A 55,110-nucleotide genomic window follows, 5' to 3' on the forward strand; every position below is an offset into this window, starting at 1 on the left:
AACGCTCGGCTGGAAAACTCCAGCCGAGCGCCTACGTGATTTACTACTAACCACCTAACCAACAGGTGTTGCAACGACCCCTAGAAACCGCCCACTCGGGTGCCCGTCCACCGATCCCCATATGAGGCATCAAGGAGCTCCGGGCAGTTCCGAGAGACGTAAAGCTGGTACTGACGCACACGGATGAAAAGCGATAGCCGCCAAGAACACATGTTCTTGGCGGCTATCGGAAGGGCCTCAGGGAGATCAATAACTACACGTTGAAGCGGAACTCCACTACGTCGCCGTCGGCCATGACGTATTCCTTGCCTTCAATACGGACCTTGCCGCGGGACTTGGCCTCGGCCATGGATCCGGCGTCGATCAGGTCATCGTAGGAGACAACTTCCGCCTTGATGAATCCGCGCTGGAAATCGGTGTGGATGACTCCTGCGGCCTGCGGCGCGGTATCGCCCTGGTGGATCGTCCAGGCGCGTGCTTCTTTCGGACCGGCCGTCAGGTAGGTCTGCAGTCCCAGTGTGTGGAACCCGACGCGCGCCAGTTGGTCAAGGCCGGATTCCTCCTGGCCGTTCATCTCGAGCATCTCGCGGGCTTCTTCTTCGTCGAGTTCGACGAGATCGGATTCCAACTTGGCGTCGAGGAAAATGCAGTCAGCCGGCGCCACCATGGCGCGGAGCTCCTCTTGCTTTTCCGGGCTGCCCAGGATTCCTTCGTCCGAGTTGAAGACGTAGATGAAGGGCTTGGCCGTGAGGAGGCTGAGTTCCTTGAGGTGCTCCATCTCGAGTTTGTCACTCTTCACGGAGGAGAAGATGGTGTCGCCACGCTCCAGAACGGCCTGGGCTGCCAGGATTGCCGCGAGTTCCGCGGCCTCCCGCTTCTTGATCTTGACTTCTTTTTCGATCCGGGGAATGGCCTTTTCGATCGTCTGGAGATCGGCCAGGATCAGTTCGGTGTTGATCGTCTCAATGTCGGAGCGCGGATCGACTTTGCCGTCGACGTGGACAACGTCGGGGTCATCGAAGACGCGGATGACTTGGGCGATGGCTTCTGCTTCGCGGATGTTCGCGAGGAACTTGTTGCCCAGGCCTTCACCTTCGGAGGCGCCCTTGACGATTCCTGCAATGTCAACGAAGGAGACGACGGCGGGCAGCAGCCGCTGCGATCCGAAGACCTCCGCCAACTTCTGCAGGCGCGGGTCCGGCAGGTTGACCACGCCGACGTTTGGCTCGATGGTGGCGAACGGGTAGTTCGCGGCCAGCACCTGGTTGCGGGTCAGTGCGTTGAAAAGAGTTGATTTGCCGACGTTGGGCAGTCCGACGATGCCAATAGTAAGAGCCACGAGCATTGATTCTACCCGTTGAGTGCCCTTGTCCGCTTTGCGGTGGGAACCCCGCACCCACGCCGGGGCGCTGCGACCCTGCTTCGCTATATTGTCGTGCCCCTGTGCCAAGGTTGGTGGCATGGATGGTTTCGCAGTAATTCTCGCTTTGTTCATGCTTCTTCTCGGAGCGGCCGCCGGTCTGGTGACCGGGTTCGTCCTGTTCCGGCGTCGCAATGCCGCGCTTGAAGAAGATTTCGACGGCGTCTCTGCGCGGCTTGCCTCGGTGAACGCCCAGTTTGCAGCGGCCGACGCCGAGCGGCGCCTTTTGCTGTCACAGAACCGTGAACTGAACGAGTCCAGGAACCAGGACGGCAACGTATTGCGTGCTCTCGCCCCCGTTGCCGAGAAGCTGACGGCCGTCCAGCAACAGGTCTCCCTTCTGGAGCGTGATCGGTTGGAGCAGTACGGCCACCTCGCCCAGCAGCTCCAGGAAGCCCGGCTGTCCGATGAGCAATTGCTGCGCTCTACGCATGCCTTGGCCTCCGCCCTCCGGTCCAACAGCGCCCGGGGCCAGTGGGGTGAAGTCCAGCTGCGCCGGGTAGTGGAAGCCGCTGGCATGCTGCGTCACGTCGATTTTCAGGAGCAGGTGCATTCCGCTTCCGCCGAAAGCACCATCCGGCCTGATCTTGTGGTCCAGTTACCGGGTGGGAAGCAGCTGGTGGTGGACGCAAAGGTTCCGCTGGCGTCCTACCTCGCCGCCCAGGAACAGGGCAACACCAGGCATCCGGCAGAGAGCGGCACCCAGCCGGTGGGCAATGGAACGGATGCTTTGCTGCTCGCGCATGCGAAGGCCCTCAAATCCCACGTGGATGCGCTGGGGTCCAAGAAGTACTGGGACATCCCGGGCAACTCCCCTGAGCTTGTGATCTGCTTCCTGCCGGCGGAATCCATCCTGGCCGCCGCACTCGAGGCGGACCCGGCGCTTTTGGATCACGCGTTGTCCCGGAACGTGGTGCTTGCGTCTCCCGGCACTTTGTTGGCAGTTCTTAAGTCGGTTGCCTTCACGTGGCGCCAGGACGTCCTGACGGACAACGCCCGGGAACTCTTCGAACTCGCCCGGCAGCTGTACGAACGCATGGGAACCCTCGGAGACAACGTAGGCAAACTGGGTTCGTCGTTGAAGACTTCGGTGGATCGCTACAACGCACTCGTCGGAACGCTCGAAGCGCGCGTCTTGCCGACAGCGCGGAAACTCAACTCCATGGACACGGACGGCCTGGTGTCACCGTCAGCTGTGGAAGCAGTGCCGCGGACCCTTGCCGCGCCCGAACTCATTGAAGGAGAATCCGCCGCCTAGGACCACAGAGACAGGTCCCGTAGTGGCTCGGGCCGGGACCGGACTACGAAGCGTACCGGGTCCGGACCGGACTACGAGCTGGGGCGGTTCCCACGTCCGCCCAGGGCGCGGGAGACGTCTCCGGCTTCTTTGAGGGTGGCGCGCAGTTCCTTCGGCAGGGAGAACAGCAGGTCTTCCTCCGCCGTCACCACCTCTTCAACCGCACCGTAGCCATAGTCCGCAAGCAAGCGCAGAACGTCCTGAACCAGGACCTCGGGGACGGAAGCGCCGGAGGTGACGCCCACTGTGGCAACGCCCTCGAACCAGCTCTCGTCGACCTCGTTCGCGAAATCGACACGGTAGGAGGCCTTGGCACCATACTCGAGCGCCACTTCGACGAGCCGCACGGAGTTGGATGAATTCGCCGATCCCACCACGATCACCAAGTCAGCCTGAGGGGCAATCTTCTTGATGGCCACTTGGCGGTTGGTGGTGGCATAGCAAATGTCGTCACTGGGCGGATCCTGAAGCGTAGGGAACCGCTCCTTGAGCATCCGTACGGTCTCCATGGTCTCGTCGACGCTGAGGGTGGTCTGCGAAAGCCAGATGGTCTTCTCCGGATTGCGCACGCTGACCTTGTCCACTTCGTGCGGGCCGTTGATGATCTGGATGTGCTCCGGCGCTTCTCCGGCCGTTCCTTCTACTTCCTCATGACCATCGTGGCCGATGAGGAGAATATCGTAGTCTTCCTTGGCGAAGCGAACGGCTTCGCGGTGCACCTTCGTGACGAGGGGGCAGGTGGCATCGATGGTGCGCAGGCCGCGGTCTTCGGCCGACTGCACCACAGCCGGGGACACGCCATGGGCGGAGAAGATCACCAAGGCGCCTTCGGGCACCTCGTCCGTCTCTTCGACGAAGATGGCACCCTGCTCCTCCAGCGAGGAGACTACGTGCACGTTATGCACGATCTGCTTACGCACGTATACGGGCGGCCCATAGTGTTCCAGTGCCTTCTCCACTGCGATGACTGCGCGGTCGACGCCTGCGCAATATCCGCGGGGCGCCGCCAGCAAGACCCGTTTGGAACCGGAGACCGGAGCGGCGGCCAGCACCTCTTCCGGCGTCCGACGCCTACGCGGGACAGAGGGCATCGGGATGGAAACTGCTGAGCTGGTCATCCCTCCATGCTACCGGCAGCATTCGCCCGTCCGCTCGGCCTGGTCCTGCGTGAGAAAATCACACCGAGCAGGCCCAGAACCGCAAGCACTCCTGCGGCAATCCAAGCGACGGTTATCCAGCCGTTGAAATTGTCGACTGACGCTGCCACCAACTCCCGTGCGAAAAGGCCGCCTGTGGCGGTTCCGCCCAGGCCAGCATCGCCAGCGCCCTTCAGCACCGTCGTGGCCGCTTGCCATACCGCGGCGACTGCGGCCAATCCCAGTCCAGTGAACAAGAGGAGCGGGCCTTTGCGCTTCGCGGCAAGCAACCCCAGGGCAAACAGCAACATGGCGCCGAGGGCGGGAATCCACCACATCGGCGCGTACGCGGAGATCGCGTCTACCTGCTGGCGTTGCGCGGGACCCCCGATGTTGATCAAGGTGGAATCCGGCGTCGGAATGGGAAGGCCGGTTGCCGTATGCAGCCGGTCCGCCGCGAGCTTGGCCAAGGGCCCGACGTCGAGCACCAATGACGTCCCGGAAGTCGAGTTCCCGGAGCCGGCGTCGCCTGCGAAATTCAGTTGGTGGCTCCGGCGTAGCGTTTCATTCCACGCTTGTGGGTATTCGGGCCAGGTGGACATTGCGGTGGCCGCGTCCTTGAGGAACGAAGCGCCAAGTTGTTCCACTGGCGCCGGAAGGTTGATTTTGGATTCAAGGCTAGCCACGGCGGTCGCCGCGAGGCGTGCCTGGAACGCTTGGTCCTTTCCGATCGACGAGGTGAGCGCTACAAACCCGTCTTCCCGGACGATATTGGCGTCCGTCCATGCCATCGGGACGGCGATTGCTGTGAGCAGAAGGGCAAAGATCACTGCGATTGCAGAGACGAACGTGCGCAATGGATTCCTCAAGTTCGGAGTGCAGCAGTTCCAGGCGGGGCTACGACGAGTAAATGTCAGTCATGCATGCTACAAGGTATGGATAGAGTTGGAAGCCTGCCGCCGGCTTTTCACCAGCAGTGCTACCGGCACCCCTTAGCAAAGTACCAGCGAGGACGGAACCATGCACCAGCCACCAACAGGAGGCTACACGCGTGTCCTATGATGCCGTGCCCGGCGGGACGCCGCGTGCGTTGCCGATTTCCGGATTCCCGAACCCGGGATCCTCGGAAGCAGAGTCCGCCGGGGTTGAATCCACAAAGACCGAGTCAACCCTGCCTGCGACAGCGTCGGAGACAAGTCCCGACAATCCCTGGCCGCTGCAGCTGCTCTCCCGCAAGCTGAAGACCCACATAGAACGTGCCCCGGCCGCGTGGATCGAAGGCCAGGTCATCGAACTCAATCGCCGGGGCGGCAGCGCTTTCGTGACGCTGCGGGACACCGACGCTGAAATCTCCTTGCCCGGGTCGCTGTGGTCCAACGTCATGGACCGCCAGAAGGTGCCGCTGGAGCGTGGCTCACGCGTAGTGGCTTTGGTGAAACCGGAATTCTGGCTCAAGACCGGTCGGCTTAATATGTCGATCAAGGACATCCGTCCGGTCGGCCTTGGCGATCTCCTCGCGAGGATCGAGCGCTTGCGCCAGGCCCTTGGCGCTGAAGGGTTGTTTTCCGAGGCGAGGAAGAAGCGCCTCCCCCTGCTACCCCACCGGATCGGACTCATCACCGGCCGCGATTCGGACGCAAAGAAAGACGTACTTCGCAATGCGGCACTTCGCTGGCCCGCCGTCGAATTCGCCGTCCGCGAGGTCGCGGTCCAGGGCGTCACCGCGGTCAGCCAGATCCTGGCTGCGCTCAAGGAACTCGACGCCGATCCGCGCGTTGATGTGATCGTGATCGCCCGTGGCGGCGGAGCCCTGGAAGATCTGCTTCCGTTCAGCAACGAAGAACTGGTCCGGGCGGTATCCAGTGCGACTACTCCGGTGGTCAGTGCGATTGGCCATGAGGCCGACCACCCCATCCTGGACGACGTGGCAGACCTTCGTGCATCTACTCCCACCGATGCCGCAAAAAGGATCGTTCCTGACGTCGCCGAGGAACTGGCGAGTGTGCGGCAGGCCCGCGAGCAGCTACGCCGCGGCGTGGGACGCCTGGTGGATCGCGAAACGGACCGGCTCCACGCGCTCAGGTCCCGCCCGGTGTTGGCCTCCCCCGAGAGAATGGTCACGGTACGGGAAGAGGACGTCGAACGGCTCCGGAAGCATGCCCACACGGCGGTAAGTTCCGCAGTGATCCGCGCACTTGACCAAGTGCACCACCTCCGCGCCCAAGTGAGGGCGTTGTCTCCCCAAAAGACGCTCGACCGCGGGTACGCCGTCGTCCAGCTTGCAGGCGCGGACGGCGCGGGCCACGGAGTCGTCCGGAGCCCGGACCAGGCCCCTGACGGCACTGGACTGACGCTCCGGTTGGCGGAAGGCCGCCTTGCTGCGGTATCGTCCGGACCCGCCGAATCGTCCGGAGCTGCCGTATCGTCCGGACCCGCCGAATCGTCCGGAGCTGCCGTATCGTCCGGAGCTGCCTATCGTCCGGAGCTGCAGGCACCCCAGCAAACACCAACAAGCATCCGCAAAACGAGGACTGAGAAATGACTACAGAACACACGCCCGCGGCGCAGGCTTCCGCCGAGAACCTGGACGCTCTCAACTATGAGGAAGCCCGCGAGCAGCTAATGGCCGTGGTTGGCCGCCTGGAAGCCGGCGGAGCAAGCCTTGAGGAATCACTCGCCCTCTGGGAACGCGGCGAGGCTTTGGCACAGCGCTGCGAAGAGTGGCTCGAGGGTGCCCGCAGAAGGCTGGCCGCGGCCCGGAACAACAGCGAGGACGTACCGCCGGCCCCTTAGGATTCGACGGCCAAGGCCCGTTCGGCCGCTACGTCAAACTCGGCTTTCGGCCATCTCAGGTCCAGCTTCCCGAGGGCTTCGAGCAGAAGCTCCTGGACAGCGATCCTCGCAAACCATTTCTTGTTCGCCGGAACCACATACCAGGGCGCCACATCGGTTGAAGTTTTCTCGAACACCAGCTGGTAGGCCTCCATGTAGGAATCCCAAAGGGCGCGTTCCTTCAGATCGCTCGTGTTGTACTTCCAGTGCTTGGACGGGTCATCCAATCGCGCCAGCAGGCGCGTTTTTTGTTCGTCACGGCTGATGTTGAGCATGACCTTGACGATCGTCGTGCCTTGTTCGGCAAGGCGCGCCTCGAACTCGTTGATGGCTGCATAGCGCCGTTCCAGTTCAGCTTCATTGGCCCAACCGTGCACGCGGTGTATCAGCACGTCCTCGTAGTGGGAGCGGTCAAAAACCCCGACGATCCCAGGGCCGGGCAGTGCCCTTTCGACGCGCCACAGGAAATCGTGCACCTTCTCCTCATCAGTCGGAGCCTTGAACGGAACAACCTTGACTCCCTGGGGGTCCATCGATCCCACGACGTGCTCAACGATCCCGCCTTTGCCTGCGGTGTCCATAGCCTGCAGGATCAACAGCACCCGTTTGGAGCTGCCGAATTTTCCCTCGGCGAAGAGCATCTCCTGCAGGACATCCAAACGGCCGTCCTGCGCTTCCAGCAAAGCGACGCCGTCAGGCTTCTTCCCCTTGTACCCGGGCGTCGATTCGGGGTCTACGGCCTCCAACGAGAAACCGGGACCGGCCTTCAAGATCGCGGATACCTGCCTAGTGAACTCCTTGATGCCGGCCATGTCGATGTCCCCTTTGGTCAGGCTGCATTCCTCGCGGCTTGCACAACAGGCTAGTTGCCTTGGTACCGCCCGAGGAAGTCCGCCATGCGGCCGATCGCTTCTTCAATATCCTTGACGTTCGGCAGCGTCACCATGCGGAAGTGGTCAGGACGAACCCAGTTGAACGCCCGGCCGTGCGAGACGAGGATCTTTTGTTCCCTGAGTAGGTCGAGGACGAACTTCTCATCGTCGCGGATGCTGTACACCTCGGGGTCGAGCTTCGGGAACAGGTAGAGGGCTCCCCTGGCCTGTTGTGTGCTCACGCCCGGGATGGCATTAAGCAGGTCGTAGGCCTTGTTCCGCTGTTCGAGGAGCCTGCCGCCGGGCAGGATGAGATCGTTGATGCTTTGGTGGCCGCCGAGGGCCGTCTGGATGGCATGCTGTGCCGGCACGTTGGCGCACAGGCGCATGTTGGCCAGCAGGTTGATGCCCTCGAGGTAGTCCGCGGCGTCTTTCTTGGGACCGGAGATTGCCATCCAACCGGCACGGTAGCCACACACCCGGTAGGCCTTGGACAATCCGCTGAACGTCAGGCAAAGGACGTCGTCGCCGGTGAGCCCGGCAAGATTCACGTGGACAGCGTCTTCGTAGAGGATCTTCTCGTAGATCTCATCGGCAAACACCACAAGGCCGTGCTTTTCAGCCAGGGCAACGATCTTCTTGAGGGTCTCCTCCGGGTACACGGCACCCGTAGGGTTGTTGGGGTTGATGACCACGATGCCCTTGGTTCGAGGCGTGATCTTGGATTCCATGTCCCCAAGGTCCGGCTGCCACCCCGATTCTTCGTCGCACAAATAGTGGACAGGACGCCCGCCGGCCAGTGCCACCGAGGCGGTCCAGAGCGGGTAATCGGGGGTAGGAACGAGAATCTCATCTCCCGCTTCCAGCAAAGCCATGAGCGACATGGTGATGAGTTCGCTCACCCCGTTGCCGAGGTAAATGTCGTCAACGTGGATGTTTTGGATGCCCCGGGTCTGGTAGTACTGGGAGACAGCGGTGCGGGCCGAGAAAATTCCCCGGGAATCGCTATACCCCTGGGCGTGGGGCAGGTGGCGGATCATGTCCACCAAAATCGCGTCCGGCGCTTCAAATCCGAACGGAGCCGGGTTTCCGATATTCAGTTTGAGGATGCGGTGACCCTCTGCCTCCATCTGCTGGGCGGCCTGAAGAATCGGTCCACGGATGTCGTAAAGGACATTATGAAGCTTGGTGGACTGCTTGAATTCTGCCATTCATCAAATATGCCATACAGGGGATGTACTTCAGTTGAGACATCACTCACACTCACTGCGGCGGCGGCGAAGCCCCAACGACGACGGCGGCAAGGCACCAAAGGTTCCTCGCCGCCGTCGTTCGTAACAGGGGACTTACTTCACAATCCCTTTGTCCTTGAGCCAGGCGGCTGCGGCGTCCTTGGGGTTCTGCTTCTGGTTGCCGCTGACCGAGCGGTTGAGGTTGATGAGGTCATCCGTGGTCAGGAGCTTGGATACATTGTTGAGGGCTGACTTCGCCTTGTCGGTCATCTTGGCCATGTTGTACAGCGGGAGGACCTGCTGGGCCTTGAAGTTGTTCTTGGGGTCATCCAAGACCACCAGGGCGTTGTCCTGGATGGACGGAGTCGTGGTGTAGATGTCGGCAACCTGGACGTCATTCGACAAGAGGGCCTGCAGCGTGAGGTTCCCGCCGCCGTCGCTGAACGGCTTCAGGCCCTTGAGCACGCAGTTGTAGTTGGCCTTGAGGCCCGGGAGCCCGTAGGCACGGGTCTCAAAGGTTGCCGGTGCTGCGATCGTGAAGTCGCCACAGACCTTGGCGAGGTCCACGATCGACTTGAGGTTGTACTTCTCCGCCGTGGCCTTCGTGACAACCATGGCGTCCTTGTCTTCAGCCTTTGCGGGATCGAGCACTCCCAGGCCCTGTGGAAGCTTCCCGGGCAATGCCTTGTAGACGTCGTCGGCCGAAACCTGCGGGGCGTTGGTGTCCAGGTAGGACAGCAGGTTGCCGGAATAGTCGGGGGCGAGATCGATTGAACCGTCCTGGACGGCCTTGAAGTAGATTTCGCGGGATCCGATATTGGGCTTGGTCGTGGCGGTGACGCCGGCGGCGTTCAATGCTCCGGCATAGATTTCGGCAATAACCTGGCTCTCGGGGAAATCTGCCGAGCCCACGGTGAGCGAGCCGCCGGCGCCCGAGGCGGCGTTGGTGGACGGGCTGGACAGCGGGCTGCCGCCACATGCGCTCAGGGCAAGCGCGACGCCGACCCCGGCCGCTAGGCCGCCGAGCCCGCGGCGGGTCAGGGTGACAGTTTGTTTCATGCGGTACCTCCTTGAACGGCAGCCCCCGCCGGTGCGGCGGCTGCGAGATCTCCGGCGGCCTTGTGGCCGCCGTGGGAATCGATGGAAAGTCCGGGCGGGAGGAGGACCCTCTGCACCATGGCCAGAATGAGGTCGACGACGATTGCCAGCGCCGCGATGAGCAGTGACCCGCCGAGCATGCGGGGGAAGTCCTGGAGGACCAATCCGTCAAAAAGATAACGTCCCAAACCTCCCAGCGGAAGGTATGCCACCACGGAGACCGTTGCGATGACCTGGAGGACCGCCGTGCGGATGCCGCCGAACATGACCTGAAGCCCGTTGGGCAGTTCCACGCGGAACAAGATCTGAAGTTCTGTCATGCCCATGGCCCGGGCTCCGTCCACCACCGTTGGCTCCACGCTGGAAATCCCGGCGTAGGTACCGGCCAGGAGGGGCGGCACCGTCAGGATGACCAGAGCCCAGACGGGAGGCATGAGTCCGCTTCCAGCCAACAGGGCAAAGAGGACAAGGAGGCCAAGCGTGGGGAGGGCCCGCAGCGCGCCGGCGAACGCGACAGCAACGACGCGCCCGTGTCCGGTGTGGCCGATGAAGAGCCCCAACGGCACGGCAATAGCCGCGGCAATCACCAGGACCAGCCCGGAATACTGCAGGTGTTCCAGGAGCCTCGTGGCGATTCCGTCGCTTCCGGACCAGTGCTCGGGATCCGTGAGCCACGCTAACGTGTCAACGAAAATGTTGCTCATCGGCCTGCCTCCGCATGGACCCTGGCATCGGCGATGAACTGCGCTGCCTTGGCATCTTGCTTGGCGTGGACCGCACCAGCGCGGGTCCAAGGTGTCAGCAGCTTCTCGAGCAGAACCAGGACTGTGTCCATAATGAGGGCCAGCAGAAGAATGGCGATGATGCCTACCACCACTTCGGTGACGAAGGCCCGCTGCAGACCGTCGGTGAACAAGATTCCCAGGTTTCCGACCCCCAAGAGCGCGGCGACGCTGACGAGGGAGATATTGCTGACGGACACCACACGCAGGCCCGCAAAAAGCACGGGCAAGGAAAGCGGAAGGTCGATCTGCAGGAAGCGTGCGGTCGGCTTGAATCCCATGGATACCGCTGCCATGCGGAGATCGTCGTCCACGGAATCGAAGGCGTCCATGGCTGCGCGCACCAGCAGGGCGACGGCATAGAGGGTGAGGGCAACCACCACATTGAGCGGATCCAGGATCCGGGTTCCAAGGATCGGCGGCAGAATGATGAAAAGAGCCAGGGAAGGAATGGTGTACAGCAGGGAACTCCCCGTGGTGACAACGGCCCTGAGGGTGCGGTTGCGCCGGGCAAGTTGCCCCAAAGGCACCGCAATGAGCAGGCCCAGCACCATCGGAATCAAAGCCAGGACCAGGTGCTCGCCTGCCCGTTCGAAGACCGTGCTGCTGTTCGCCAGGAACCATTCCATCAGGGGGCGTCCTCCCGGTTGTGCCGGGTCTCTTCTATGAGCGCCAGCACTTCATCGGCTTTGAGCACGCCGGCGAGCCTGCCATTGTCGTCCACGACCACGCCAAGGCCCGAAGGCGAGGACAAAGCAGCGTCCAGCGCCCGGCGGAGCGTATCCCCGCGCCGGAACAGGGAGCCTCCCGGAATCAGCCCGGCGCCGTCGCGCGGCGAGGCCCATCCCAGGGGCCGGGAGTCACCGTCGAGCACTACAGCCCATTCGCTGCTGCCCTCGGGAACTTGCGGGGCCTCCACCGTCTTGACCGAATGCACGGGAACACCATCCGCGCCGTTGAAGGCAAGGTGCCGGAATCCCCTGTCACGGCCCACGAACGAGGCTACAAAGTCATTGGCGGGCGCCCGGAGGATCTCTTCGGGTGCCGCGTATTGCGCGAGCTTGCCTCCGACGGCGAAGACAGCCACTTTGTCGCCGAGGACTGTGGCCTCATCGATATCGTGGGTGACGAAGACAATTGTCTTGGCCAGTTCGCGCTGGAGCCGGAGGAGTTCCTGCTGGAGTTCGTCGCGGACCACGGGGTCCACGGCGCTGAAGGGCTCATCCATGAGCAGTACGGGCGGGTCGGCCGCGAGGGCACGCGCAACACCGACGCGCTGCTGCTGGCCGCCGGACAGTTGGGAAGGGTACCGTTTGCCGAGCGCCGAAGCCAGCCCGACGACGTCGAGCAGCTCTTCCGCGCGTTTGCGGGCTGCCGCCCGGGAAACGCCGTTGAGCCGCGGCACAGTGGCAATGTTGTCCAGCACCGAACGGTGCGGCATGAGCCCCGAGGACTGCATGACGTAACCCATCGAGCGACGCAACTGGGCAGCCGGTTCGTGGGAAACATCCTTGCCGGCAACGGTGATGGTGCCCGAGGTCGGTTCCACCATCCGGTTGATCATCCGCAGGGAAGTGGTCTTTCCGCAGCCCGAGGGTCCGACGAATACGGTGATGGCGCCCTTGTCGATGGACATGCTCAATCCATCAACAGCGGGTTGTCCGCCCTGATACTGCTTGGTGACGCTCTGGAACTCAATCATGGCTTCAGCCATTCCGGGGCTTACCTAACTTTTGGGCCGCAAATATCAACGATGTAAGTCAAACAACAGCGAACTGATGTTCTACAGCCTAACCAGCACCACCGACGATGTCAGCGCAGGCGCGAAGACCGTAATGAATCGGCAATGCTCACGGCGTCCGCAATTTGCCGTTGAGGGGCCGCTCACTGTGCAGGCGGAGGCCGATGTCCACCAAGGACACCCGTTTCAGTCCGGGAACCTTGGCCAGCGGGACCCACGCGGCGTGGGTAGTGCTGCCATCTATCTCGTGGGTCAACTCGCCGCCGGTGATGCTTGCCTCGTATACCAACCGGATTGCCTGGAAATCGCGGTCGGACCCGTCCAGCCGCTCCTCGCCCGGCCAGTGACCGACGTCGATGCCCAGCATCGCTCCGATGTCGGCGTCGTACCCGGTTTCCTCCTGGATCTCGCGGCGGCAACCGTCGACGGGATGTTCCCCCAGGTCCAGGCCTCCCCCGGGAAGGGTCCAGCCTTCTCTGCCGTCTTGCTTCCAATAGGCCAGAAGGATTGCGCTGTCGCGGATGACCACTCCGTACGCGGCCGGTCGGGTGTCGAACTGGATGCTCATGGAGCCAGCCTAGGCCTAAGCTGGGAGGAACATTGTTCAGCACATGGAGTGTATTGTGACCAACTTGGAAACGGCCCCGGCGCAGGAAGTCTGCCCGGCCGGACATCCCGGGCAAGGACCATTTGTGCAGCTCTGGCCGGCCCGCGAGGTTCCCCTGGGCGGCGTGCGGGCCATGAACGTCTCCCGCACACTCCCCCAGCGCGGAATGCCCACGGTAGGAGCGTGGTGCTTCCTGGACAGCTTTGGCCCGGACCGCGTCGTGATGAGCGTCCTTCCGCACCCGCACATGGGCCTGCAGACGGTCACATGGCCTCTCCTGGGCGAGGTGCGGCACCGCGACAGCGTCGGCAGCGACGTGGTGGTCCGTCCCGGGCAGTTGAACATCATGACGGCCGGCCGCGGAATTTCGCATTCCGAGTTCGGCGTCCTGCCAGCAGGGCTTCGCGCGGACGCGCCGGACGACTCAGCACTCCTTCCGCCGTCCCGGGGCCTCCAGTTGTGGGTTGCTTTGCCCGACGCCGTAAGGCACCAGGCGCCGTCGTTCCAACAGGTCGTCGACCTGCCGGTTGTTGTCGGTCACGACTTCACGGCAACGGTGCTGGTGGGCGAGTTCGCCGGGCAACGCTCCCCTGCGGTCATGTACAGCCCGATCGTCGGCGTCGAGGTCTCAGCATCCGGTGCAGTCGACCTTCCGCTGGACCCGGCCTTTGAGCATGCGGTCCTCGTTCTCGACGGCTCGGTGGTGATCGACGGCCAGATCATCGAACCGGGACCGCTGGCATTCCTTGGCACGGGGCGTAAAACGCTGGAACTCGATGCTTCGCCTGGAACCCGCTTCATGCTTCTGGGGGGCGAACCCTTCGAAGAGGACATCCTGATGTGGTGGAACTTCGTCGGCCGGACGCACGAGGAAGTGGAGCAGGCCCGCGAGGATTGGGAAGCCCAGTCGCTCCTCAGCGACGAGGAGGCCCGCACCGCGCGATTCGGCTGGATCCACGGCCACGGGCCCGACGCCGGAGCTGAAGCCGGACGCATCCCTGCACCGCCGATGCCGGGGGTCCAGCTCAAGCCGAGGTCCCGGAACAGGGCTAGCGGCTAAGAACTAAGGATCCACGACACCCAAAAGGATCGGCGACACATAGAAGGTGGTGCGACACCAGTATCCGCGTGTCGCCGGTCTGTCTCTATGTCCGCCGTCCGTTTGCGCGTCGCCTATGAGCCAGTGATCGGCTACGGCAGCTCCGAGAGAATCCGCAGCACACCAAAGACCGGCTCCTGGTCCAGGACCCGCACATCGGTGATCCCGTGTGCGGCCAGTCCCGTCCGGAAAGCCGACTGCAAGGGCTCCACGTTCATCCCGAGCCCGCCCCCCAGGATTACCGGTCCGGGGAGGCCCAGTTGGCGAACGGCCTGTGCCGCCAGTTCCGCGAGGTCCCGTCCTGCTTGGTCCAGCAGTTGGCGGCTGATCTCGAGCCCTTCCCGCGCAGTCTCGATCACGGCGCTTGCGCGCTGGGCCCAGTACCGCCGGTCGGTGTCCTCCGAGTGGAACAGTGCGATGAGTTTGTTGGGGTCGTCCACCCCGCAGGATTCCAAGAGTGCCGCTGTGAGGCCATCGGGATCCAGCCCTTTGTTCATCCGGCGGAGGCTGTGACGCACTGCTTCGCGTCCCAGCCAGTAACCGCTGCCTTCATCGCCGAGGAGAAAGCCCCAGCCGCCGGCACGGGCTTCTTCGCCTTGGGCATTCTTTCCCCAGGCCGCGGATCCCGTCCCGGCGATGACAGCCACGCCCGTGCTGGCCCCGCCTGCCGCCAGCAGGAGCCGGGAATCGTGGACCACCGTGACCTGTGCGCCCGGAACATGGGGTTCGATCAGCTCGGCGAGGGCCCGGGCATCGGCGTCGGTGTCGATTCCACCGGCTCCGGCAAGCACGCGGTCCACGTCGCCGCCACCGATCATGGCGAAGAGCTCGGCGAGATTCCTGGCCGCAGTTTCCCGGCTCACGTTCTGGACATTGGAGCTGCCGGTGCTTTCGTCGCGGACCGGTTTGCCGTCCTCGAAGCGGACGCCGCGGGTCTTGCTGCCACCGATGTCGAGCCCGATGACCGTCACCGGGACGGCGCCGCGAGCGCGCAGTTGTTCCCGGGGAGCGGCCACGGCGCCGTCCGCGGCCGATCCGTCGTCGGGTCCGGGGTTCGTGTTCTCTGCAGTCTCCACGTCCAAAAGCCTAGCGCGGGGGTACCGGGTGCTTCTATTGGGTTCCGGATCGCGCTCTGACAAGGCCAGCGAGAAGTCCGGGCCCTTCGGAAAGCACCAGTTCGCGGAAAAGCCTGACGGGGTCGGGTTCCTTGCGCCCTTCACGCCAGGCAATCCCTATCTCCCGGTACGCGAGTTCCGAGTCGAGGGATACCTCCACCCACCCCAAGTCCGTGGAATCCAGGACCCCTTGCGGCCCGGGCCCCAGTCCCCCTGGCGGCAGGATGCTGTAGCCCAATCCCGCGGACACGAGCCCGCGAATGGTGTGCGAATCCTGGCTCTCGAAGGCGATCCTCGGGCGAAAACCCGCATCCCGGAAGATCGCGTCGGTAAGCGAGCGTAAGCCGAAACCCGGTCCCATCGAGACGAACGGCTCGTGCTTGAGCTCGACGAGCCGAACGCTGGGCCGTCCGGCCATCGGATGGCGGTGATGGAGCACCAGCCGCAACGGCTCGCGATACAGCGCCGCTGAGCCGAGGTTCCTGCCCGGAGCTGCCACAGGTGCCGTCAAGGCGAAGTCCGCGTCACCGGCAATGAGCAATTCGAGGCAGGCAGCACGCGCTCCTTGGCTGAGCTCGAATGCCGTGGAGGGATGACGGCTCCGGAACGCACTCATGAGCAGGGGCAACGTGGCCTCGCCGAAAGTGTGTTGGAAGGTCACTGCGATGCGGCCGCGGACAACCTCGGATTCGTGGCGGACCACGTCCAGTCCCGCCTGGAATTCCGCGAGCGCCGCTTCGATGTAGGGAAGCAGCGTCTTCGCTGCGGGGGTGAGGCGGACGCCTCGGCCTTCACGGATAACGAGCTCGGTCCCGACGACGGCGCTCGCCCGGGCCAGGGCCCGGCTCACCGTCGATTGGGGCACTCCAAGCAGCTCTGCCGTCTCGGTGACATGCTCTGTCCGGCCAAGCCCGGCAAGCAGTGGCAGCAACGGGAGCAGTTGGACCAGTTGTTTGTGTTCGATGTCCATGCTCGTCCACCCTTGCCTAAACCGTTGCCTAAATCCGTGCCTAAACCCTCAATAACCATCCAAATCCGCTATTAATTCTAAGTGAATCATGCATTGGAATCATCACTTCCACCCGGCCTACTGTTGAAAGGTGAGTACAAGCGCAGTATCCCAGAGCCCCGCCGAGTCCAATTGGGAGGGCCATTTGAAAGGCTCCGCCGCGTACCGGCGGATCCTCGCAGGGCTGGCCCTCGCTGGCGTGGCCACCTTCGCCCAGTTGTACTCCACACAAGCCGTCCTGCCACTCATGGCAAACGAGCTGCACATCACCGCGGCAGAGGCGGCACTCACCATTTCCTTGGCCACGGTGGGCCTCGCGGCAACGGTGTTGCCTTGGTCCTTCGTTGCCGACAAGATCGGCCGCGTGCGCGCGATGACAATCGGGATAGCGGCGGCCACCGTCCTGGGCCTGCTCGTCCCCCTGGCCCCGGCCTTTCCCCTTGTCCTCGCGTTCAGGGCGCTGGAGGGCATGGCCCTCGGCGGTATCCCGGCGATCGCCATCGCGTACTTGAATGAAGAAGTGAATAAGGTGCACGCTGCGCTGGCCGCCGGCAGCTACGTAGCCGGCACGACGCTCGGCGGACTCGCCGGCCGCTTGCTCGCGGGACCCGTCGGTGAATTATGGGGTTGGCGGGCCGCGGCCCTCGCAGTCTCCCTCCTCGCGACAGCGTCGGCCGTCCTGTTCCTGCTGCTGGTCCCGAAACCGCGCCGCTTCGCTCCAAGTTCCGCCGGAGGTTTCCGTGGGGCCATGAAGACGTTGGCGGGCCATTCTTCCAATCCACGGCTTGTGGCCCTCTACGTCCAAGCGTTCCTCTTGATGGGCGGTTTCGTGGCCGTCTACAACTACCTCGGATTCCGCCTCCATGCAGCACCCTTCGGGCTCCCCGCCGCAGTGGTCAGCCTGATTTTCCTGGCCTATTTGTCCGGGACCGTGAGCTCCCGCTGGGGAGCCGGCTTGTCCATGCGCTTCGGCCGCCGGAACGTCATGCTCGCCGGGATAGCGACCATGACGGCCGGCCTTGGACTCACACTGTGGGACAACATCGCCGCGGTTCTGGCGGGCCTGGTGGTCTTCACCGGCGGCTTCTTCGCCGCACACAGCATCGGAGCAGGCTGGACGGGGACCATCGCGACGAGCGGCCGCGCGCAAGCAGCGTCGTTGTACAACCTCTCCTACTACCTCGGTTCCAGCATTATCGGCTGGGCCGGAGGACTCGCCTTCCAGGCTTTCGGCTGGAGCGCACTGGCCTGGACGGTCATCGCCCTAGGGTGCACGACGGCGGTGATCACCGCCGTCGTGCACCGATCCCCGGCGCGCGGGGTCGCCGTCGTCAGCTCCTCCGCGTGACCGTTCGTGCACCGCACGGCACGGCGGATCAGCCCCGGGATTGAGCTACCCCTAGGCCGCTTGCTTCGGTTCGGACGCCCGAGGGATGTCCGCGCCGGTCCGTCCCGGAAGCGTGGGTTCCGCCAGCAGGGTGCGCGCATGGAGCACATCCCCGATAAACCAGTCGTAGATCAGCACACCGATCACTCCACCGACGAGGGGGCCGACGATCGGGATCCAGAAATACCAACTGAACGACCCGTCGACAGTGCCCGGCATCGCCGTCTGGCCCCATCCGGCGAGCCACGCGAACAACCGCGGTCCGAAGTCACGGGCAGGGTTGATCGCGTAACCGGCGTTCGCGCCCACGGACATGCCGATGGCCGCCACGGCCAGCCCGACCATGAACGGACCCAGGTTCGCCTGTACGGCGGTATTGCGCATGTCGATGATCGCCACGACGAACAAAACGAGGAAAGCCGTGCCAACAACCTGATCCACCAGCGGCCCCACGGGATTCCCATTGAAGTACGGTGCCGGGAACGTGGCGAAAATGGAGTAGGTGGCCAGGCCCTTTGGATCCCCGCGCCCGGTGCCGACAGCCTTGTTATAGGCGTCGATGGCATCGTGGTAGAGCAGGTACACCAGCGCAGCACCGGCGAACGCGCCGACAACCTGGGCAAGGATGTAGGGCCCTACTTTTTTCCACGGAAACTTCCGCCGCACCGCGAAAGCGAGCGTCACGGCCGGATTGATGTGGGCCCCGCTGACCCCGCCGGCGACGTAGATTGCCATCGTTACGGCGATGGCCCATCCCCACGTGATCAACAACCAGTCGCCGGCGGCCATGAAGATCGTGGTCGACGTCGCGGCCCGCCCCGAGCCGGGCAAGGCGGCAACCGCCATGGCCACGACGCCGTCGCCGAAAGCGATCAGGACAAACGTGCCGAGGAACTCGGCGAGGAGTTCACCCCAAGTACCACCCAGTTGCTTTAGGCCACTTCCCTTGCGGACTGCATTCCTTAGTGGACTGACATCACTCATTCCGAGTGCCTCCTTGAGTCATCCGATTCACCTTTGGAAATTGACAACCCCAGCAATTTCATGGTAGTGCGGACGACGCAAGGTAACCAGCCGATTGCCTTAGGTAACCAAGGCTCAAGGCAGCTCCGGGACTCGCTAACGGGTGGATTCGATGGCCTGGACCAGGTCATCGATGATGTCAGCCGGATCTTCCAAGCCGATGGAAAGCCTGAGCATGCGCGCCTGGGGCTTGGCCTCCGGGGCCACCGGGCGGTGGGTCAACCCGGCGGGGTGCTGGATGAGCGTGTCGATGCCACCCAGCGACACTGCGTGCGTGATGAGCCGGACCGCCCCCGGAATTCGCTCCGCATGCTCGGCCGATTCGAGGTCGAAAGCGATCAACGAGCCCGGACCGCTCATTTGTGTACCCACCAAGTGCAGCGGATCGCACTCGGGAAGCCCCGGGTAGTACACCTTGGCGATGAGTTCGTGGCCTGCGAGCGCTGCCGCGATCTTGTGGGCGTGGTCCTGCTGGGCCCGCACCCGGATCGGAAGGGTCGCAAGGCCCCGGTGCAAGAGGTAGGCGGGCCACGGTGTCAGGATGCCGCCGGTCACGGCACGCACCCGGCGCAGCCGAGTGGCCCACTCCACGCTTGTTGCCACCACGCCGCCCATCGCATCGCCGTGGCCCCCCAGGAACTTCGTGGCACTGTGGAGCACCATAGCGGCGCCCTGCTTGAGCGGTTGCTGGAGGATTGGCGTGGCAAAAGTATTGTCCACGAGGACCGGAACACCTCCGGCGTCGGACACCAGGCGAGTGAGGTCCACGAGGTCCAGGCTCGGGTTCGCGGGGGTTTCCACCACCACCAGGCACGTATCCGGGCGAACGGCACCCTGCACGCCGTCGGCCTTGACGAAGGTGACCTGATTGCCAAGCAGGCCACTGGCCAGGACGTGGTCGGTACCGCCGTAGAGGGGCCGCACTGCAACCACGTGCGCTTTGCCTTCCGATTGGGCGGCAAGCAGCACCGCGCTGAAGGCAGCCATCCCTGACGCAAAACCCACCGATTCGGCCGCCCCTTCGAGTGCCGCTACGCCCTCTTCGAACCTGGCTACCGTAGGATTCCAGAGACGCTGGTAGACCGTACTCTGGCCTTCGAGGGGCACGCCGCCCGTGGCCATCTGCTCGTAGGCGAGGCCGCCGTCGTTGACAGAGGGCAAAGGCGCCGTAGTCGAAAGGTCGATGGGAACGGCGTGCACTCCCTGCTCCGTGAGCCCTGTCCGGCCCGCGTGGACTGCGAGTGTGTCGATGGTTGCCACTGCTCTCCTTGAATTATTCGCCGTTGAATTCGGTCAGTATCTTGCAATAATTCGGAGAATTACAGTCCAAATGAATGGATTGAGTGGAAACCGGCATCTATGATGAACAGACAGCACTTTCAGGAGGATTCGTGACCACCACCCCGAAGAACGTTCGGCCCGTCGGCACCAGCGAGCCATTGGATGCGATCGACGAACGCATCCTCGCCGCATTGGTTGAGGATGCCCGGATCTCCAATAAGCAGCTGGCCGAGCTGGTCGGCATCGCCCCGTCGACGGCGCTCATGCGCACCCGTTCACTGTCAGAACGCGGCATTATCGAGGGTTTCGAAGCTGTCCTCAGCCTTCCGGCAATCGGCCGATCGGTCCAGGCCCTGATCGCAGTGCGCCTTCGCGCCCACGACCGCGACCAGATTGACCGCTTCACGGCCCGGGTTCCCGCCCTCCCTGCGGTCATCTCAACGTTCCACACTTCGGGCTCCGTGGACTACCTGCTGCATATAGCGGTTGCCAACACCGACGACCTCCGCGACTGGGTCCTGGACAACCTCGCGACGGACCCCGTGGTGGGCCATACCGAGACCACTCTGGTCTTTGCCCACATCCAGGGCAACCACGGGCCGCTGCCGGAGTAGCGGGCCGGCACCCGCTTCGCCCATGCCCCCAACTTGGCTCAGTGACGCGGCTCGAGGCCTGAGTGTGCGGCCCCGATGGCGTCTTGGCGGAGGCCACCTAGTTCCTGCCGGCGGGTGAGCGCCGCTCGCTGCATGGCCAGATCGGCCGGAGGCATGTAGCGCCTGCGCTCGGCCCACGAAACGAGGCTGCTTCCGATTCCGGCGGCTGCCGACTCCAGCATGGAGGGCCTGCGGTAGGTGCCGCATGTCGCGGTGGCGGTACTCATGACTCTTTCCCTTCGGTGGCTGCTGTGTGCGACTTCGCGTCGCGGGATTTCTTGTCGCCGGCCGAAGCCGGGACGCCCAGGATCGGGAAGGCGTTGAAATGGATTTGCACGGGGCGGGCATCCTCCGCTTCGGGTTCGCTCCGGATTTCCTCCAGAAGGTTGCGGGCGAAGGCTTCCATGGAACGGGCGTAGCGGCCGAGTTGCTCGGCTGACATCCGGGCGTTGGCGGTGTTGACGATGGCGGCGTCGAGCCAAACTTCGTCCAGGGAATCCATGCCGTGTGCCATGAAGTCGGCGAGGACAGCCTGCCTGCTGCGTTCGAACTCGCGGGTTACAAGCCGGGATGCCTCTTGTGTTGCCGGCGAATGCGTCAGCTCGGGCGAGGTGATCTGGATGGCTCCCCTGGGCCGCTCCCACCACCGTTCCCGCGCCGTCCCCTTGCCTTGGACCTCGTGGACGAAGTCGAACTTGGCAAGTTGCCGCAGGTGGTAGCTGGTGGCACCGCTGGATTCATCGAGGAGTTCGGCCAAGCTGCAGGCGGTTTGTGGCCCATAGCGGGACAGCATCTCGAGGATTTGAACGCGGAGGGGGTGCGCAAGCGCCTTGAGCGATGCCGTATCGACCTTGCGGACGGGGAATTCCGGTTCTTGAACCTTCTCCATGCCGGAAACGCTACTCTTGCAAAGAAACCTTTGCAAGCATTTATTTGCAAATCAATCTTTGCAAGCGCCTCCTTGCGAGATGGACCGCCCGTCAGCCCTTCCGAAGGACCCTGCGAAGGGACAGGACAGCGAGTACCGCTGATGCCACACCGCACACCACGGTGAAATAGCTGGCAGCGGCGCCCAGCCCGATCACCGATGCGGCCAGTCCCAGCCCGATGACCGGCACAGCACTGCCAAGGTAGGTAATGACGTAGACGGTGCTGATGATCTGGGCATGCCGGGACGCTTCCACCTTGCTGGCAACGTCATTGAACACCAGCCGGAAAGCGATCCCCTGGCCGACCCCGGCTGACAGGCTCGCTGCCACCAGCAACACCGGACTGGACAAGGATGCCGCCGCGCCGACCAGCACGATGGAGACTCCCAGGATGCCCAGGCCCACCGGCACGGCAAACCGTCCGCGGATGGTGAGCAATTGGCTGAGCGCGGACGCTCCGAGCGTCAGCCCGGCGAGCAGCCCGGTCATGGGGCGGGAATCGGCATGCATGACGACGGCGAAGTAGCCGGGCGCGAGCGAAAGGCAGAATCCGAAAACGGCAAAGCTGAGAAACCCCACGCTTGAGGCCAGCCAGAACGCTCCCTTGGCGTCGCGAGACACGGAGGGCCGCCGCGGGGCAAGCACCGTGTAAGGACGCGGGCCCTCGGCAGGCCGAATCGCCGGGCGCGCCTTGAGGAACCACAGCGGGAGGAGCAAAAGGAGCAGGACGGCCGCGTGGATGAAGAACGGAGTCGAGGTGGCCCCCGGGAGCAGCGACAGGAGTCCGCCGATCGCGGGACCGGCAGCCACCCCTCCGGAGGAAGAGAGCAAAGTGAAGCGGGACGCCCACTCGGGCCGGGAGGGAAGCAATTCACGCAAAGCCGCCGAGCTCGCTCCGGTCGCAAGGCCGACGGCGACGCCCTGGAGCATCCGCCCGGCAGAGAGCATCAGGAGGTTGTCCGCGTTGGCAAAGACCAAGCCACCCGTCAAGCCCACGAGTACGGCCAGCACTAGCGCCGCGCGCCTGCCGATATGGTCCGACCAGTGCCCGGCGAGCATCAGCACAGCCACCAGGGCCAGGACGTAGCTCGCAAAGGCGATTGTCACACCCAAGGAGGTAATTCCCAGTTCCGCCTGGAGCAGCGGATACAGCGGACTCGCCAAGTTGGCACCGACCAGCAGAGTGAACATGACGGCGCCCGCCAGAACCAGCCGTGCCGTGGTGGAAGCATCCCAGCCCCAGCGCCCGGCGGTGGCCTGGCGCATGCGGAGTTCACTAAAGACAGTCATTTCCGTGCCTTTGCCTCAGCGGCCATCACGAACCCGGCTTTGTGGGCCGGGACTGTGCCGCCCAAAATATTGATGGCAATAGGATGCAGCAAGGTTGCTGGATAGATCAGATGTCCATGAAAGAATTGATCAGAACAGTCAAAATCGATGCCTGCCAATGACCTCAAATGAGCCGGAGTGATGATTTGAACACCCTCGATCCCACGGATCTGAAGATCCTGCTGGAGCTGATCCGTGATCCCAGGGTTCAGATCGGCGAACTCAGCGAGTCCCTGGGGATCGCTCGTAATACCGCCCAATCGAGGATGCGCCGCCTGGTCCGCTCGGGCGTACTGAACGACGGCGGCCGCGAGGTCGACCTCGAAAAGGTCGGGTACGACGTCGTCGGCTTCGTGACGCTGGAGGTGACCCACCGCGAACTCGACGGCGTGATCGGAGCACTGCGCCGCATCCCCCAGGTCCTCGAAGTGCATGAAATTTCCGGAAGGGGAGATCTCCTGTGCCGGGTGGTGGCCACCGACACGCACAACCTGCAAACAGCGCTTCGCTCCATCCTCAGGACCAAAGGCGTCATCCGCACCGAGACGGTCCTCGCCCTGCACACCCATATCCCCTACCGGACAGAGCCGCTCATCGGCAGGATCGCGGACGCCGCCGCGACGGCCGGCGGAACGAAACGGGTCAAAGCGCAGGTAGCCACCGATCCGCCGGTCATCGAAGCCGACTAGGATTCCAGAATGGATTGGCTCACTTCCCTCCCGCACCTGAACTGGTTGGCCGTACTCCTGGCGTTCGTATCGAGCATGGTCATCGGCTTTGTCTGGTACATGCCCGCGGTCCTCGGCAGACGATGGATGGAAGCCATTGGCAAGACCGAGGAAGACCTCAAGAAGATCGACGGCGGCGCAGGAATCTGGATCCCCATGCTGGTTGCCGCAGCACTCACGAGCATCCTGTTAGCCGTCCTTATCGGCAAGCTGGGCGTGCACGGAAGCCTGGCCTGCGGCTTTTTTGCACTAGTGATCTCAGTCGTCTTCCGCGTCGGCGGCCACGTCATCCACAACGGTTTCGCGGGCAGGCCGTCCGCCGTGACGCTCATCGACTCCGGCCACGACATCGTGGCCATGACAGTCGCCGGAGCAATCATCGGGGCATGGCAATAACGGAAGGAGAATAGCCTCGTGACCATCATTGACAACGCCGTCTACGTCAACGGCATCCGGACCGCTACGCCGGGAAGCATCGAGCAAAGCGTCGAAACGCTGGCCGCCCATGGCGGAATGGTGTGGATTGGACTGTACCGGCCGGACGAGACAGAAATGGCTGCGGTGGCGGCCGAGTTCGGCCTTCACCTACTGGCGGTTGAAGACGCCGTCAATGCGCACCAGCGGCCCAAGCTGGAACGCTACGACAACAACCTCTTCACAGTCCTCCGGCCAGCACGCTACGTGGACGCCACGGAGACCGTGGAATTCGGGGAGCTTCACGTCTTCACTGGGAAGAACTTCGTGGTCACGGTCCGCCACGCGGAGACACCCGGGGTGGCCCAGGTCCGTCGCAACCTGGAACAGCAACCGGAACTGCTGCGCCATGGTCCCGAAGCCGTACTGTACGCATTGTTGGACCAAGTGGTGGACGACTACGGCCCAGTGATCTCAGGGCTGGAAAACGACATCGACGAGATCGAGGACCAGCTCTTCGGAGGAGATCCGTTGGTCTCGCGGCGCATCTATGAGCTCGCCCGCGAGGTCATCCAGTTCCAGCGCGCAATCAACCCACTCCCGGACATGATGGCCGCCTTGAAGCGCGGGTTCGTGAAATACGGCGTCGACATCGAGCTGCAACGCAAACTCCGCGATGTGGAGGACCATGTCGAACAAGTCATTTCCCGGGCCAACGGGTTCCGTGACCTGCTCCAAAACGCCCTGACCCTCGACGGGACCCTGACCGCGAACCGGCAAAACGAGGCGAGCGCGGCACAAAACGAACAAACCAAGAAGATCTCCTCGTGGGCAGCGATCTTCTTTGCCCCGGCGTTCGTTACCGGCCTCTACGGCATGAACTTCGACATCATGCCGGAACTCCATTGGCCCTTCGGCTATCCCATGGCGCTCGGAATGATGGTTTTAGCGGGCTTCATCATGTGGGTGATCTTCAAGCGGAAGAACTGGCTCTAGCGACTCCCGGGGGTGAACGCCTTGCCTCGGGGGATTTCCAACCGGACGTCTGTGAGAAGCTAAGCGAATGATCCTGGAGCACGCGATCCTCCCCGTCCGTCCCGGCAGCGAGTCCGATTTCGAAGAGGCATTCAGCAGGGCGCGACCTCTGATCAGCCAGCAGCCCGGGTTCCGCAGTCTTTCGATTTCACGCTCGATCGAGTCCCCGCACCTATACCTTCTCCTTGTTGAGTGGGATTCGTTGGAAGCTCACACGGAAGGCTTCCGTGGGTCCGCCGACTATGAGCGGTGGAAGGATCTGCTGCACCACTTCTACGACCCGTTCCCGGTGGTTGAGCACTTCACGACGGTGCGATAGCCGGTCAGAGCAGGAGGGCCAGCCCGACGCCGGCTGCCGCCGCTCCGACACACCCCGCCATTGTGCCCACTCCATTGAGGAGGGCAAGGCCGGTCCGTCCGCTCTGGACCAGCCTGATGGTCTCCAAGCTTGCCGTACTGAAGGTCGTGTATCCGCCAAGGAACCCCGTGCCGAGAATCAGCTGAAGGGATTCGGGCGCGTGATGCGCCATGACCAGTCCCGCCAGTAAGCCCATGAGCAGCGAGCCGGAGAGATTGATGAAGATAGTGCCGAGCGGGAGCGCAGTCCGGGCCCAGGAGCGGACCACCCCATCCACGATGAAGCGTGCGGCTGCCCCTGTGCCGCCCGCGAGTGCTATGAGAAGGGGGATCATGGCTGCCCCTTCGGCTCATGCTGGACGGACCTGTGCCGGAGCGCCCCGAGCCAAATCCCCAGGGTTGTGGCCGCGGCACCGCCCAGCAGGCTGGCTGCCAGGTACCACATAGCGTCCATTCCGCGTCCCGCTCCGAAGAGGTGCACCGCGTCCAGCGCCAGGGTGCTGTAGGTGGTGTAGGCCCCAAGGAAACCACTTCCAATGCCCAAGCGGGCAACCCGGCGGAGACCGGCGTCGGGCCCGCTGCGGGCGAGCGCTTCGAGGAGCCAGCCGAGCGCGAGCGCACCGGACAGATTGATGAGGAGGGTGGGCAGCGGCCAGGCGTTTGGCGCCGGAACGGCCATGCCAAACACGTAGCGGCTCAGAGCTCCCAGGATTCCGCCGGCAACCACAAGCAGAACGAACCGCCCGTGCAGATGGAGCGGGCGGTGCGGGTGCTTCTCCGAGGGTGCCGTCTCGGGTTTGGCTCCCGGCGCGGCGGTGCTGCTTTCCTTCATTGATCCCTGCTTGGGTCGTGACGGCCCAAGGGAACCATGAGCACGGGGCAGTTTTGGCGATGTGCCAGATGCAAGGCTACCGATCCGGTGACCAGTCCTTCAAACTTCGGGCCGAGGCCATGTTCCTTGGTTCCCACGACGATCATGGAAGCATTGATACTCGCGGCATAGCGGCCTAGCGACCGGGCTGGCTCGCCGGCCAGCGTCACAAAGGTCCACCGCACGTCCGTTCCATCGAGTTGATCCGCGATTTGCGATCGGAGCGACGCCGAGATGGCCGCGGCATCGTCGTCGATTCCGTCGGGGTCGATCGGCTGGGCGGCCAAATGCCCGTCCCGGTCCCCCGCCGCCGGGAAACTCGTGACGTCAGCGAAAGCCAGGACCAGTTCCAATCCGGCGCTGAGCGCTACGTCCGCGGCTTTCCCAACCACCGTGGCAGGCTGGTTCGGGAGCACCCCTGCCAACACCGGCCCGGTCAATCGGGCGGGTCCCCGCTTGGCCGGCGCGTCCTCGCGGCGGGGGTTGCTCATGGGGCCTCCAGATGTCCGGGTTCTCAGGATGCGGTTCTTCCATCTTACTCCAGTATGGGCTTCCGCGGCTGGCGTTGTCCCAAGTGCTAGGCAAGAATGTCGGTATGTGCGGTCGGTTCAGTGTCGGTTTTGAGGCAGACTATCTTTCGAGGAAGCTCGGTGCCGCGTTGCGCGGAGATACCGACTATCCCTCTCCGACGCTCCAGATCAACCCGACTGACCCCGTGCTCTTCCTACGGGGACGGGCTGGAGACGGCGCAGTCGCACGCGAACTCGCGGCCGGGCGGTGGGGCCTGGTTCCAACCTTCTCCAAGTCCTTCGATTCGAAGGTACCCACCTGGAATTCCCGCTCGGAAACCGCCGGGTCAACCCCGGCATTCAGGGCTTCCCTGCCCAAGTGGCGGGCGGTCGTTCCGGCGTCTGCCTACTACGAATGGAAGAAGTCGGGACCCGGCCGCAAGGATCCCAAGCAGCGCTACATCGTCGAACCGCAGGATGAGCTGATCACCTTCGCCGGATTGTTCGCGCCATGGCGCGACGAGAGCATAGAGGACAAGTCCGCTTCCGGCGCGTGGCGTTTGTCCTGCTCGATCCTGACCATGGATTCCCCGCCGGAAGGCGTTCACGGGAGATTGCACAATTTGCATGACCGGATCCCGGTTCCAATCTCCGCGGACATGATCGACGATTGGATCGACCCGCAGGAAACCAAGGGCCAAGCCCTGCTGGACGCCGTGCTGGGCGATGCGTACCGCGTGGCGTCGTCCTGGACGATGAGGCCCGTGGAACTCGTGGACGACAACACCCGGTTGGTGGACGTCGCGAACCCGGCCGCCTGACTCAACGGCCGCCTGACTCAACGCTCGTAGCGCAGCTCGGCCCGCACGTCCGTATCCTTTAGCCACGTCAGCCTCGTGGCCGATCCGAAGGGGTTCGGCCACCACTGCACCAGGACTTTGCCCTCCGACGTCCGGGTGACCATGGCCGGAACATATTGAAGGTACTTCGGCCAAACGAGCTTGGCGATAACGGGCACCCTTGAAACGGTTGACAGCGGCTCCGTTTGACGCGGAGGCGGGGCACCGACGGAATTCAACGGCGCAGGATATTCGGGCTGGTCAGGCATGCCCGAATACTACTGCGAGGCATGGACAATATGGAGGTCGGGGGCCGGCGGCCACTCCCCAAAACGTGCCGGAGCGCCGTGCGTGCGATGGCCACTCCCCACGCCTCTGGGAAATGGCCGGCACAGCCTAAAGCCGGGTGTCGAAGGAATCGCAGAACACGTTCAGAGCGGTCCAACGGCGACCACTTTCCTAGTCATCATCCTGGCGGCGGTCGGCTTTTGCATCCAGCTGCTTGGGGCGGTTGAGAAGCGCGAGCAAGCATTATGGTTGAGCAGCTGGCCAGGAGCCGCTCATCCATGCCCTCTTGAGACCAGAACCTACATATCAGCCGTTCATGGGCCCCTCGGCCCGCAGCTTTTCGGCGCCCGGCCCCTCAACATGCACGGTGCAGCGCACTACCAGCTGGCCCGGGGCGTTTTCCAGCTCCACCAAGGAATCGTCCGCGCTGAGGACGGTGAACGATTCAGAACCTGCAACGACCTCCACACCCTTGGCCTTCGCCGTTTGCTGCGCATTGCGCAGTGCCTCGCGCTCCAGTCCGTCAATGTAGCCGCTGTCGCTTTCACGTGCCGGGTCCCCGAAGGCCCAGCCGAACAATGTCCCTGTGTCGCCCATGGCCTCCATGTTAGGCGGTCGACCCCGCGGGAAAAGGGCTTTCGTAATATTAGTAAGTGTGCTTACTATGGGCGCGCCATACATCGATGGGAAACGTCAGGTGAAGTCCCAGTACGGCGGCAACCCGGAAACAGTTCACAACGTTAGGAACGCACATCATGGCAGGAAATCTCGTTGCCCGTTCAGTTCACGACCTAACGGCAGCAGCCTGGTTTGGTGGATCTCTGATGGGCGCCATCGGGCTCAACGGTGCGGCAGCCCAGGCCAAGGATCCCTCGGAACGCACCCGGCTTTCGAGCGCGGGCTGGATGAAGTGGGCCCCCTTCCAGACGGCAGCCTTCGCGTCCCATCTAGTGGCCGACCTCGCCATTGCTTGGGAAAACAAGGGTCGCATCGCCAGGCAGGAGGGCGTGGCCCGCAACACCGTCATCAAGACCGCAGTTACGGTCGTGGGAGCCGCGGTAACCCTGTACTCGGGCATCCTGGGCAAGAAGGTAGACAAGCTGGCCGGTGAAGGGGCCGAGGGCGCAACCGAGCCGCACGCAGGCGCTTCGGACGAACTCAAGGCAGCCCAGCAGCAGCTCAAGCTGCTGCAATGGGCCGTCCCCGGCTTCGCAGCCCTGGTGATCATCCTCGGTGCCAAGCACGGCGAGATGCAGCGCCCCAAGAACGTCTTCGCAGGCCTGCGCGGCGACAAGTAGTCCTTTGTTAGGTTGATGGGGCGTGTTGGCACCGAGTAGCTAGAGCGCGGATCCTTGATCAACAAGGATCCGCGCTGGGACTCGACACCTGTTCACATCTGTGGCCGACCGCGGAGGACCGAACCAGGGCTGCCGCCGAGGGCCTGCTGGATGAAGCTCTGCGGACTCCCTGCGGATTGACGCTGTTCAGCCGGCAGGAAGCCCGCTCTAAGAACCCCTAGCTTCCAAGGAAAAACAGCCTAAAGCCGGGTGTCGAACGAGTCGCAGAAGACGTTCTCGTTGAACGTCCCCTGGAACTCGGACTTGCCCTGGATCTTCTGGATGGTAGCCCGGATGGCCTCGCGGGTCCCTGCGTGGGCATTGATGGCCGTCTTGACCATCGGCACATCGATCAAGTGGTTCGGCTGGTTCAGTGAGACGAACACCGTGGGGACTTCCGTGACATACCACGGGATTTCCGCCGCCATCGGGCTCGACCACTTGATGCGGATCGCCGCCTCTTGCGCAAAGCCCTTGACGTTGGCGAAGACGAACGCGGCATCATACTTGTCCGCATAATCGCCGGTGGCTTCGTCGGAGATGACGCTCATGAAGTTCACGCCCGTCTCCCCCGCAGCTTCACGTTGCTCAGCCGTCTTGAAGAGGTGGACCTCGAAACCGGCGGTTTCAAGTTCCTCTTTTACCGTATCCAGGTAGGCCAACGGATCTGCCCGGGTGAAATCGGAACCGCCCGAGACGCCGTACAGGCGAATGCGCTTGTGCGTCTCCGGCGTGATGGGCAGGTTGCCGGCGGTGTCCTTGATCAACGTGACGGTTTTGTCGGCGATTTCGGCGGCTACGGCGTGGTGGGCATCGCTGCCGATCAACCGCAATGCCTCGGACGACGGCGTCAATTCTTCCGGGAGCTTCTTGTGCAGCCCCAGGCTGGCCTTCAATCCCAGGATCCGGCGCAGCGCGTCATGCAGGCGCTGATCGGAGATCACGCCGGATTTGTATCCGTCCATCATGTACTGGAAGTCCTCCGCCGGGTTGCGGAAGAACAGGAACATGTCGCAGCCGGCGGCGATGGTGGCTGGAACGAGGTCTTTGCGCTTCTTCGGCCTGCGTGAGGCCTACCATTTGCGATGCATCCGTAAGTATCAGTCCGTTGAAGCCGAGTTCGCCGCGGAGCAAGTCCTGGAGAAGTTCCGGGGCAAGGGTGGCGGGCAGGATGTCCCTGTCCTGAGTCCCCGGACGGAAATGCCGCGTGAGCTCGGGTGCCCCGATGTGTCCGACCATGACGGATTGGATCCCGTGGCCGATCATTTCCCGGTACACCTGCCCGTAGCTGGAATTCCATTCCGTATACCCGAGCGTGTTGTACGAAGTGACTACGTGCTGGTCGCGCTCGTCCACGCCGTCGCCCGGGAAATGCTTGATGGCGCAGGCAGTAGGCGATTCGCTGATGCCGTCGAAGTACTCCTTGGCCCGCTCCACCACGATTTCCGGTGTGTTGCCGAACGCGCGGGTGGAGATGACCGTATTGCGCCAGTTGTAATGGATGTCCACGATCGGCGCGAAAGCCCAGTTGCAGCCCAAAGCGGCGGTCTCCACACCCGCCACCTGGCCCATCTTCCTGGCGATGGACTTATCCGGATGGGAACCGGCCTGTAGGTGGGTCGACACAAAAGTTCCGTCGTCACAGCTTCCGGCCCCTCCCATCTCGGGGTTGGAGGCCACCAGAAGCGGGATGCGCGTGTTGGACTGGGCGTAACGGATGTGCTCCTGGACAGCGGCGGATGGACCCGGCCTGTAACGCATTCCACCGACGTGATAGTTCTCCAGCACACCGTCGAGGTACTCCGGGGAGTAATCGTCGTTGTGGTTGATGAAGAGCTGCCCGATTTTTTCCTCGAGGCTCATGCCCCGGATCGTGGAGTCCACCCAGGCAACGGCGTCGTGGTCGAGGTTGAACGGCGCCGACTGAAGGTCGACGTCGAACTGGCGCGCCTGGGTGCCCCCGGCGCGAGCGGCGCTGTTGCCCACCGGAGCTCTGGAACCCGCGACGGCGGCAATCCCGGCCAGCGCCTCCGCGACTACCTCGCTTACCGGCGCGGCGATATCCACGACGAAACCGAGCTCGTCGGCGTCGAGCGCTTCCAGGGTGGCGAGCTGGGAATCAAGGAGCGCGGGCGGCATGAAGTGACCGGACCTCCCTTCAGTCCGTTCCCTCAGCACCTCTTTGCTGCCGTGCAGGTGCAGGAAGACGGTGGTCGGGGCTTTCTCCCGGATGGCGTCCCGGTAGCTCCGCCGGAGGGCGGAACACGCGAGAACCAGCCCGCCGTCGCCTGCTTTGGCGAGCTCGGTGCCCACCGTCGCGAGCCACGGCCAACGGTCCTCGTCAGTCAGGGGCGTTCCGGCGGCCATCTTGGCAACGTTTTCCACCGGATGGAGCGAATCGCCGTCGATGAACGGAACTCCCAGCGCACGGGCGACGAGGTCCCCGATGGTGGTCTTGCCGCAACCGGAGACGCCCATCACCACGATGCGCCGCGGCTCTTCCGCCGCTGCACTGGGATCGCCGGTTGCGGCCACGCTGCTACCAGTCATGGACGGTGCCGTCCACGAGACGGTTGTAGGGCAGGTAGGCCTGCTGGTAGGGGAAGGAGTTGGCGGCTTCTTCGTTGAATTCGACGCCGAGGCCGGGCTTGTCACCTGGGTGCAGGTAGCCGTCGGTGAAGGTCATGGACTGCTCGAAGACCGTGTTGGTCTTGTCCGAGTGCTGCATGTACTCCTGGATGCCGTAGTTGTGGATGGCGAGGCCCACGTGCAGCTGAGCGGCGAAGCCGACAGGGGAAATATCGGTGGGGCCGTGGAAGCCGGACTTGATCTGGTACTGGGCGGCGAAGTCCATGACCTTCTTCAGCGGGGATATCCCGCCGAAGTGAGTGGACGCGGCCCGGACGTAGTCGATCAGCTGTTCCTTGATGAGCGTCTGGAAGTCATAGACCGTGTTGAAGATTTCACCGATGGCAAGCGGCGTCGTGGTGTGCTGGCGGACCAGGCGCAGTCCTTCCTGGTTCTCGGCTGGGGTGCAGTCTTCGAGCCAGAACAGGTCGTACGGTTCCAGGGCCTTGCCAAGCTTGGCGGCCTGGATGGGAGTCATGCGGTGGTGGCCATCGTGCAGCAGCGGAATTTCCGGGCCGAATTCGTTGCGTACTGCTTCGAAGACGGTGGGCAGGTGGCGCAGGTAGGCACGGGTGTCCCAGTCTTCTTCCTGCGGGAACGCGCCGCGGCCGGCCGGCTCGTAGTCGTAGCGCTCACCAGAGGCCTGCGCCTGCGCGGCGACGCCGTACACGGCCTTGATGCCCGGGATGGCGGTCTGGATGCGGATCGACTTGTAGCCCAGTTCGAGGTGCTCGCGGACCGAGTCGAACAAGGAGGGAATGTCCGCGCCTGAGGCGTGGCCATACGCGCGGAGCCCGTTGCGGGAGGCACCGCCGAGCAGCTGGTACACCGGCAGTCCAGCAACCTTGCCCTTGATGTCCCAGAGGGCCATGTCGACGGCGGCAATCGCAGCCATGGTGACCGGGCCCCGGCGCCAGTACGCGCTGCGGTACAGGAACTGCCAAGTGTCCTCGATGCGGTGCGGGTCCTTGCCGATCAGCAGCTGGGCAACGTGTTCCTTCAGGTACGCGGCCACGGCGAGTTCACGGCCGTTGAGCGTCGCGTCGCCGATGCCGGTCACGCCGTCCTCGGTGGTGATCCGCAAGGTAACGAAGTTCCGGGTGGGGCTGGTCACGAACACTTCAGCGGCAATGATTTTCACAGCTGGTCCTTTCAGGGTTGCTGATCGAGTGCTGGGATGGCCCGGATGCGACGTGCATCACAGGGCAGGTAAAAACGATCTTAGGATGGATGACAATTATTGGCAACCGGTTGCAGTACTATTTCGGAGAAACGGACGCCCGGTCACGTATGGCATCTTTCCGAACGACGCCCGGTCACATCCGGCGCCCGGATCCCGGGGAGAACCCCGATTACGTGACCGGGCGTCCCGAGAAAACCAGAGTTAGGTGACCGGGCGTCCCGGGAAAACCCTAAATAGGTGACCGGGCGTCCCAGGAAAAACCCCACAAAGGTGACCGGGCATCCCAGGAAAAAACCCCCAGATCCGACCGGGCGTGCGGGGAAACCGACGCCCGGTCACGTATGACGCCTTTCCAACCGACGCCCGGTCACGTATGACGCCTTTCCGACGAACGCCCCTCACGCGTCGGGGCCGTTCCGACCGACGCCCGGTCACGTATGACGCCCTTCCGACGAACGCCCGCTCACGTGCCGGGGCCTGAACGACGGCGCCCGCAGGATTAGCTGAGGTTTCCGGCGGCCGCGAAGGTGTCCAACAAACCCTCAACGAGGTCCACGATGGCTGCGTCGGCAACCAAGTCCGGATCCACGAGCCGGAGCAGGGCCTCAAGCCGGGCACGGCCTGTGAGGAGGTTCGCTGCGGCGATGTCTTCCGCCAGCGGGTCCTGGAGGCCGGAAGCCGTGGCAGTGTAGGCAGTCCAGGCTGCGAGCATCCGTGCAGAGGCTCGCCCGCTGCGCCCGGCGGCGCGCTCGGCGCGGAGCACCGGCAATGCCCGCATCCGCAGTTTGGTGCTGCCGTCCATGGCTATCTGTGCCAGATGATGGGCGATCCGGGAGTTTCCGAAGCGTTCCAGCAGGGCAGCCCGGTACTCAGGGATGCCCAAGTCTCCGCCATGCAGGTTGGCGGCTGCCTCGTCCCAGAACTCCTCCACGGCCCGCCGGCAGAACTCGTCGGCGAGGGCTTCGGCCACCGTTTTGTGTCCGCGCAGCTGGCCGGCATAGGCGAGCAACGAGTGGGCGCCGTTGAGGAGCCACAGCTTGCGGTTCTCGTAGGGCTCGATCTCGTCCACGAACACAGCGCCCGCATCCTCCCAGCGGGGCCGTCCCGCGGGAAAGTCCCCGCTGAGGACCCAGTTGACGAAGGGCTCGGCTACCACGGGCGATTCGTCGCGGTATCCGCAGGCTGCGGCGACGGCGTCGATATCGGCGGCCGTCGTGCGCGGGGTGATGCGGTCAACGGAAGTACTGACAAAACTGACGTTGGCCTCGATCCAGGCGGCGAGTCCGGCGTCGAACGCCCCGGCCATCCCCGTCACGGCACTTCTGGCAACGGTCCCGTTGTTGGAGAGGTTGTCGCAGCAGACGACGGCGAGCGGACCGGCGTCGGCGGCGCGGCGCTGGGCGAGGCCCAGAACCAGCCGGCCGAGCGGCGTCGTCGGCTTGCCCGAAGAAGAACCCGCAGCGAGCACGGCGAGGTCCGCGACGACGTCGGGCGCTTGGCTATCCAGCTTCCCGTCGACCCCGAGCCGGTAGGCGGCTTCGGTGATGGTGAGTGTGATGAGCGACGTCGACCGTGCCGAGACGAGCTCGACAAAACGCTCGACGTCGGCACCGTCAACAGCCTCGACGATGCTGCCGATGACTTCGAATGCATCGCCCGCGTCCGAACGCTCCACCAGGGTGTACAGGCCGTCCTGCGGAGCGAGGACCTCCGCGGCATCCGGGCGGCGACCGGTGAAGGAGGCGATGCCCCACTCTGCCGCGTCGCCTGCATGCTGGGTGTACCACGCCTGGTGGGATCGGTGGAACGCCCCCATTCCTATGTGCACAATGCGCACCGGGGCTTTGTCGATGGGCCTGATGGAACGGTTCAAGCCGGGAAGATCCGCCGTTTGATCGGGTTCGTTGGTCACAGCTTAAAGACCCTTCGGGGTGAGGAGTCGACGACGTCGACGATGATTTCGTGGGCGCGGTCTTCGCTGACACGATGCTCCGCGACGAGACGGGCGAGGAAGGACGCCTCGATCCGGCGGGAGGCGTCGTGCCGGGCCGGGATGGAGCAGAACGCGCGGGTGTCGTCGATGAAGCCCGAGGACCGTGAGAAGCCGGTGGTCTCGGTGACGGCGGAACGGAAGCGGAGCATGGCGTCCGGCGCATCGAGGAACCACCAGGGAGCGCCTAGGTAGACGGAAGGATAGAACCCTGCCAACGGTGCCAGCTCACGGGAAAACACCGTCTCGTCAAGGGTGAACAGCACCAAATGGAAGTCCTTGGCAGTGCCGAAGTCCTGCAGCAGGGGCCTGATCGCCTCGGTGTAGTTCACGGCGAAGGGGATGTCGTGTCCCGTGTCGGCGCCGAAGGCTTCGAAGGTGGGCTGGTGGTGGTTACGGAAGGAACCGGGGTGGATGGTCATGACGAGTCCGTCTTCCACCGACATCCTGGCCATCTGGTACATCATGTGGGCTTCGAACGTATCGCGGTCCTCGGCCGAGGCCTTGCCGGCCCGCGCCAACTCGAAGATCCGTTCGGCTTCGGCCTGTTCCAGTTTGAGCGTTGCCGGGGTGCGGACACCGTGGTCTGCGGACACCGCGCCATGCTCCACGAAATAACGACGGCGGTTTTCCAGGGCTTTGATGTAGCCGGTGTAGCCGGTAGCGCCGTCGCCTGCGGTCTCGATGAGCCGCTCGACGTTGGCACTCCACGCCGGGTGGGCGATGTTCAGGTAGGCATCCGGACGGAAGGTCGGCACCACTCGGCCGTTGAAGGACGGGTCCTCAGCGATTGCCTTGTGGCTGGCCAGGCTGTCGAGGGGATCGTCCGTGGTGGCAAGGACTTCGATGTTGAAGTCCTTGAAGAGCTGACGGGGACGGAAGTCCGGCTCGACGAGCTTGGCGGCAATGGCGTCGTAGCTGGCGTCGGCAGACATCTCGCCAAGGTCCGCGCCCAGCTGGAACACGGTTTCGAACTGCGTGCGCAGCCAGTACCCGGAGGCAGTGCCATCGAAAAGTGGCCAGGCCTGGACGAAAGCCCGCCAGATCTCCCGAGATTCGGAGGGGTTGGCGCCTCCCGAGAGCAGCTTGCCCATGGGGACTCCGCTGGCGTGGATCAGCCGGGTGACGTAGTGGTCCGGGCTGACCAGAAGCGCGGCCGGATCCGGGAACGGGGTGTTGTGCTCGATGACGGCGGCGTCAACGTGGCCGTGCGGAGAGATGATGGGCAGGTCCTGGACGCGCTCCAGCAGGGAGCGCGCGATGCTGCGCGTCCCGGGATCAGCGGGCAGGAGCCGGTCAGGATTGGCTGCAATCGACTGTGACATAGGTCAATTTTCGGTCTGGGGAATCAATCTGTCAACCGGTTGCCACGGATTGCCATCTCGTTGCAACTCCCTCCGGGGATCGCTTTACGCTAAGCGATCAGACGTCCGCTGGAGCCGCGCACCACGAGCTCCGTGTCTACGCGAACCGCCTCCACGGGTCCTTCCTGGCCGAGCAACATGTCCAGCAGGAGGGCGGCAGCACGGGAACCGCACTCCCCCAACGGCGACCGCACGGTGGTGAGCGCCGGGGTGGTGAAGTCTGCCCCGAAGATGTCGTCGAAGCCCACAATGCTGATCTGGTCCGGAACCTGCACGCCGGCGGCCTGAAGCTCCTGCATGAGGCCTATGGCGAGGAGATCGTTGTAGGTGATCACCGCCGTCGCGCCGCTCGCCAGCACGTCCCGCGCTACCTGGCGGCCGCCGTCGACGGTTGGCTTTGACGATTCCAGGCGGACCGCCCCCAACTTGTACCAATCGCACGCGGCTTGGACGCCTTCCCAGCGGCGGCCGGACATCCAGGACTGCGGCGGCCCGGCAACATAGGCGAGCTGTTGGTGGCCGTTGGCCGCGAGGCTCCGCACGGCCTGGCTAATCCCCTTGTTGACGTCGGGGACCACGCACGGCACTCCCACTATTTCGCGGTTGATCACAACCACCGGCTTGTCCGCGGCCAGGGCCCGGATCCGTTCGTCGTCCATCCGGGGACTCGCCAAAATGAGGCCGTCCACCGTACTCAGCATCCTGCGGGCAGCAATCAATTCAGTTTCAGGCGACTCCGCAGACTCGGCCAGCACCAGGGTGTAGTTCCGGTCGGACCCCGTGGTTTCCGCGCCACGGATGATGTCGAAGAAGGTCGGATTAGTGATGTCCGCGACGATCAATCCGATGGTCTGGGTACGGCCGGTGGGAAGGGCACGGGCGAAGGGGTTCACCTGATAGTTCAGCTGCTCGGCGGCATCCTCGATGATCTTCTGGGTCTTGGCGCTGACCCTGCCCGGTTTGCTGAGCGCCCTCGAAACCGTGGATGGGTTGACACCCGCAAGCCTCGCGATGTCGTAGATAGTGGGCGAGGACTTCTCCCCGCGTCCACGCTTGGCGGGGGAAGTTGCTGCTCCGGAATTGGTCGCTTCAGTCACGGCTCCATCGTAATCTGGCATGGCAACAAAAAGCAGGACGGTTGCCAAAACAGCCGCCGGGCGCCGCCCTGCTGGAGCGCCCGGCTTGAGTGCCCCCGCCAGCTAGGCGCGTTCGGGGAACTTGCCTTCTTCGCTGATGCGCTTGTTGAGCTCGCGCATGTACTCATCCTCGTCAAAGTCCAGGGAGACTTCCCTCCCGGTCCAACTCGACAGGTGGATGGCGTTGGCCAGGCGGACGCCTTGGATCCCGTCCGAACCGGGCGCCAACAATGGAGTGCCGTCCAGGATGTTGGCCGCGAAGTTCTCCAGCACGCCTGCGTGCTGTCCGCCCCAGGCCGACTCGAACTCGATCACCTCGGTGGTGTAGTAGTCCTGCGCCTTCAACTCGCCCATGAAGAGCTTGCGGACATCCTCCATGTCCATGCCGTCACTGAGTTCGCGCTCGGGCTTGACCAGGCGAGTGACCGTTGCCGTCTTGCTGTTTTCCACCACGATCTTGCCCTGATCGCCCAGGATCTCGAAGCGGTCCGTGCCTACGAGGTCGTGGGTGGCCGTGACGAAGACGCCGGTGGCGCCGTCGCCGTAGTCCACGACGGCGGTGACCTCGTCTTCGACGGCGATGTCACGGCGGAAACCGTACGCCACCTTGGAGTAGACGGACTTCGGCACGCCGCAGATCCACTGCCACAGGTCGAGCTGGTGGGGTGCCTGGTTGACCAGGACGCCGCCGCCTTCCCCGCCCCACGTGGCACGCCATTCGCTGGAGTTGTAGTAGCCCTGCGGACGCCACCAGTTGGTGATGATCCAGTTGGTGCGGCGGATGGCCCCGATCTCGCCGTTGTCGACGATCTCCTTGAGCTTCTTGTACAGCGGATTGTTGCGCTGGTTGAACATGATGCCGAAGGACAGCTCCGGCTTGGACGCCGCGAACTCGTTCAGCTCCTTGACCTGCTTGGTGTACACCCCTGCAGGCTTCTCCACGAGGGCGTGGATGTTGCGCTTGAGCGATTCGATACCCATTTCCGGATGCAGGTAGTGCGGCACGCAGGTCACGATCGCGTCGACGTCGCCGCTGTCAAGCATGGCGAGGTAGTCGTCATAGAAAGGCGCATCGGGGTACAGGGAAGCTGCCAATTCCTTCTTTGCAGGATCGGTGTCGCAGATAGCGCCGATCACCATGTTCGGGACCATGCCTTCAGTGATGAACTTGGCGTACGTGCCGCCCTGTTGGCCCAGGCCGATGATGCCAAGGCGTACTTTCTTGCTCATGAGTGGAACTTTCGTTGTGAATGGAATTAGTAGAGGTCTGCGTGGTTCTTCAACTCAGCCATGAAGCCCATGGTTAGCCCACCTGCCCGGAAATCTCCGGGTAGCTCTGGGCATAGATCTCCTTGACGATCCTGAGCGACTTTTCGGCTTCGGCAGGGCTGATCCAGAACGGATCGGGATCCCCGAGCTTGGCGTAGAAGTCCTTGATGAGGAGTTCGTGGGATACACCCCAGTACGCCCGGCCGCCCGATTCCAAGGCACGTTCCGGGACAGTTTCCACAGTGCCGTCGGCGTAGCTGACAACAAGGTCGCCCCGGAGGCTGAGGGTGGCGTTTTCGGTGACGATGTCCAGCGTCACCGGTGCGTTGGTTGCGTTGGCGAGGGTGGCATAGAAGACGCTGGTGGCACCATTGGCGTGCCCGGCAATGAATTCCGCCGTGTCCTCCACCTCGATCACGCCGCCCAGCGAGCGCGTGGCAGCGTGGCCTTCCACTTTGGTCACGTCACCTACCAGCCACTGGAGCAGGTCCACCGTGTGGATGGCCTGGTTCATCATGAGGCCGCCGCCACCTTCAGCCCAGGTTCCGCGCCACGGCCTGTCCTGGTAGTACTCGGCCGTCCGGTGCCACATCACGGTTGCCGAGGCGCCCAGAACCTGACCCAGCCCGCCGTCGTCGAGCAGTCTCCGCATGGCTTGGGACGTCGCGTTGTAGCGGTTCTGGAAACATACGGCGATCTTCGCCGCGCTCCGTTCGGCCGCCTCGACCAGCCGGCGACCCTCTTCGAGGGTGTGGGCGAGCGGCTTCTCGACAATCACGCTGACGCCGCGCTCGAGGCAGTCCGCGGCCAGGGAAGCATGCAGGTGGTGCGGAGTGCAGATATGCACGACGTCGGGCCTCACCGCGGCGAGCATCTCCAAGTAGTCCTCGTACCCCGCCACGCCGTGTGCTGCCGTTGCCGCCTGGAGGCGTCCGGCGTCGGTGTCGCAAACTCCTACGAGTTCAACATCGTCCGTCTTGGCGATTGCGCCGAAGTGCACGCTGGATACATCGCCGCAACCAATGACTGCCGCTGTAGGCATTCCTGCTCCCTCGAAAGATGTTTTTCTTTGAACCTACAAGCCCTCAGGCGAGGGCAACACCGTTCTTGGTTGCCCGTACCGCAAAGCCGCGCGCCGCAGAGCTGAGTTCGCTCCGCCATTGTTCACGGACATCCGTTCGCCTTGAGTCTAAGCCAGTCGCGATCCTGCTGACAACCGATTGCCAAATATTGGCAATCGGTAAGGGCGCGCCAGTCAAGCAAAGGAGCCGAAATGCGAAGCGCCTGGATCGCGCCGGCTCGGCCCCCGTCAGGCCCGCACTTCCTCCGCCTGGGCGGTAATCGGGGCCGCTACGTCTTCGAGCGACCGTCCTGCGGCCTCGACTCCGAACACGATCTCGACGATCCCGGCAGCAATCATCAGCACGGCGCCGATGACATAGCCGAAGGCCACAGCCCCGATTCCTTGTTCAACGAATCGGCCGAACAGTATGGGGCCGATGATGCCGCCCAACCCAGTGCCCACGGCATAGAAGAAGGCAATGGCCATAGCCCTCGTCTCCATGGGGAAGATTTCGCTCACCGTCAGATAGGCGGAACTGGCGCCTGCGGAAGCGAAGAAGAAGATGACCATCCAGCAGGCGGTGAGCCAGAAAGCATCAAGCGCTCCGCTGGAGAAGGCGAATGCCGTGAGGGCCAGCAGGACGCCGGACGCGATGTAGGTGCCGGCGATCATGGTGCGGCGCCCGACGCTGTCGAAGAAGCGGCCCAGGACAAGCGGGCCCAGGAAATTCCCGACGGCGATCGGAACCAGCGTCCATGGGGCGACGTCGCTGGAAACGTTCAGCAGCTTTGTCAGCACGAGCGCGTAGGTGAAGAAGACCGCGTTATAGAGGAACGCCTGGCCAACGAACAGTGACAGGCCCAGTACGACCCGCTTCGGATAGCGCTGGAGCGCTGTCTTGATGATGACGCCGAAGCCGATCGACTTGCGCTGCCGCACCTTGAGCGTCTCGTGGACCTCGGACAGCTTCTCACCCGTGGCCTCCTCCACGTCGTCCTCGATGCCGCGGACAAGCTGATCCGCCTCTTCGTCCCGGCCGTGGATGAACATCCAGCGGGGAGATTCAGGCACGTTTCGCCGCACAAGCAGGATCAGCAGGCCAAGAAACGCCCCCAGGCCGAACGCGAGGCGCCACCCGATGCCGGGTGCGAAGAAGCTGGGATTGAGCAGCAGCACGGAGAGCGACGCGCCGAATGCGGTTCCTAGCCAGAACGAGCCATTGATGGCCAAATCCACGAGGCCACGACGTGCGGCCGGGATGAGCTCGTCTATTGCGGAATTGATCGCCGCATATTCCCCGCCAATACCCGCGCCGGTGAAGAACCGGCAAATGAAGAACCACATCGGATTGAGGGAGAACGCAGTGGCCACGGTGGCAAGCAGATACAGGCCGAGGGTGAGCAAAAAGAGCTTCTTCCGCCCGAACCTATCCGTGAGATGGCCGAAAACGAGTGCCCCAACGCAAGCGCCGGCTACATAGACAGCGGCCGCCAATCCAATGTCCGCCGTGGACATGCCGAGACCGCCGTTCGGCTGGGTGAGGCTGTCGCCAATCGCCCCGACGATCGTGACTTCCAGTCCGTCCAGGATCCAGACGGTACCGAGACCGATGACGACCATCCAATGCCATCTGGACCACGGTAGGCGATCCATGCGGCCGGGGATGTTGGTTTCGATGATGTCGCTTCTTGCGTCTGAAGTTGCTGACATGACCCTCCTCGTTGAATAGATCATCAGTATGCTTCCCATCTGCGGGTGAAGGAAGCATTTCCAGCCTTGGCCTGCGGTTTCCTCGCGGTACTCCGTGCTCGTCGGCTGGTGGCGACGGCACTGCAGCGAGACAAGTTCCCCCGGGAAATCTGCCGCCATTCGCTCTGGCACTGAAGCTCAGGTGCTGCCAAGATGGGCACCATGGACCCACTTGACAAGACGACGTCAGTCCTGCCGGAACCGGTTGTGCTTGTTGTCATGGGCGTTTCCGGCTCCGGCAAGTCCACGGTGGGCGCCCTCCTTGCGGGGCGGCTTGGCTGGGCATTCGAAGAGGGCGATGCCTTGCATCCCCAATCAAACATCGACAAGATGGCAGCGGGACATCCACTCACGGACGAGGACAGATATCCCTGGTTGGAGAAGGTTGCCGAATGGGTCGAGCAGACGCTGGATCATGGCGAAAACGGCGTCATTACGTGTTCGGCGCTCAAACGGTCTTACCGAAACATCATTAGTCGCCGGGGTTCGGGTGTCGTCTTCGTTTTTCTCTCGGGGACCCCGGAGACCATCAGCGCACGGCTGGCCGAACGCCACGGCCATTTCATGCCCGCCAGCATGTTGGGGAGTCAGTTCGCGGACCTTGAGGAACTGTCCCCGGATGAGCCCGGAATCCGTCTCGACGTTGGTCCGGCTCCAAGCGTGATTGCCCAACAAATCATGGACAAGTTCGGCCTGCGGCCGAGCGGAACAGGACGATAACCATGAACGGAATCTCCATCCTCGGCAGGCCCCTCGCCCGGCTCGCCACCGACGCAACCACGGACGCGATGCATCAACCGTGGACCGGCCACGACACCCAAGTGCTTGTAGTGGCAGCCATCGGCATCGCGATAGTCGTCCTGCTGATCGTCTGGGCAAAGATGCACGCTTTCCTGGCCCTGAGCATCGGCGCCCTTTTCGTGGGCATCGCCTCGGGCATCGCCCTGGACAAAGTGACCACGTCCTACGAGACCGGCGTCGGCGGCGTATTGGGCTATGTCGGCGTGCTGATTGCGTTGGGAGCCATGCTGGGCAAGCTGTTGGCTGATTCCGGCGGTGCGGACAAGATCGTGGACACTCTTCTGCATGGCCGGCCCGCAACGCTGCCGTGGAAGATGGCGCTCATCGCCGGCATCATCGGCATCCCCATGTTTTTCGAGATCGGGCTCGTACTCCTGATACCCGTCGTGATGCTGGCCGTACACCGTTCCAAGGGCCCGGCGATGCGCCTTGGCATTCCGGCCCTGGCCGGCTTGTCGGTGCTCCACGGTTTCATCCCGCCGCACCCAGGCCCACTGGCCGCGATCGGGATCCTGCACGCCAATGTTGGTGTGACTCTCGCCTTTGGCCTGCTTATCGCCATTCCAACGGTCATCATCGCCGGTCCCCTCTTTGGCCGTCTCGCTGCACGCATGGTGCCGATCGGGGCCGCGGGCGCCGGTTTGGCCGTCACCGTCGGAGCCGGCGAGAATGTCGAGGCGGCCAGGTCGCAAGGCCCCGGCGCAAAAGCCGCGAGTTCCAGGGGCGATGCGCCAGCAGCCAGGGCACAGGATCCGCAAGCCACGCGCAGCCCGTCCTTTGCCTGGACCTTGGTGACCCTGCTGTCGCCGTTGGTGCTCATGCTGATAAAAGCCGCGGCAGACATTTGGATGGACAAGAGTGCCCCGCTGCGGCCCTTGCTGGACTACATCGGTGATCCGGTCTTTGCGCTGCTTGTGGCCGTGCTTCTGGCTATGGTGACCTTCGGTACACGGGTGGGCTTCTCCGCATCCACCCTGACGAAGAAGATCGGCGAGAGCCTGTTGCCGATTGTCGGGGTCATGCTCATCGTCGGGGCGGGTGGCGGCTTCAAGCAGGTGCTCGTCGACGGCGGTACCGGAAACGCGATCGCCAAGATCGCTGTAGCTGCCAGCCTGTCGGCCCTGGTACTGGGGTGGATCATCGCAGTCCTGATCCGGCTCGCCACCGGCTCGGCGACCGTTGCCACGGTAACGGCCGCCGGAATCATCGCGCCCTTGGCTACCGGCCTGTCGCCGGCCCAGGTAGCGCTGGTTGTCCTCGCCATCGGTGCCGGCTCGCTGTTCTTCTCCCATGTCAATGATGCCGGCTTCTGGCTGGTCAAAGAATATTTCGGGCTGACAGTGGGGCAAACCATCAAAACCTGGTCCGTCATGGAGACCGTAATTTCCCTCGTGGGATTTGGATTCACGCTGCTGCTCTCCGTTTTCGTCTGAGCAGATGCCTGCAAGGTTCGGGCATGGCGTCCGGCGGTCCGGGCCGGGCGCTGCTGATCGGTTTCGGGAACGAAATCCTCCTTTCCGTCCGGGTGGGCGAGCTCACCACAGGTCCGGGGGAATTCCTGTTGGGCTTTACGGCTGGCGACATCTTGACGATCGGAACCATACGCTGCCTGGGCATCCGGTTCCGTGGTGGAAGGGTGACGGGATCGTTCGACGCGCTCCATGCATCCCCTTCCGGGTTGTTCAGCGCGTCGAACGGGCGTACGGACGGTTCGCCGGATGCAACCTTCGTGCTCGGTGAAGCCGTTTCGGCGTTCTTCCCGCTCCCAGGACCCACGGAATCGGATGTAGATCGGCTATATCCGTTCACGGTACGTGACGGCAGGCTGGCGGGCCGAAGCCCTGCGTTCGCCCGCCTGGGGGTCTGAGGATCCGCCATGACTTGAGTTGTGAACTGGACTCCCTCACGCGGCGGACGATGGGAGCCACGCCATTGTCGCGACAGTTCGCGAACTTCTCCGGCCATTTCGCGGGAGGGGGTTACGCTCAGCTAGTAAGCATGCTTACTATCTTAACTGCCAGTATTTCTGGTTCTTGATCCGCAGCCGACCTTCTTGAAAGAGAGCGAAGATGACAGAGAACCAATGGGACGGGAACTACACGCCCCCGCCGGCCACCGAGCAACTAGCGGACACGCAAGTTCCCCCGCCGCCCCCTCACAACAGCGGCATGCCGACGACGGAAACCATCAAGGACGAGGCAGGGAACGTGGCCGAGCAGGCCGGGGACTCCGCGAAGAACGTCGTCGAAACCGCGAAATCCGAAGTCGCGAACGTCGCGGCCGAAGCGAAATCGAGCGCTAGGGATCTGCTGGACCAGGCCAGGCTTGACCTCACGGACCAGGCCGGAAGGCAGCAGCAAAAAGTAGCCGCCGGCCTCCGCTCCATTTCGGAGGAACTGCAATCCATGGCTACGGCGTCGGAGCAACCCGGCGTGGCAACGGATTTGGTGCGTCAGGCCGCCGAACGGTCGTCCTCCGTGGCGACTTGGCTGGAGGACCGGGACCCGGGCTCCCTCCTGCACGAAGTGAAGACCTTCGCGCGGAAGCGTCCCGGCACGTTCCTCCTCTTGGCCGCCGGAGCAGGCGTCCTGGCCGGCCGCCTGAGCCGCGGACTGAGCGCAGGCACGGACGGCTCCTCACGAGGAACTGCCACCGGGACTGCCCCCGTCCAGCCCGCCCGCGACCAGGCCCAGCCTTTCGTTCCCGGGCCCGGAAGGACGGTGCCCCCGCCTGCAGTCGAGCTGCCTGGCCCAACCACCACGACTGCTGGATATTCGAACCCAGGCGCCCTCTCGGGCGACGGGCACGTTGCAGCCGCCGGCGCGCCGGGCACTCCTCAATCCGCGCCGGTCACCGAGCCGGAAGCTGATCCCTGGCCTGACGGGGGCGCGGCCGAGGATCCATTCACGCGTGACCGTTCGCATCGTCTTGGTTCTCCTGCCCCCATGACAGGAAACGAGGCAGCCGACGCCGGGCGCGGCCTTGACGGCGACCCCACCAGCGGTGAGTCGCGATGACCGAGAGCCAAATCCCGCCGACGCCCGCGCATGCCAAGGCGGAATCGACATCGCTGGGAGACCTTCTGGGCGACGTCACGCGGGACATTTCCACGCTGATGCGCCAGGAAGTGGAGCTAGCCAAGGCTGAACTGAAGCAATCCACGACGCGGGCAGGCAAGGGCGCCGGGATGCTGGCTGGCGCCGGCGTTGCGGGGCATTTTGTCCTCCTTTTCCTCTCCATCGCCCTTTGGTACGCCCTGGGCGAGCTGATGGGACTGGGCTGGTCCGCCGTCGTCGTGGCTGTCCTCTGGGCGATCGTGGCTGCCGTGTTGGCATCGATAGGCCGCAAGGAACTCAAAGCCGTCAAAGGCCTGCCCCAGACGGCCGAAACAATCCAGGAAATTCCAGAAACACTCAAACCACGCGAGGAGCAACGATGAGTGAAAATCCGGATGACATCCGTTCCGAGATAGAGCAGACCCGCCGACGCCTTGGCACCAACGTTGACGCGGTGGCGGATAAGGTGACGCCGTCGCACGTGGTCCGGCGCCAAACGGAGAAAGTCAGGGACGCCGTCTTCGGCGTGAAGGAGAACGTGATGGGCGCGGCTGATGATCTGGTGGACAGCGGACGATCAGCGATCGACGACGCAGGTGCGGCAATCGGCGATGTGCCCCACCGCGTGGCCAGCAAGGCGCAAGGCAACCCTTTGGCTGCCGGCCTGATCGCCTTCGGGGCCGGGCTGCTGGTCGCCTCCCTGATCCCGGCAAGTGAGAAGGAGAAGGAGGCGGCCGCAGCCCTGAAGGACGCGGCTGAACCCCTGACCGCCGAGCTGTCCGCGGCCGCCCAGGACGTGGCCCAGGATCTGCAGGGGCCAGCCCAGGAAGCACTGGAGAACGTGAAGGCTGCAGCCTCGGACGCAGTCGAAAACGTCAAAGAAGAATCCCAGACCGCCGTCTCCGACGTAACGGACAGCACCACAGCAGCAAGAGACAGGATCAAGCCGGTCTGATCCGGAGGGAGGCGTGCTGTCCGGCCAATACTGCGCAAAGGACAGCACGCCTCCATCACGCCGTGGAACGAGGGACATCCATGACAAGCAAAAATACCGCCGAAAACAGCAAGGCCAAGGCAGAAATGGCCCCGGAGTCGGACGATGCCCGGAAACCGGACAGACCCACCGAGATCGCCAAGCCAACCTGGACCTACATAGTCAAGAGGACCTTTCGAGAGTTCGGCAAGGATCAGTGCCCGGACGCCGCTGCGGGACTTACCTATTACGCGGTGCTTTCCTTTTTCCCTGCCCTGCTTGCGCTCGTCTCCCTGCTGGGTATTTTCGGGCAGGCAGGAAAGAGCACCTCAGCCCTCCTGGACGTCCTCCAGGGCATCGCCCCGGGATCCACCATCGAGACCCTCCGCCAGCCCATTGAAGAACTTACTACCTCGACGTCGGCCGGTTTCGCCTTGGTGATCGGTATCCTCGCTGCCTTGTGGTCCGCGTCCGGATACGTGGGAGCCTTCAGCAGGGCCATGAACCGCGTATACGAAGTGGACGAAGGTCGCGGGTTCGTCAGACTGCGGGCAACCATGCTCGGAGTCACTGTGTTCGCCGTGGTAGTCGTGGCCCTGATCGCCGGCATGCTCGTGCTCAGCGGACCTGTGGCCGACGCCGCAGGCAGGGCCGCCAACCTTGGCGGAGACCTGCTGGCCGTGTGGAGTGTCGCAAAATGGCCAGTCGTCATCGCCCTGGTGATCCTGATCATCGCGGTCCTGTATTACGCCACCCCTAACGTAAAGCAGCCGCGGTTCCGGTGGATGAGTATCGGTTCCTTTATCGCTCTGCTGGCATTCGTCCTCGCCTCGCTGGGCTTTGGCTTCTACGTAGCCAACTTCAGCAACTACAACAAGACCTACGGGACAATCGGCGGCGTCATCGTGATGCTGCTGTGGCTATGGATATTGAACATGTCGCTCCTGTTCGGTGCAGAGTTCGATGCCGAGATGGAACGCGGGCGGGAACTCCAGGCAGGAATCACCGCCGAAGAGGCCATCCAGCTTCCACCTCGCGGAACCAGGCGCAGCGAAAAACTCGAGAAACGCGAAGAGGAAGAGATCGTCGACGGAGCGAGGCTAGGCGGGCAGCGCAAGCGGGACGCGGACTCATCCGGACCGTAAGCGTTCTCGTTGGTGAGGGCTCTTCAGTGCAGGCACTTCAGTGGGCCTGCTATCCCTTGAAGTTTGCAGCGTCGAGTGCCGCCTGCAACGAGCTGAGGTAGCCCTCGCTCGTGTAGGTTGCACCTCCAACCGTGTCGACGTGGGCTGATTGGCTCGATAGCACCTCGGACTTGAGCATCGGCACGGCCTGCTGGTCGATCTCGCCGGACAGGGACCCGACGTCGGTCAGCTGCAGCGGCACGACGTCGGCGATCTTCCCGCCGGAAATCACCGCCTGGACCTGCACCGTGCCATACCGGGTTTGGATCTGGCTACCGTCGAAGGTTCCGTCCTTGGCTCCCGTGGCGGCAGGGGCCGCCGGCCCGGAGCCGGTGCCGGCCGTCGTCGGACTGTCCGGTCCGGAAAGCGTTCCGGTGCCCGACGGCGGGTTAGCCGCTTTCGTTGTGGTGCCGCCGGATGCGGAATCAGCCTGGTTTCCGGCATGCCACCCGATGAGGAGGACGGCGGCCGAAGCGAGGCCGGCCAGAACGGCGCTGCGAGCCCTCACCAGCTGAACCTTTCGTAGTGGATCCGGAAGCGAGGTACGCCGGCCCGTTTTGCGTCCTCGACCACCAGGTCGGTCCAGTCGCGCGGCCCGCACACGAACACGTCGGCATCCCGTACATCGGGGACGATCGTTGACAGGCTCATGCGGTGGCTGGCTTCCCGGGCCGGCAGCCAGCTGTCATGACCCCTCTTCGGCCGGCGCCCCAGCAAGACGTAGAGCGTTGCAGACTTTTTGATACACAGCTTCTGGAGCTCGCGGTAGAGGTAGAGGCCCTTCTCGTCCGGCGCCCTGACGATCACCGTCATCTCGCCGGGAGCGAAGTCGCCCTGCTCAAGCAGAGAGATGATGGGCGTAATTCCGATGCCGGCTGCGACGGCGACCGCACGCCGGGTGGTCCGGGCACGGTCGGTGAAGAGTCCATAGGGCCCTTCGATGCTCACCCTGGTTCCGATCGGGAGTGTGCTCAATTCAGCGGTCCCGACTCCCAGCTCACGGACTGTGACTTTGAGGCGAAGGATCCCAGGGGCCGCCGAAAGCGAGAACGGGTGGGCATGCCACCACAGCCCGCGCGACCAGAAGCGCCAGATGAAGAATTGGCCGCCACGGACCCGCAGGTCCGCAAGCGATCGACCGGTCATCTCGATGGAGTACACCCCGGGCGCCTCGGTAACGATATTGCTGACCCGAAGGTCGTGGCGAAGGGTCCGCAACACGGGAATGATGAACCGATAGACCAGTAGTGCAGCGGCTACCCCGAAGTACAGCACCAGCCAGTAGTAGCGCGCCCAGGTTCCATCCGCGAACAACTGCCCTGTGCTGAACTGGTGCGGCAGTGCCGCGAGCACGGCAACATATGCAAGGAAGTGGACAACATGCCATGCCTCGTATGAGAGCTTCCGCCGGACAAGGACCAGCGAGGTAATCACGACGATCGCCAGCAGCGCGTACCCCAGGTATGCGACTTTCATGTCCGGCAGTGAGGTGAACATGTCCCATATTTCCGCAAACAGGTTCAATCGCGCCGTCAGCGCATAGCCGATCCAAAGCAGCAGCACATGTAAGGAAATAAGGTAAAAGACAGGCTTCCCCATCCGCTGATGGACCAGCAAGGCCCGGTCGTGGCCAAACGCCCGGTCAATGACCGGGAGCCGCGCCGCCAGGAGAAGTTGGATCAGCATCAGGTCGGCACCCACGAGTCCGGAGATGATGCCGACGGCGGTAAACGCGCCCGGGACGGTTTTGAATTCCACCAGTCCGCTGTCCGCCAGAAACAAGGCCAGCACGAGCGCCACCGACAACCAGACGAACGTCTCCAAAAGGTCCGCCAGACGGGCCCGTCGGAGGTAACGCGCCCGTTGTGGTGCCCGCCGCTGGCTTGCCGTCTGGCCCGTTGTTCCGGGCCGGGCCGTCATCTAGTCTCTCCCTCGGCGGCCCATGTTCTGCTCATGAACGCAATGCTAGGTGCGTGTTCTTAGAACATTCTTCGAAGCCTGGAGACCAAAGAGCGAAACAAGGAACCGGCGGCGGGAGGGTTCCCGGGATTTCGCCGAATGGGCAGATGGACGACGACGGCCGCCCCGGACGGTTGCGCGCCGATTTCCACCCGGCCGCCGTGCTGCGCGGCCACTTCAGCGACGAGCGCGAGCCCCAGCCCATAGTGCCGCGGCCGCACCGTATCCTCCTCCGGTTTGGTGTCGAGCGGCTCGGCGGTTGCAAACCGTTCGAAGGCCCGCATCTTGACGTCGTCGGCAAATCCGGGCCCGTCGTCCCGGACCGTGATGACAAGTGTCCTCGAATCCCGGGTTAAACCCACGTCCACCCGTCCCTTGGCGAAACGGACGGCGTTGTCCAACAACGCCACGAACAGCCGGCGCAGCGCCGTCGGAGCGGCAGTAATCCCCATCGGTCCGGCTATTCCACTTCGGACAACCGTGACTCCGCGGCGCGCGGCGGAGGCTGAAAAAGACTGGACGACGTCCTCTGCCAGCGCCACGACGTCGACGTGCGTGAGCTCAACCCTTCGTGAATCCGCCGAGATCAGGAGGTCTTCAAGCAGTCGAGTCAGCGAGCGCGAATCCTCGATCATGGCGTCCAGGTCAGCCTCGATGCTCAACGGCGGCTCTTGTGTTGGAGCGGACGCCACCCGGCGTCGCAGCATTTGGGCACGCATATTCAGCAGTGTGAGTGGCGTGCGCAGTTCATGGCTTGCATCCGCGACGAACCGCCGTTGCCGGTCCAGCGCCTCGGCCATGGGCCGCATGGCGCGCCGGGCCAACCACACCGCCAGAAGGCTCGCCAATACCACCGCTCCGCCACAGGTCAGCAAGAGGGCAAGCCCCAGCCGGTTCAGCTCCTCGAGGTTTTCGTGACGATCGAACACCGCTTGGACTACCCGGCTCCCCGAACCTGCGGTGCGGACGGTGTACGAGCGGCCGCCGATCGAAACGTCTTCCTGCGCGGCAACTCCGTTGGCGGCGACTGCTTCGATAGCCTTCAGGTCCGGCAGCCCGGACGGCATCCCTGGAGACACCGTCAACACGCCCTGGTTGGAGATCGCCAGCCAGGTTCCGGCGGGGGCGTCAACAATCGAATCTACGTGCTCCGTGGCCGTAGTCAGGAGGCGTTGGGCTGCGGTGGCCTGGCTCGTGCTGACAATCAACAGCACCGATCCTGCAATCGCGACCAACAACAGCACCAGCAAAGCGCCGGTCTGCAGGGCCATCCGCCATGAGGACCGTTGCAGCTCATCCTTGGCTTGATCCTTCATGCGAGCGTGCCGATCCTGTAGCCGACGCCATGAACCGTGCGCACGCTCCCCCGTCCCAGCTTCCGCCGGAGGTAATGGACATAGGTGTCCACCACCCCTGCCTCTTCGGCGTTCGGAAAGACGTACTCAAGAATCTCGCCACGCGAGAACACCCGGTTCGGCCACCGTGCCAGTTCCTCCAGCAAGGCACTCTCCCGTTCGGACAAAACGACGACGGAACCATCAGTACGGGTCACGCTGCGCGATTCAAGGTCAAAATGACCACCGGTGATCCGCAGGGTCGTCGCGGTGGTGATATGCCGGCGTCGTAAGGCTCGCAACCGGGCCAGAAGTTCATCGATGTCGAAAGGCTTCGACAGGTAGTCCTCTGCGCCGGCGTCGAGCCCCTCAACCCTGTCCGCAGGGTTGCCCAATGCGGACAGTATGAGCGCGGCCGTCTCGATGCCCTCCCGGCGGAGTGTGGTCAGCAGGTTCAACCCGTCCATTACCGGAAGGCCCCGGTCCAGGACAAAAACGTCAAACTTCCTGGTCAGGGCGAGGTGGAGGCCTTTCTGTCCATCTGACGCGCTGGACACGTCGTAGCCCTCGCCGACCAGCAACTCCTGCAGCATCGCCCGAAGCTCCACGTCATCCTCTACTAGGAGAATGCGCGGCTTCATCTCATTCATAGTCGGAGTATAGGCGCCGGAGCTTGGGCGGATTCCTGACCCTGCCCGATGGAACGGATGCTCATTCGGATTCCTCAGGCACGTCTGCGGAACGGACGCCGCGCCGGATGATGCCCAACTGCTCGAGCTGGGCCGACATCCCCGCACCGTCCGGAGAATAGATCCAAGGAATCCCTGGGGTGGGTCGAACTGGGGACTTCGACCGCCCGCCCGCGAGCACCGCCTCACTGGCCGAGAGCTGACGGATCGCGATGGCCTTGACGTTCTGCGGGTGGCGTTGGGCGAACTCGGCGTAGATGACCTCGTCGTGCTGTCCGTCATCGCCGACCAGCAGCCATTTGATGCCGGGGAACTCCGCTGCGAGACGTTCCAGGGATGCCCGCTTGTGCTCCTGGCCGCTGCGGAACCAGCGGTCGGGGGTGGGACCCCAGTCGGTCAGGAGCTTGGGTCCGGCGGGATACAAATTGCGGGAGAGGAACCGGGACAGCGTCGGTGCGACGTTCCAGGCTCCGGTCGACAGATACACCACGGGTGCCGAGGGCACCGTCCTGACGATCCGCTCGTACAGCACAGCCATGCCCGGCGTCGGGGTTCTCGCGTGTTCGTCGAGCACGAAGGTGTTCCAGGCGGCGAGGAACGGACGAGGCAGCGCCGTGACCATCACGGTGTCGTCGATATCGGAGACGACACCGAAGTCTGCATCGTCAGGGACGACCTGCACTGGAGCCTCCACGGTCTTGGAGCTTCCGGATTGCAGGGTGATTGTATGCCAGCCGGCGTCGAGGGTTACCGGGATACACGCGTCCACCACGCCTCCACGGTCCGCTTCGACATCATGGACGGTTCCTGCGATGCTCACGCGCACGGCGCCGTGTGCCACGGGCGCACTCGTGAAATTGCGCCAGCCGCGCATTCCGTCCTGCAGCGGTTTGAGCGCACTTTCCTGGGCACCGGTCCCGGTGTCCCGCGCGTCACTGCGGACAACGCGCGCCAACACCCGGACCCAGGAAGTGGTGCCGTAGCCGGTGTAGGGGATGACGGTCTCCACCCGACCGCGCCGGATTGCGAGACGCGTCTGGAACCTGAGCCAGGCGTCGTCGAGTCTCACGGCGAGGTGGCGTCGCGCGCGTCGCGACGGCGTCAGGGCCCCGCTTTCTACGCTGTTGGATTCTGCGTCATCGGATAGAGCGGGCGGCTTCACGGAACGGGGACACATGAGTTCAGTCTGACACGGTCCGCCCTTACGCCCGGTGAGGATCCGCCGTAAAGTCCGCGGTAGGCTCCGTCGCGACATGCCAAGGCAATTTCATTTTATGCATTCCCAATACCACTTTCATCCTGTACTAATAAGTGGACTTATTAGTTGCGAGCGGCCTAGCCCGGGCCTCGCATCATTTGGGGGATAATTTGAAAACCATTCAATCTCTAGGCGCCTCGACCAAAGTGGGCCTGGCCGCTACACTCCTGCTGCTTATTTTGACCTTTACCACAGGCGCCCCCGAAGTGTGGGTCCTGTTCCTTTTCCTTTTCCTCCTCGTCACGGCTTTGTACACCATGGTCACCGGACGGCGGTCCTGGGCCTATCTCCCGAGCCGCAAGATAGGCCTCGCGGCATTTGCGGGAAGCTTGGTTATCGGTTTCGTCGCCATGGGCGGCGCCGTCGCCGCCACCCCCGTTGCGCCGGCTTCGCATGTGCAGCCTCCCAGCTCAAGCCAGGCCTCCACCGCTCCAGCTCCAACATCGGCAAGTCCGAGCCCGTCGCCTTCAGATACTCCTACCTCGAGCCGAGCCGCCTCACCCAGCGCGTCCCCCACTCCAACACCGACGCCGTCTCCGAGCCGGACCGTTTCCTCGGATCCAACTACAGCCGCAGTCGTGCCCGCGGCACCTGCGGCACCGATCGTTCCGCCAGCGCCGCCGGCTCCAGTCCAAGCTCCGGCTCCAGCTCCGGCTGCCCCGGCTCCCGCTCCGCCAGCTCCCGCTCCGGCTCCGCCGGCTCCCGCTCCGGCGACGAACTTGGTGCAAGGGGTGATCCCGGGTGCTTTCTGCCCAAACGCAGACGTTGGAATGCAAGGAATTTCCGCCGCAGGCAATATCTACACGTGCGGAGGCAAAGGCGCGGACAAGAACGGCCACTACCACTGGAACTCATAGGAACGCGGTCGGATTCTGCTGGATCATTCCCTTAGCCGACGTTGCCGGTCCCGTGATCCCGCGGGCGCAGAATTTGCCCATTCGAATGATTGAGCAGAATCCGACATCCGGGCGAAAACAATTGCCCACGGCCCGGCCGGTGGCCCGAAACTCCTTGCCCCTCAGATACTGCAGTTCGTGAGGGCTTCCTTGATCTGATCAATGGTCGGTACGCCCGCGAGGCCCCGCGGAGTGCGGTAGAGCCGGCAAGCGAGGTCCTGGGCTGGTGCCCGGTCGGGGAAGATGTCGGTTCCATCATCGGCGGTGATCGTTGGTGATCCTGCGAACGCGGTCCCGACTGTGTCAGGCGGAGATTTCCTGGCGGAGGGAGCTGAGGAGGGCCTGTTTACGGTCACGTTCTTCCGCGAGCATCAGCCGGAACCGCTCAACATTTTCCATGGTCTGCAAGGTTGCCGCGGACCTTCTGGCACTGCCATCGGCGGGCGGACCTGAGGGAGGCCAGTGTTCCCGCGCCCCTGCTGGTCTATCAGCTTGAGACCGCTGATGGAATGCTGGAGCCATGCGGAAACTGATCTATGGCATGAACCTGACCCTGGACGGCTACATCGCCGCGGCCGGCGATGACATCGGCTGGAGCGGGCCGAGCGACGAACTCTTCCAATGGTGGCTCGAGCAAGAGCGGGCGAGCAGTCTGTCGCTGTACGGGCGCAAGCTGTGGGAGACCATGAGCTCCTACTGGCCGACCGGCGACCAGAAACCCAACGCCACCCCCGCGGAGATCGAGTTCGCGCAGAACTGGCGGGACACGCCGAAGGTGGTGTTTTCCTCCACGATCGACAAGGTCGACTGGAACACCCGCCTGGTCACCGGCGACGCGGTCGGCGAAATCACACGGCTCAAGACGGAACCCGGCGGCTCGATGAGCGTCGGCGGCGCAACGCTTGCCGGGGCGGCCATGCGGGCCGGGCTCATCGATGAGTACATCCTGGTGACCCATCCGGTCCTGTTGGGCGGCGGCACGCCCTTCTTCGCCGCCATGGACAAGTGGGTGAACCTGAACCTGGTGGAGACGCGGACATTTCCCGGTGGCGTGGTCATGACCAGGTACCGGACGAAGCGCTGAGCACCCTCCACCCTGGACCAAATACGGAAAAGACCAGTCGGGAATCATCGACAAACAGCGGGCAACCGATGCCGGACGATCATCTCGTCGCAATCACCAAGCAACCTTGCCATCCCATGCTGGAACCGGTACGCATCATGTCTTCAGCAAAGGAACGCAATGGCTGTCTCCGCCGTCCTAAGCAACCGCCACGTCAGCGACCGGCTCACACCAACGATGCTCGCTGCCCTCGACCCTGCCGGTGACCCGGAACTGTCCGACCTCCTTATCGCCG

Annotated in this window: 55 protein-coding genes and 1 pseudogene (1 of these 56 only partly in view); 21 read left to right on the top strand and 35 right to left on the bottom strand. The window is 63.6% G+C overall.

Going from position 1 to position 55,110, the window contains the following annotated elements; all coding sequences use genetic code 11:
• Nucleotides 1-253 precede the first annotated feature (253 nt).
• Nucleotides 254-1,339, bottom strand: a complete 1,086-nt coding sequence (ychF, locus tag J2S96_RS11815; RefSeq protein WP_306863428.1) for a redox-regulated ATPase YchF — start codon at nt 1,337-1,339, stop codon at nt 254-256.
• A gap of 121 nt (nt 1,340-1,460) precedes the next feature.
• Here ychF and J2S96_RS11820 point away from each other — a divergent pair, with 121 nt between their 5' ends.
• Nucleotides 1,461-2,678: a DNA recombination protein RmuC gene (locus tag J2S96_RS11820; RefSeq protein WP_306863429.1), complete on the top strand. Its 1,218-nt coding sequence runs from the start codon at nt 1,461-1,463 to the stop codon at nt 2,676-2,678.
• Between the two features lie 71 nt (nt 2,679-2,749).
• Here J2S96_RS11820 and J2S96_RS11825 read toward each other — a convergent pair whose 3' ends face one another.
• Both J2S96_RS11825 and J2S96_RS11830 read right to left on the bottom strand, forming a co-directional pair.
• Entirely contained in the window at nt 2,750-3,835 is a 1,086-nt protein-coding gene (locus J2S96_RS11825; protein ID WP_306863432.1) for a 4-hydroxy-3-methylbut-2-enyl diphosphate reductase, read from the bottom strand.
• A complete protein-coding gene (locus J2S96_RS11830; protein ID WP_306863434.1) occupies nt 3,832-4,722 on the bottom strand; it encodes a hypothetical protein in 891 nt (296 codons plus the stop codon). The genes J2S96_RS11825 and J2S96_RS11830 overlap by 4 nt, the downstream gene beginning before the upstream one ends.
• 302 nt (nt 4,723-5,024) lie before the next feature.
• Here J2S96_RS11830 and xseA point away from each other — a divergent pair, with 302 nt between their 5' ends.
• A complete protein-coding gene (gene xseA / locus J2S96_RS11835) occupies nt 5,025-6,395 on the top strand; it encodes an exodeoxyribonuclease VII large subunit (RefSeq protein WP_306863949.1) in 1,371 nt (456 codons plus the stop codon).
• Entirely contained in the window at nt 6,392-6,646 is a 255-nt protein-coding gene (locus tag J2S96_RS11840) for an exodeoxyribonuclease VII small subunit (RefSeq protein ID WP_306863436.1), read from the top strand. The genes xseA and J2S96_RS11840 overlap by 4 nt, the downstream gene beginning before the upstream one ends.
• Here the strand turns inward: J2S96_RS11840 and J2S96_RS11845 are convergent.
• The 7 genes from J2S96_RS11845 to J2S96_RS11875 form a co-directional block, all read right to left on the bottom strand.
• On the bottom strand, nt 6,643-7,497 hold the full coding sequence (locus J2S96_RS11845; protein WP_306863438.1) for a polyphosphate kinase 2 family protein: 855 nt from the start codon (nt 7,495-7,497) through the stop codon (nt 6,643-6,645). The two genes, J2S96_RS11840 and J2S96_RS11845, sit on opposite strands and share 4 nt — an antisense overlap.
• Before the next feature lie 50 nt (nt 7,498-7,547).
• Nucleotides 7,548-8,768: a pyridoxal phosphate-dependent aminotransferase gene (locus J2S96_RS11850; protein WP_306863440.1), complete on the bottom strand. Its 1,221-nt coding sequence runs from the start codon at nt 8,766-8,768 to the stop codon at nt 7,548-7,550.
• 135 nt (nt 8,769-8,903) lie between these two features.
• A complete protein-coding gene (locus tag J2S96_RS11855; protein ID WP_306863445.1) occupies nt 8,904-9,848 on the bottom strand; it encodes an ABC transporter substrate-binding protein in 945 nt (314 codons plus the stop codon).
• Nucleotides 9,845-10,591, bottom strand: a complete 747-nt coding sequence (locus J2S96_RS11860; protein ID WP_306863447.1) for an ABC transporter permease — start codon at nt 10,589-10,591, stop codon at nt 9,845-9,847. The genes J2S96_RS11855 and J2S96_RS11860 overlap by 4 nt, the downstream gene beginning before the upstream one ends.
• Nucleotides 10,588-11,298: an ABC transporter permease gene (locus J2S96_RS11865; protein WP_306863449.1), complete on the bottom strand. Its 711-nt coding sequence runs from the start codon at nt 11,296-11,298 to the stop codon at nt 10,588-10,590. Before J2S96_RS11865 ends, J2S96_RS11860 begins: the two co-directional genes overlap by 4 nt.
• Nucleotides 11,298-12,383, bottom strand: coding sequence for an ABC transporter ATP-binding protein (locus J2S96_RS11870; protein ID WP_306863451.1), 1,086 nt, complete (start codon nt 12,381-12,383; stop codon nt 11,298-11,300). Before J2S96_RS11870 ends, J2S96_RS11865 begins: the two co-directional genes overlap by 1 nt.
• Before the next feature lie 136 nt (nt 12,384-12,519).
• The gene (locus tag J2S96_RS11875) at nt 12,520-12,978 is read right to left on the bottom strand and encodes an NUDIX hydrolase (RefSeq protein WP_306863453.1); all 459 of its coding nucleotides are present in this window, start codon (nt 12,976-12,978) and stop codon (nt 12,520-12,522) included.
• A gap of 55 nt (nt 12,979-13,033) precedes the next feature.
• Here J2S96_RS11875 and J2S96_RS11880 point away from each other — a divergent pair, with 55 nt between their 5' ends.
• Nucleotides 13,034-14,077, top strand: coding sequence for a pirin family protein (locus tag J2S96_RS11880; protein WP_306863455.1), 1,044 nt, complete (start codon nt 13,034-13,036; stop codon nt 14,075-14,077).
• Between the two features lie 131 nt (nt 14,078-14,208).
• Here the strand turns inward: J2S96_RS11880 and J2S96_RS11885 are convergent, their stop codons facing one another.
• Together J2S96_RS11885 and J2S96_RS11890 are read right to left on the bottom strand one after the other, a co-directional pair.
• Nucleotides 14,209-15,132 carry an N-acetylglucosamine kinase gene (locus J2S96_RS11885; RefSeq protein ID WP_306863951.1) on the bottom strand — a complete coding sequence of 308 codons (924 nt, stop codon included), beginning with the start codon at nt 15,130-15,132 and terminating at the stop codon, nt 14,209-14,211.
• Nucleotides 15,133-15,226: 94 nt separating this feature from the next.
• On the bottom strand, nt 15,227-16,201 hold the full coding sequence (locus J2S96_RS11890) for a LysR substrate-binding domain-containing protein (protein WP_306863457.1): 975 nt from the start codon (nt 16,199-16,201) through the stop codon (nt 15,227-15,229).
• 130 nt (nt 16,202-16,331) lie between these two features.
• Here J2S96_RS11890 and J2S96_RS11895 point away from each other — a divergent pair, with 130 nt between their 5' ends.
• Nucleotides 16,332-17,588 carry an MFS transporter gene (locus tag J2S96_RS11895; RefSeq protein WP_306863459.1) on the top strand — a complete coding sequence of 419 codons (1,257 nt, stop codon included), beginning with the start codon at nt 16,332-16,334 and terminating at the stop codon, nt 17,586-17,588.
• A 51-nt stretch (nt 17,589-17,639) separates the two neighbouring features.
• Here the strand turns inward: J2S96_RS11895 and J2S96_RS11900 are convergent, their stop codons facing one another.
• Complete coding sequence (locus J2S96_RS11900; protein ID WP_306863461.1) at nt 17,640-18,611, bottom strand: MIP/aquaporin family protein; 972 nt, start codon at nt 18,609-18,611, stop codon at nt 17,640-17,642.
• Between the two features lie 135 nt (nt 18,612-18,746).
• On the bottom strand, nt 18,747-19,910 hold the full coding sequence (locus J2S96_RS11905; RefSeq protein ID WP_306863463.1) for a trans-sulfuration enzyme family protein: 1,164 nt from the start codon (nt 19,908-19,910) through the stop codon (nt 18,747-18,749).
• A gap of 131 nt (nt 19,911-20,041) precedes the next feature.
• Between J2S96_RS11905 and J2S96_RS11910 the strand changes: the two genes are divergently transcribed.
• The gene (locus tag J2S96_RS11910) at nt 20,042-20,545 is read left to right on the top strand and encodes an Lrp/AsnC family transcriptional regulator (protein ID WP_306863465.1); all 504 of its coding nucleotides are present in this window, start codon (nt 20,042-20,044) and stop codon (nt 20,543-20,545) included.
• A 38-nt stretch (nt 20,546-20,583) separates the two neighbouring features.
• On the opposite strand, the gene J2S96_RS11915 is transcribed toward J2S96_RS11910, so the two are convergent.
• The 3 genes from J2S96_RS11915 to J2S96_RS11925 all read right to left on the bottom strand — a co-directional run bounded on the left by J2S96_RS11915 (nt 20,584) and on the right by J2S96_RS11925 (nt 22,803).
• The gene (locus J2S96_RS11915) at nt 20,584-20,811 is read right to left on the bottom strand and encodes a 2-nitropropane dioxygenase (RefSeq protein WP_306863469.1); all 228 of its coding nucleotides are present in this window, start codon (nt 20,809-20,811) and stop codon (nt 20,584-20,586) included.
• Nucleotides 20,808-21,473 carry a winged helix-turn-helix domain-containing protein gene (locus J2S96_RS11920; RefSeq protein WP_306863471.1) on the bottom strand — a complete coding sequence of 222 codons (666 nt, stop codon included), beginning with the start codon at nt 21,471-21,473 and terminating at the stop codon, nt 20,808-20,810. The genes J2S96_RS11915 and J2S96_RS11920 overlap by 4 nt, the downstream gene beginning before the upstream one ends.
• Before the next feature lie 91 nt (nt 21,474-21,564).
• Nucleotides 21,565-22,803: an MFS transporter gene (locus tag J2S96_RS11925; RefSeq protein ID WP_306863473.1), complete on the bottom strand. Its 1,239-nt coding sequence runs from the start codon at nt 22,801-22,803 to the stop codon at nt 21,565-21,567.
• Nucleotides 22,804-22,970: 167 nt separating this feature from the next.
• On the opposite strand from J2S96_RS11925, the gene J2S96_RS11930 reads away from it, so the two are divergent.
• From J2S96_RS11930 to J2S96_RS11945, 4 genes are all read left to right on the top strand, one after another.
• Nucleotides 22,971-23,531, top strand: coding sequence for an Lrp/AsnC family transcriptional regulator (locus J2S96_RS11930; RefSeq protein ID WP_306863475.1), 561 nt, complete (start codon nt 22,971-22,973; stop codon nt 23,529-23,531).
• A 9-nt stretch (nt 23,532-23,540) separates the two neighbouring features.
• Nucleotides 23,541-23,966 carry a DUF1761 domain-containing protein gene (locus J2S96_RS11935; protein WP_306863479.1) on the top strand — a complete coding sequence of 142 codons (426 nt, stop codon included), beginning with the start codon at nt 23,541-23,543 and terminating at the stop codon, nt 23,964-23,966.
• 18 nt (nt 23,967-23,984) lie between these two features.
• Nucleotides 23,985-24,980 carry a magnesium/cobalt transporter CorA gene (gene corA / locus J2S96_RS11940; RefSeq protein WP_306863482.1) on the top strand — a complete coding sequence of 332 codons (996 nt, stop codon included), beginning with the start codon at nt 23,985-23,987 and terminating at the stop codon, nt 24,978-24,980.
• Nucleotides 24,981-25,047: 67 nt separating this feature from the next.
• Nucleotides 25,048-25,338, top strand: coding sequence for an antibiotic biosynthesis monooxygenase family protein (locus J2S96_RS11945; protein WP_306863486.1), 291 nt, complete (start codon nt 25,048-25,050; stop codon nt 25,336-25,338).
• A gap of 4 nt (nt 25,339-25,342) precedes the next feature.
• On the opposite strand, the gene crcB is transcribed toward J2S96_RS11945, so the two are convergent.
• Genes crcB through J2S96_RS11960 form a run of 3 tightly spaced genes read right to left on the bottom strand, consistent with a single transcriptional unit; the run spans nt 25,343 to nt 26,738 of the window.
• Nucleotides 25,343-25,711, bottom strand: coding sequence for a fluoride efflux transporter CrcB (gene crcB / locus J2S96_RS11950; protein ID WP_306863489.1), 369 nt, complete (start codon nt 25,709-25,711; stop codon nt 25,343-25,345).
• Complete coding sequence (locus J2S96_RS11955; RefSeq protein WP_306863492.1) at nt 25,708-26,208, bottom strand: fluoride efflux transporter FluC; 501 nt, start codon at nt 26,206-26,208, stop codon at nt 25,708-25,710. Before J2S96_RS11955 ends, crcB begins: the two co-directional genes overlap by 4 nt.
• Nucleotides 26,205-26,738, bottom strand: a complete 534-nt coding sequence (locus J2S96_RS11960; protein ID WP_306863494.1) for a universal stress protein — start codon at nt 26,736-26,738, stop codon at nt 26,205-26,207. The genes J2S96_RS11955 and J2S96_RS11960 overlap by 4 nt, the downstream gene beginning before the upstream one ends.
• 104 nt (nt 26,739-26,842) lie before the next feature.
• On the opposite strand from J2S96_RS11960, the gene J2S96_RS11965 reads away from it, so the two are divergent.
• Nucleotides 26,843-27,577, top strand: coding sequence for an SOS response-associated peptidase (locus tag J2S96_RS11965; protein WP_306863497.1), 735 nt, complete (start codon nt 26,843-26,845; stop codon nt 27,575-27,577).
• 17 nt (nt 27,578-27,594) lie between these two features.
• On the opposite strand, the gene J2S96_RS11970 is transcribed toward J2S96_RS11965, so the two are convergent.
• Together J2S96_RS11970 and J2S96_RS11975 are read right to left on the bottom strand one after the other, a co-directional pair.
• Nucleotides 27,595-27,864 (bottom strand): hypothetical protein, encoded by a 270-nt coding sequence (locus J2S96_RS11970; protein WP_139359719.1) that lies wholly within the window; start codon nt 27,862-27,864, stop codon nt 27,595-27,597.
• 325 nt (nt 27,865-28,189) lie between these two features.
• Nucleotides 28,190-28,480 carry a hypothetical protein gene (locus tag J2S96_RS11975; RefSeq protein WP_306863502.1) on the bottom strand — a complete coding sequence of 97 codons (291 nt, stop codon included), beginning with the start codon at nt 28,478-28,480 and terminating at the stop codon, nt 28,190-28,192.
• 158 nt (nt 28,481-28,638) lie between these two features.
• Between J2S96_RS11975 and J2S96_RS11980 the strand changes: the two genes are divergently transcribed.
• Entirely contained in the window at nt 28,639-29,181 is a 543-nt protein-coding gene (locus J2S96_RS11980; protein WP_306863505.1) for a hypothetical protein, read from the top strand.
• A gap of 239 nt (nt 29,182-29,420) precedes the next feature.
• On the opposite strand, the pseudogene J2S96_RS11990 reads toward J2S96_RS11980, so the two are convergent.
• The 8 genes and pseudogenes from J2S96_RS11990 to J2S96_RS12025 all read right to left on the bottom strand — a co-directional run bounded on the left by J2S96_RS11990 (nt 29,421) and on the right by J2S96_RS12025 (nt 41,563).
• A pseudogene (locus J2S96_RS11990) lies at nt 29,421-31,770 on the bottom strand (gluconokinase, GntK/IdnK-type).
• Nucleotides 31,760-32,989, bottom strand: coding sequence for a D-mannonate dehydratase ManD (gene manD / locus J2S96_RS11995; protein WP_306863514.1), 1,230 nt, complete (start codon nt 32,987-32,989; stop codon nt 31,760-31,762). The pseudogene J2S96_RS11990 and the gene manD overlap by 11 nt, the downstream one beginning before the upstream one ends.
• Before the next feature lie 541 nt (nt 32,990-33,530).
• Entirely contained in the window at nt 33,531-34,943 is a 1,413-nt protein-coding gene (locus J2S96_RS12000) for a mannitol dehydrogenase family protein (protein ID WP_306863518.1), read from the bottom strand.
• Nucleotides 34,940-36,346 (bottom strand): glucuronate isomerase, encoded by a 1,407-nt coding sequence (gene uxaC, locus J2S96_RS12005; RefSeq protein WP_306863519.1) that lies wholly within the window; start codon nt 36,344-36,346, stop codon nt 34,940-34,942. The genes J2S96_RS12000 and uxaC overlap by 4 nt, the downstream gene beginning before the upstream one ends.
• Nucleotides 36,347-36,435: 89 nt before the next feature.
• Nucleotides 36,436-37,482, bottom strand: coding sequence for a LacI family DNA-binding transcriptional regulator (locus tag J2S96_RS12010; protein ID WP_306863521.1), 1,047 nt, complete (start codon nt 37,480-37,482; stop codon nt 36,436-36,438).
• A 102-nt stretch (nt 37,483-37,584) separates the two neighbouring features.
• On the bottom strand, nt 37,585-38,751 hold the full coding sequence (locus J2S96_RS12015) for a Gfo/Idh/MocA family protein (protein WP_306863522.1): 1,167 nt from the start codon (nt 38,749-38,751) through the stop codon (nt 37,585-37,587).
• Between the two features lie 73 nt (nt 38,752-38,824).
• Nucleotides 38,825-39,832, bottom strand: a complete 1,008-nt coding sequence (locus J2S96_RS12020) for a Gfo/Idh/MocA family protein (RefSeq protein ID WP_306863525.1) — start codon at nt 39,830-39,832, stop codon at nt 38,825-38,827.
• A gap of 267 nt (nt 39,833-40,099) precedes the next feature.
• Nucleotides 40,100-41,563, bottom strand: a complete 1,464-nt coding sequence (locus tag J2S96_RS12025; RefSeq protein ID WP_306863528.1) for an MFS transporter — start codon at nt 41,561-41,563, stop codon at nt 40,100-40,102.
• Nucleotides 41,564-41,764: 201 nt separating this feature from the next.
• Between J2S96_RS12025 and J2S96_RS12030 the strand changes: the two genes are divergently transcribed.
• From J2S96_RS12030 to J2S96_RS12060, 7 genes are all read left to right on the top strand, one after another.
• On the top strand, nt 41,765-42,322 hold the full coding sequence (locus J2S96_RS12030) for a gluconokinase (protein WP_306863530.1): 558 nt from the start codon (nt 41,765-41,767) through the stop codon (nt 42,320-42,322).
• A gap of 2 nt (nt 42,323-42,324) precedes the next feature.
• Entirely contained in the window at nt 42,325-43,836 is a 1,512-nt protein-coding gene (locus tag J2S96_RS12035) for a GntT/GntP/DsdX family permease (protein WP_442319941.1), read from the top strand.
• Between the two features lie 23 nt (nt 43,837-43,859).
• The gene (locus J2S96_RS12040) at nt 43,860-44,270 is read left to right on the top strand and encodes a hypothetical protein (RefSeq protein WP_306863532.1); all 411 of its coding nucleotides are present in this window, start codon (nt 43,860-43,862) and stop codon (nt 44,268-44,270) included.
• 202 nt (nt 44,271-44,472) lie between these two features.
• Entirely contained in the window at nt 44,473-45,420 is a 948-nt protein-coding gene (locus tag J2S96_RS12045) for a hypothetical protein (RefSeq protein WP_306863534.1), read from the top strand.
• A complete protein-coding gene (locus tag J2S96_RS12050) occupies nt 45,417-45,842 on the top strand; it encodes a phage holin family protein (protein ID WP_306863537.1) in 426 nt (141 codons plus the stop codon). Before J2S96_RS12045 ends, J2S96_RS12050 begins: the two co-directional genes overlap by 4 nt.
• The gene (locus J2S96_RS12055; protein ID WP_306863539.1) at nt 45,839-46,414 is read left to right on the top strand and encodes a DUF3618 domain-containing protein; all 576 of its coding nucleotides are present in this window, start codon (nt 45,839-45,841) and stop codon (nt 46,412-46,414) included. The genes J2S96_RS12050 and J2S96_RS12055 overlap by 4 nt, the downstream gene beginning before the upstream one ends.
• Before the next feature lie 80 nt (nt 46,415-46,494).
• Nucleotides 46,495-47,577, top strand: a complete 1,083-nt coding sequence (locus tag J2S96_RS12060; RefSeq protein ID WP_306863543.1) for a YihY/virulence factor BrkB family protein — start codon at nt 46,495-46,497, stop codon at nt 47,575-47,577.
• Nucleotides 47,578-47,626: 49 nt separating this feature from the next.
• Here J2S96_RS12060 and J2S96_RS12065 read toward each other — a convergent pair whose 3' ends face one another.
• The 5 genes from J2S96_RS12065 to J2S96_RS12085 all read right to left on the bottom strand — a co-directional run bounded on the left by J2S96_RS12065 (nt 47,627) and on the right by J2S96_RS12085 (nt 52,775).
• On the bottom strand, nt 47,627-48,124 hold the full coding sequence (locus tag J2S96_RS12065; RefSeq protein ID WP_306863545.1) for an FMN-binding protein: 498 nt from the start codon (nt 48,122-48,124) through the stop codon (nt 47,627-47,629).
• Nucleotides 48,121-49,536: a ferredoxin reductase family protein gene (locus tag J2S96_RS12070; protein WP_306863547.1), complete on the bottom strand. Its 1,416-nt coding sequence runs from the start codon at nt 49,534-49,536 to the stop codon at nt 48,121-48,123. The genes J2S96_RS12065 and J2S96_RS12070 overlap by 4 nt, the downstream gene beginning before the upstream one ends.
• Nucleotides 49,537-49,595: 59 nt before the next feature.
• Nucleotides 49,596-50,891, bottom strand: a complete 1,296-nt coding sequence (locus J2S96_RS12075) for a sensor histidine kinase (protein WP_306863550.1) — start codon at nt 50,889-50,891, stop codon at nt 49,596-49,598.
• Nucleotides 50,888-51,559: a response regulator transcription factor gene (locus tag J2S96_RS12080; protein WP_306863552.1), complete on the bottom strand. Its 672-nt coding sequence runs from the start codon at nt 51,557-51,559 to the stop codon at nt 50,888-50,890. The genes J2S96_RS12075 and J2S96_RS12080 overlap by 4 nt, the downstream gene beginning before the upstream one ends.
• A gap of 61 nt (nt 51,560-51,620) precedes the next feature.
• Entirely contained in the window at nt 51,621-52,775 is a 1,155-nt protein-coding gene (locus tag J2S96_RS12085; protein WP_306863554.1) for an App1 family protein, read from the bottom strand.
• Between the two features lie 1,497 nt (nt 52,776-54,272).
• Between J2S96_RS12085 and J2S96_RS12090 the strand changes: the two genes are divergently transcribed.
• Both J2S96_RS12090 and J2S96_RS12095 read left to right on the top strand, forming a co-directional pair.
• Complete coding sequence (locus J2S96_RS12090) at nt 54,273-54,836, top strand: dihydrofolate reductase family protein (RefSeq protein ID WP_306863556.1); 564 nt, start codon at nt 54,273-54,275, stop codon at nt 54,834-54,836.
• Between the two features lie 159 nt (nt 54,837-54,995).
• On the top strand, nt 54,996-55,110 hold the 5' portion of the coding sequence (locus tag J2S96_RS12095; RefSeq protein WP_306863558.1) for a hypothetical protein. 101 nt of this gene lie beyond the right edge of the window; the window shows 115 of its 216 coding nt (coding positions 1-115); the start codon lies at nt 54,996-54,998; its stop codon lies beyond the right edge, outside the window.

The sequence above is a fragment of the Arthrobacter bambusae genome (genome assembly GCF_030812595.1).
Taxonomy (GTDB): domain Bacteria; phylum Actinomycetota; class Actinomycetes; order Actinomycetales; family Micrococcaceae; genus Arthrobacter; species Arthrobacter bambusae_B.

What these genes read in the sequence shown, in the direction of transcription:
- J2S96_RS11820 (WP_306863429.1), top strand. Translation starts at nt 1,461, where the DNA reads ATGGATGGTTTCGCAGTAATTCTCGCTTTGTTCATGCTTCTTCTCGGA.
- J2S96_RS11980 (WP_306863505.1), top strand. Translation starts at nt 28,639, where the DNA reads ATGGCAGGAAATCTCGTTGCCCGTTCAGTTCACGACCTAACGGCAGCA.
- J2S96_RS12085 (WP_306863554.1), bottom strand. Translation starts at nt 52,775, where the DNA reads ATGTGTCCCCGTTCCGTGAAGCCGCCCGCTCTATCCGATGACGCAGAA.
- J2S96_RS12060 (WP_306863543.1), top strand. Translation starts at nt 46,495, where the DNA reads ATGACAAGCAAAAATACCGCCGAAAACAGCAAGGCCAAGGCAGAAATG.
- J2S96_RS12055 (WP_306863539.1), top strand. Translation starts at nt 45,839, where the DNA reads ATGAGTGAAAATCCGGATGACATCCGTTCCGAGATAGAGCAGACCCGC.
- J2S96_RS12030 (WP_306863530.1), top strand. Translation starts at nt 41,765, where the DNA reads ATGGACCCACTTGACAAGACGACGTCAGTCCTGCCGGAACCGGTTGTG.
- J2S96_RS11865 (WP_306863449.1), bottom strand. Translation starts at nt 11,298, where the DNA reads ATGGAATGGTTCCTGGCGAACAGCAGCACGGTCTTCGAACGGGCAGGC.
- J2S96_RS11960 (WP_306863494.1), bottom strand. Translation starts at nt 26,738, where the DNA reads ATGAGCAACCCCCGCCGCGAGGACGCGCCGGCCAAGCGGGGACCCGCC.
- J2S96_RS11935 (WP_306863479.1), top strand. Translation starts at nt 23,541, where the DNA reads ATGGATTGGCTCACTTCCCTCCCGCACCTGAACTGGTTGGCCGTACTC.
- J2S96_RS11930 (WP_306863475.1), top strand. Translation starts at nt 22,971, where the DNA reads ATGAGCCGGAGTGATGATTTGAACACCCTCGATCCCACGGATCTGAAG.
- J2S96_RS11970 (WP_139359719.1), bottom strand. Translation starts at nt 27,864, where the DNA reads ATGCCTGACCAGCCCGAATATCCTGCGCCGTTGAATTCCGTCGGTGCC.
- J2S96_RS11925 (WP_306863473.1), bottom strand. Translation starts at nt 22,803, where the DNA reads ATGACTGTCTTTAGTGAACTCCGCATGCGCCAGGCCACCGCCGGGCGC.
- J2S96_RS12075 (WP_306863550.1), bottom strand. Translation starts at nt 50,891, where the DNA reads ATGAAGGATCAAGCCAAGGATGAGCTGCAACGGTCCTCATGGCGGATG.
- J2S96_RS12045 (WP_306863534.1), top strand. Translation starts at nt 44,473, where the DNA reads ATGACAGAGAACCAATGGGACGGGAACTACACGCCCCCGCCGGCCACC.
- J2S96_RS12080 (WP_306863552.1), bottom strand. Translation starts at nt 51,559, where the DNA reads ATGAATGAGATGAAGCCGCGCATTCTCCTAGTAGAGGATGACGTGGAG.
- J2S96_RS12015 (WP_306863522.1), bottom strand. Translation starts at nt 38,751, where the DNA reads ATGAGCAAGAAAGTACGCCTTGGCATCATCGGCCTGGGCCAACAGGGC.
- J2S96_RS12035 (WP_442319941.1), top strand. Translation starts at nt 42,325, where the DNA reads ATGAACGGAATCTCCATCCTCGGCAGGCCCCTCGCCCGGCTCGCCACC.
- J2S96_RS11840 (WP_306863436.1), top strand. Translation starts at nt 6,392, where the DNA reads ATGACTACAGAACACACGCCCGCGGCGCAGGCTTCCGCCGAGAACCTG.
- J2S96_RS11845 (WP_306863438.1), bottom strand. Translation starts at nt 7,497, where the DNA reads ATGGCCGGCATCAAGGAGTTCACTAGGCAGGTATCCGCGATCTTGAAG.
- J2S96_RS12040 (WP_306863532.1), top strand. Translation starts at nt 43,860, where the DNA reads ATGGCGTCCGGCGGTCCGGGCCGGGCGCTGCTGATCGGTTTCGGGAAC.
- J2S96_RS12025 (WP_306863528.1), bottom strand. Translation starts at nt 41,563, where the DNA reads ATGTCAGCAACTTCAGACGCAAGAAGCGACATCATCGAAACCAACATC.
- J2S96_RS11945 (WP_306863486.1), top strand. Translation starts at nt 25,048, where the DNA reads ATGATCCTGGAGCACGCGATCCTCCCCGTCCGTCCCGGCAGCGAGTCC.
- J2S96_RS12090 (WP_306863556.1), top strand. Translation starts at nt 54,273, where the DNA reads ATGCGGAAACTGATCTATGGCATGAACCTGACCCTGGACGGCTACATC.
- J2S96_RS11855 (WP_306863445.1), bottom strand. Translation starts at nt 9,848, where the DNA reads ATGAAACAAACTGTCACCCTGACCCGCCGCGGGCTCGGCGGCCTAGCG.
- J2S96_RS11870 (WP_306863451.1), bottom strand. Translation starts at nt 12,383, where the DNA reads ATGGCTGAAGCCATGATTGAGTTCCAGAGCGTCACCAAGCAGTATCAG.
- uxaC (WP_306863519.1), bottom strand. Translation starts at nt 36,346, where the DNA reads ATGTCACAGTCGATTGCAGCCAATCCTGACCGGCTCCTGCCCGCTGAT.
- J2S96_RS12050 (WP_306863537.1), top strand. Translation starts at nt 45,417, where the DNA reads ATGACCGAGAGCCAAATCCCGCCGACGCCCGCGCATGCCAAGGCGGAA.
- J2S96_RS12070 (WP_306863547.1), bottom strand. Translation starts at nt 49,536, where the DNA reads ATGACGGCCCGGCCCGGAACAACGGGCCAGACGGCAAGCCAGCGGCGG.
- J2S96_RS11975 (WP_306863502.1), bottom strand. Translation starts at nt 28,480, where the DNA reads ATGGGCGACACAGGGACATTGTTCGGCTGGGCCTTCGGGGACCCGGCA.
- J2S96_RS11875 (WP_306863453.1), bottom strand. Translation starts at nt 12,978, where the DNA reads ATGAGCATCCAGTTCGACACCCGACCGGCCGCGTACGGAGTGGTCATC.
- J2S96_RS12020 (WP_306863525.1), bottom strand. Translation starts at nt 39,832, where the DNA reads ATGCCTACAGCGGCAGTCATTGGTTGCGGCGATGTATCCAGCGTGCAC.
- J2S96_RS11860 (WP_306863447.1), bottom strand. Translation starts at nt 10,591, where the DNA reads ATGAGCAACATTTTCGTTGACACGTTAGCGTGGCTCACGGATCCCGAG.
- J2S96_RS11965 (WP_306863497.1), top strand. Translation starts at nt 26,843, where the DNA reads ATGTGCGGTCGGTTCAGTGTCGGTTTTGAGGCAGACTATCTTTCGAGG.
- J2S96_RS11920 (WP_306863471.1), bottom strand. Translation starts at nt 21,473, where the DNA reads ATGGAGAAGGTTCAAGAACCGGAATTCCCCGTCCGCAAGGTCGATACG.
- J2S96_RS11900 (WP_306863461.1), bottom strand. Translation starts at nt 18,611, where the DNA reads ATGAGTGATGTCAGTCCACTAAGGAATGCAGTCCGCAAGGGAAGTGGC.
- J2S96_RS11850 (WP_306863440.1), bottom strand. Translation starts at nt 8,768, where the DNA reads ATGGCAGAATTCAAGCAGTCCACCAAGCTTCATAATGTCCTTTACGAC.
- J2S96_RS11825 (WP_306863432.1), bottom strand. Translation starts at nt 3,835, where the DNA reads ATGACCAGCTCAGCAGTTTCCATCCCGATGCCCTCTGTCCCGCGTAGG.
- J2S96_RS11890 (WP_306863457.1), bottom strand. Translation starts at nt 16,201, where the DNA reads ATGGACATCGAACACAAACAACTGGTCCAACTGCTCCCGTTGCTGCCA.
- J2S96_RS11915 (WP_306863469.1), bottom strand. Translation starts at nt 20,811, where the DNA reads ATGAGTACCGCCACCGCGACATGCGGCACCTACCGCAGGCCCTCCATG.
- J2S96_RS11955 (WP_306863492.1), bottom strand. Translation starts at nt 26,208, where the DNA reads ATGAAGGAAAGCAGCACCGCCGCGCCGGGAGCCAAACCCGAGACGGCA.
- crcB (WP_306863489.1), bottom strand. Translation starts at nt 25,711, where the DNA reads ATGATCCCCCTTCTCATAGCACTCGCGGGCGGCACAGGGGCAGCCGCA.